Raw genomic sequence first — 57671 nt, forward strand, 5'->3', positions numbered from 1 at the left:
TGTTCATTCACGATTTTATGGGCAACTTGCGGTGAATTTTCTAAAAGGGTGCGCAATTCACGACCCGCTTGATGACTGGCATAGTCTTCTAAACTGTCTCCGCCTGTAAGCATTACCAATACTACTAAGCTTGCCCAATACTCACCAACCAACAAGGTGGCGACAATAGCCGTAATCGCTAAGATATCTACCCCGTATTTCCCAGATTTAAGGTCTGAATCATGCCAATAAACATAGAAATTGCCATGACGCTCCTGCAATAGCGATAATCCAAAAGGCAACTTGCGGTTTGATTAAACATAAATTCCATAATTAAAGCAATAATGCCAATAAAAATCGTTAGGACAAATTTTTTAAAATTACTCACTTCATCACCTCCAACTTTCCATCCCAGCTTAGCACTTATTTTTTCCAATTGATACTAGAAACCGTAATTGAGAACGATAATCATTGGCAATAGCTTATATGTTTTTTTCTATTAGAATAGTTCTAAAAAAATAATTAATAAAAATCCCCTTATCTAAAAAGTTATTTTCTTAGATAAGAGGATAAGAGAATCTATTTTTCATCCAAGTTATTTTTTATTAAAGCGGCAAATCTTTACGGGTAAAGATAAATCCGCTAACTGTATACAAGACAACAGGTATTACGGCAAGTACACCCATTTGAATTAAGAAATCACCATCAGCAATGATTTCGCTTGTATTGTATAAAGTAGTTATCGTAATATACTTCAAATCTTCTAGATTATCATTTTGTTCAATCACTATGCTGACAATGTAAAATGCCAGTGGCAAGCCACCACCTACGGCATTGCCGCATTGGTCCGATTGAATAACGTGCTTGCAAAAAAAGAAATACTTCCCATAGCTAATGTCAATAAGCATGAGCCTAAAATCAACCAGCCAAAGGTTTCAAGGTCAAATTCAGTGCCTTCATCAGAATCAATCGCAGAAGAGACCATGGATTCATCTATCATATCAGACAATTGATCTTCTGGAACATCGGTAGCTTCAGAAGTGGCTTCTAGCGCATTGTCATTTTTCATCAGATTCATATTGTCATCTACCGTAGCTGAACTTACGTCTAGCTCACTTTCAGTGACTTCTTTAGCTGTGGATAAAACAGCGGATGGGTTCATTTGACCGTTTGTATCTTCATCTTCTTCATTTTCATTTTCGTCCACTAAATCATTAACATAATTACGATATTCATTCACGTTCATACCTAGAGGTTTACTACCTTCTTGCAAGGCATCGCTATCGTTTAAAATCATGCCTGGATCATCAGCTAACTCGTCTGTGGTAATTTCGATGTCATCTTTATCCATATCGTCGTCATCATCGTATTCATCTTTACGACTGTCTGTAATCTCATCAGAAGCTTTATCCAAACTATCACGTTTCATCGCTTCATCTAGATATTTGCCATAGGCCGTTTCATCCATACCTCGCGCATCTGCTCCAGATTGTAGCGCATAATCGTCATCTTTAATCATATAAAGATTATCGCGCACATAAGAAGGATCGCGATCAAGAGCGGCCGCAGCTTCTTCCACATCTTCTGTAATGGCATTGCCCGAAAGGTTATTATGAACAATTTCTGTGACGCCCATACCAACGCCTGCTGTGACAGCAAACATCAAGATAATGGAACCAATCATATAAACCATTTTGGTAAAAATGACCGTGCCTCTTTTGATCGGTGTGGATAAGGTATAAGCCATCGAACCACTATCGATTTCACTTACCACTAAATTATTGGCGCAAAATACGCCATAGATTAAACCAAGTAAAATGGCGACCATCTTAAAAAACATTTCTAACGTTCCCATTAAGGTACCTAGATCAGAAACTTGATCACCAAAGGACGTATCTTCTGCTGCACTGACGATCTGACCGATATCATCCGCATCAAAACTCACAATAAAATAGTAATAAGTATACTTAAAACAGCAGTGATGACTAACCATAAGGGCCCATTACTGCGTACACTTTGTTTAAAAATTGGTTTACTAAACATTGGCGACTTCCTCCTTGAATACATTGGTAAAGTAATCTTCAAAATTCGTTTTGATTTCTTTAAAGAATAAAACATCGTAATATTGAAGGTCATTCATCAAGTCATTGATATCTTTATCATTGATGTTGACATTTAACTGCAGATCCTCTTCTTTGACATTTGACAACTCATAACCCAACGCTTGGAATTGTTGGAAGCTTTCCTTCGTTTTAAATTCTAATTTATAGGTTTTGTTTTTATTATGAAGGAGATCCTTCATGACGAGTTGATCAATAATACGACCATCTTTGATCATGGCCACGCGATCACAAGTTTGTTCGATTTCTTCAAAAATATGGCTCGACAAGAATATCGTATGCCCCATTTCTTTTTCTTCTTTGATCAAATCAATAAAGACATCACGCATTAAAGGGTCTAACCCTGTGGAAGGTTCATCTAAAATCAATACATCAGAGTCTAAAGAGAACGCCGCAGCCAAGGCTGTTTTTTGTTTCATACCTTTACTCATCGTTTTAAGTCCTGCGGTATAATCCAACTGCAGTCTTTCACAGATTTGTTTACAGCGTTGCCAACTACCGCGACCGGCTTTTTCCATCTGCCGTTTTAAGAAGGTTTCACCTGTTTTGTCTGCTGGAAAATTGATTTCTCCAGGAACATAGCTGACAAAACGTTTGATTTGAGCACTACTTTTTTGCGTATCCATACCATTAATAAAAGCTTGTCCACTATCAGGCTTGATAAAACCCATCAATTGGCGAATAGTAGTCGTCTTCCCGGCACCGTTAATACCTACCAGCCCAAAGGTTTCTCCTTGTTCAATTGAAAGAGAAATATCAAATACGCCGCTGTCTTGTCCATAATCCTTGGTTAAATTTTCTAAATCAATGTATCCCATGGCTCAACACCTCTTCTCCAGATGAAACACTTTTGTTGGTATCATAGAAGTTCATAAAGTAATCTTCTAATGAGAACTTCTCTTCGGTAATAAAATTCAATTGATATTGACTCAAATCGGTAAATAGTTCTTTGATATTTTCATCTTTGATTTCAACTTTCACCTGATTTTGTCTTGGTCGTTTGACTGTCGTATCTAAGGAGGTATTGTCAACAAAACGTTGATATTCATTTTCATCAGCAAATTCGATTTTGTAAGTCTTATTTTCATTTTTCCGAATATCATCTGCAACCACCGTCGAAACCACTTCGCCTTCTTTAATAATGGCAATCCGATCACAGGTTGCATCCACTTCGCTGAAAATATGACTCGATAAAAGAATCGATTTGCCAGCTCTTTTTTCTTCTAATAGAAATTCAATGAAGCGTTCTTGCATGACGGGATCCAAACCACTGGTGGGTTCATCCAACACCAAAATATCTGGATCATGCATAAAAGCTGTCACAATCGCCACTTTCCGGCGAGTTCCCAAACTCATCGTATCTAATTTAGGAGAAATATCTAATTCAAACATATCGATTAAATGATCCGTCTTGGTCATATCTGAAATTTGACGTTCTCTTGCCATAAAATCGATAAAGGCCTTTCCTGTCATATTTTTAGGAAAAGCTAACTCCCCGGGCAAATAACCGACTTCCCGTTTGATCGCCGCTGCGTCTTTCCATGAATCTTTATTCGATACTTTAATTGCTCCCGATTGTGGCTTCGAAAAGCCCATTAAATGACGAATCGTTGTGGTTTTTCCAGCGCCATTTGGACCTAAAAAGCCAAAAACTTCGCCTTCTCCAACCTCAAAAGATACATCAAATACACCACGATGAGAACCGTAATCTTTTGTTAGTTGTTCGACTTCAATCACTGACATATCTTTTCGCTCCTCATTTACAAAAGTATGTTAAATGACATATGACCGTTTATTTACATATGTTCATTTATTGATTATAATAGGCTTGGTAAAAATTACAACAAACAACTTGGCAGAATATGGAACTTAAATGACAGATTTACCAAAATTGTTTATTAAAATTTTAAGAAAGGAACATCTTTGCATGGAAAGCTCACTCGATCTACGTGTTCAAAAAACATATGATGCACTTATTACTGCCTTATTAGAATTAACAAAGGAAAAATCCCTCGATAAAATCACAGTCAATGAACTGTGCCAAAAAGCTAGAATCCGTCGTCCAACCTTTTATAAACACTTTAATGATAAGTACGACTTTTTTCATTTTACTGTCCAATCATTACAAGAACACTATCTAGCTAAAGTAGAAGAAAAAACAGATGATGCACATCCCGTCCGTTATTTCACAACCCTTTTTCAAACCATGATTGATGCCATCGACGAGTACCAAAAAGTACTTTTACCTTTAAAAATTGATGCCACAAGCTTTTTTATCTTTGAAACAGTAGATGACAAGCTACATCAGCAGTTAGAAAAACGGTTACGTCATTTCTATGATATGGGCTATCAACTACCAACCAATATCGACTTTAGTCTACAAGTTTTACTAGGTACCTTTAAACAAGCGGCTTTTTGGTGGTTAAAAAATCAAGAAAGGATTTCAAAAAAAGAGGTCATAGATGAAATGAATAACACTTTGCGTTGGTTTTTTGACATGCGACAATAAAACATAAAAAGACCCGCCAGCGGGTAACTGACGGGAAAGGAGTTAAAAAATGAAAAAGTGTTTCAGGGTGTTTCGTTGGTACACTTTTAATGTAACGATAAAAAGTGAATAAATTATGACATTTCTTTTTTTAAATTCTAAAAAAGAAATGAAAAAGAATTTTTGTCAAAGGATCAAAGTGAGCCTCTCCCTATTTCGAAACTAACCGTATTAATTACTAACACAAAGACGATTTTGTTATAGCGTTAAAGTTACCTCTTAGCTAAAAAGATCTGCGTGCGTGCCTGTATCAATAAATCGGACAAATGCTCCATCATACTTATAAATTAATCCCCAGTCCGGCTGACTAAAAAGTGATCATTATATTGAGATTCCAGAGGTTTATCACAAAAAAGTTTCCAATAAACTCTTTCAAAATCTTCTCTTTCATAACGATCACCTTTAAGCATTTTTATAATACTTTTTAAATTTTCATTCGAACGCAGACTTATATTTAGGCCTATTCTTCATTTAACCAATCCAAACCTTCCTTCCCGTTTTCAAATTCAATATAATCCTGGCTTTTCGTTACTTCTTCTAATTGAGAATTTGGGACAGAGACTTCAAAGGGAATTCCGCCTACTTCAATTGAACGTTTTACAAAGATACGATAAGCTTCATTAGGCTCTAAACCTATGCTTTGCATTACCTTTCTGAACTTTTCTTTATCCTCTTCGTTCATTCTAAAATGTACTTGGTTCGTCATAATAAGCGCCTCCTATATCTAGAATACCAATTGCTACCGCTTTAATCCAATAAGATAACATTTCAGCTTAAAATAAACATGAAATTAGTGAAAAATAACAAAATTTCAGGTAGGATAAGTACTTAGACACATGAGCATTCTATATTGTGTGAAATTTTTAAAGGAGGGATTTGTTTTGGAGTGGATAAAACTCATTGGAATCTTTATTATCTTACTAGGATTTTTATTTAAATTAGATACAATCGCGGTCGTTGTTTTCGCTGCTTTTGCGACAGCTCTAGTATCTGGCATACCTATAATGGACTTTTTAGAAGCTTTTGGACAAGCATTTGTGGAAAATCGACTCGTAACGATTTTTCTACTAACTTTACCGATGATTGGTCTTTCAGAACGTTTCGGTTTGCGTCAACAAGCGGTGATTTTGATCCGAAAAATTAAAGGAATGACGCCAGGGAAATTTTTAACGCTTTATATGGCAATCCGGGAAATCGCCGGTCTTTTAGGGATTCGTATTTCAGGACATCCACAATTTGTTCGTCCTATCGTTAATCCTATGACCCAAGCTGCGGCAACTAAATACGGTGATATTTCGGATAAAGATAAAGAAGAACTGAAGGCCCGTGCGGCAGCTAATGAAAATTACGCCAACTTTTATGGGCAAAATACTTTTGTCGCAGCTTCTGGTGTTTTGTTAATTGCTGGAACATTGCGAGATTTAAACTATGATGTATCAGAAGCTAGCATTGTACAATATTCCCTAATTGTGGCTGTAATTGCTCTTGTACTAGCTGCGATTTCAAATATGTTATATGATCGTAAATTAGCTAAAAGGTATGGCATTACAAAGGATGGTGACCTAAACAATGACACAGACAATTGATACAATTCTTGAGTTGTTTTATATTTTAATTGGTATTCTAGCTGCGATGACTTCTATTCGTTCTTTTAGAGATCGTACCAACTCAGCTCGAATCGGTACGGGGTTATTCTGGTTATTTCTAGGAATCATTTTTGCTTTCGGTAATTTCTTGCCTTATGCTGTATCTGGTATCATGTTAGTTATCATTGGCATCTTGACGTTATTTAAGCAAGTAAAAATTGGTAATATTGCCAAGTTAGATGATAAACAAGGAGAAAAAGCCGCCGAACGGATCGGCAGCTGGATTTTCTTTCCTGCCATCGTACTGGCATTAACAGCAGTGGGCGTTTCCTATACCGTATTAGGTGGACAAGTAGGCATCGGCGTGGCCTCTATCGTCGCTTTAGTTGTCGCAGTGATCATTACTTCTGCTAAACCTAAAACGATCATGGACGATACGGATCGTATGTTCCAATCTGTCGGAACCACTGGGATTTTGCCTCAATTATTGGCTGCTTTAGGTGTGATTTTTAATTTAGCTGGCGTTGGTGAAGTCATAGCTGATGCCATCGCCAACCTTATCCCAGTTGGAAACCAATTTTTCGGCGTTGTTGCTTATTGTCTAGGGATGGTGTTGTTTACCATGGCTATGGGCAACGCTTTTGCGGCGTTTACTGTCATCACAGCTGGCATTGGTGTTCCTTTTGTTATCGCCCAAGGTGGAGATCCGGTGATTGCTGGTAGTTTAGCCATGACCGCCGGCTTTTGTGGTACTTTGTTAACTCCGATGGGTGCCAATTTTAATGCCTTGCCGGTTGCTTTGTTGGAAATGAAAGATGCAAATGGCGTCATCAAAGCGCAAATCCCTATGGCCTTGGTTATGATTGTAGTTCATATCGTTTTAATGTATGTACTAGCTTTTTAACTAAAGCAAACTTGGAAATTGAATAAAGAAACGAAGAAACGTTATTCAAAATTGAAATATTGAATAATAAAATAAGAAAACATTATCCAATACTGAAATAATGGATAATGAAATGAGAAAACGTTATTCAAAAAAGATAAAAACGAACAAAAAAACAAAGAAATGTTACTTATTGTTGAAAAATTGAAGAGTGGAAACAAGAAGCATTATTCAATATTAAAATAATGAATAATGAAACAAGAAAGCGTTATTCAAAAATAAGATATTGAATAAGGAAATAAAAAAGTATTATTCATTATTAAAAAATTAAAGAAAGGAAGAGTAATATGAAAATTTTAATTACAGGATTCGACCCATTTGGCGGCGAAAAAATAAATCCTGCGTGGGAAGCAGTCAAAAAACTTCCTAACACCATTAAAGGTGCTGAAATTGTTAAAGAAGAAATTCCAACGGTTTATGGTAAATCAGCCGATGTTTGTAAAAAAGCGATTCAAAAACACCAACCAGATATCGTTTTAAATATTGGTCAAGCAGGCGGGCGTTTCACTATTACGCCAGAAAGAGTTGCTATTAACGTTGACGATGCGCGAATCCCTGATAATGAAGACAACCAACCGATTGACCAAACGATTCAAACAGACGGTCAAGCGGCTTATTTCACACAGCTACCTGTCAAAGCGATGGTAGAAAATGTGAAAAATAACGGTTTTCCAGCAGCAGTATCTAATTCAGCTGGTACCTTTGTTTGTAATCATATCATGTATCAAGTCCAATATATGATTGATAAAGAGTTCCCTAATATGAAAGGCGGCTTTATTCATGTTCCTTTCATCGCTGAACAGGTTGTAAACAAGCCTAACCAACCTTTTATGCAAATTTCTGATATTGCTTTTTGTATCGAAAAGACAATTGAAGCAATTGTTAATTTTGGAGATAAAGATGACTTAAAAGCTGTTGGCGGAGAAACACATTAATAGGTAATAAAACTACCGGAAACAAACACCATAAAAAATGTTTGTTTCCGGTATTTGTCTGTTATGCCAAAGATTATTAAAAAAAGACTTAATAATAAGGAATATATAGAACTTCAGTATTTTTTATGTTACTTTATTAAGTAACAGTAAAGTTTATGACGGTGGCTATCTTTTTCGAAAGTGAGGTGGTGCGTATGTGCGTACTAACTAAAACTAAAGAAAGGAGAAGCCTTTTGTCTGCATTTGAGACGATTCAGGTAATTTTAGGTTTTGGTACATTTACCATCGCCTTAATTGCTTTAGTCGTTGAATTGCTAAAAAATGACAGAAAAAAATAACCGTCAACTTTAGCAGGACGACGATTATTTTTTATTAATCAAACTCTGCCACCGTCTTAATCGGTGCTGTTATTGAAGAGTTGTTTACACAACTCTTCTTTACACAACAATTATAACAAATTTTCTTACTCTATTCAACTTTTATGTTACTTTAAAAAGCAACATAAAACCTGAATGATTTATAAAAATTTGTGGATAACGCATTCGACTGTTCAACGAGGTGACTTTTATGTTATTTTCCCTTTTTATCGCCGCTTTTGAATAAAGAATAGAAAGGGATGATCGAACGACGCTAAAAAAAGATAAAATTCTTCCTAGAGAATGAAAGCCAAGCCTTTTTTATCAAGAGGAAAAGGGGAAAAGTAAACTAGAGATTCAATCGCTGAATTCGTGTAAGGACTTCCCAAAAAAGCGTGTTGTAAACATTCGTACTTGATAAGTGAATTTGCACTTGACGCGCGTGTTCTGTGACTTTTCCAGCAATATGAAATAGTTGAAAACGGATCGTGTCAATCACCGTCGTCTTTTTCTCTTGCGGAAAAGTCAGCTGTTTCATCAAGTGGATGATATTATAGGCGATAAAACTTAGGGCTAAGCGAACCTTATTCGCTAAAAAGGAAGGACTGTCCGTTTTATCAGCGAAAAATCCGGTCTTCATTTCTTTAATGAAGTTTTCCATATTCCCTCGTTTTTGATAGAGCTGAAAAATGGTTTGGGGCGAAAGATGAGCGAAATCGGTCACCACAAATTGAAATTCGGAAAAAAGTAAAGTTTCGGCTTTTCGAGTAGCCTTGATGGCTACTGTTCGAGATCGGTCCCAAGAATCTGCTTGATAAGCCATCTTAAAATATTGATGTTCGGACTTTGTGTAGTCCGTACCGTTGGTATATTGGACAAGATGTTGCGCATAATGAATCAACCGTACGTTATTTTTCAATTTAATCACATAATGGGCGCCTCGACACTCACATTGTTTATAAATTTCCGGTTTGGCAAAGCCACTATCCCGCGTACAAGCATTGTGGGATCACTCGAACGTTGTTGGTAATGCGCCAACATTTCTACGAGATAATCTTCGGCGTGGGTGGAGGTATAAGATTTGCCATGACGATGGCGAACATCTAATGCCAATCCGGTTAAACCTTCAAATGCCACAAATGAATGATACCCATTGAGGCCATAGTGGTAAATATATTCCCCTGCTTCTTGCTTTCCGTAAGTGGGACAACAGGTGGAATCCAGATCAAGCACGAGTTGTTGGCTGTTTTGCTGGTCCATGCCTAAATCGCCAAGTTTTTTCGCCACTTGTAATAGTTGATTAACATTTTCTTCTGTCAAGGTATGAAGCAAAGTAGACATCATAAATTGCGAACTAAGGCGTTCTTGTTTCAATGCTTCCTTAAAAAGGCGATCATATTGTAAGGTGTTGGCGTCTCGGTCTCGAGAATAACCAGCGATCAATTGATATAGCCATTGTTTTACGACATCCAGCCATTCATGTTGGGCGAAGGCACGATACTCTGGAATATGAACGTATTGCGCTAACAGGGAATCAAAACGAATTTGATTTAGAAACTCCGAAAGTAAGACGAGCCCCGCGTCATTGGTTAAGGTGCCACCGTCATTGGCGATCAAGATGGCTTTTTGCTTATTGAATGTAAGAGAATTTTGTTGTAAAGTGAAAGACATAAGAACGCACTCCTTATTGTTATGTTTCGTTGACTTTACAATAACACGAAGTGCGTTCTTTTTGTACACCCAGAAGGTGAAGCAACTCAACCTTTAGAAAAAAGCACATGCCAAGGATTGAATGATCCTGGGAAAAATTTATAAATCATTCAGGTAAAAAGTTCTAGTAATAACTTTTTAAGATAATCTTATCTGTCCTTTTTCAATTATAAACATTTTTTTCATGACCAACTTGAACAGCTAGTACAACCAATTGGCTATCTTCTATTTCAACGATAACACGATATTTGCCAATTCTATAACGCCATTGACCAGACCGATTTGTAGTTAGTTCTTTGCCAAATTTGCGAGGGTCGTCAATTCCATCAATATGCTGATACAGCCAACGAGTAATTAAAGTCGCCTGATATTTATCCATTTTTCTAAATTGTTTTTGTATTTCAGAAGTGAAGACTAAGCGGTAGCTCATTCTAAACCTCCAAATTCAGAAAGAATTTCATCCATTGATACTGTTTGCTTACCATTTTCGAGCCAATGTTTATATGCAATCTCAGCTGTTTGGCGGTCATATTCATCTTCTAATTGTTCCATCGAATAGGTTTTTAAAAGGTCAGACAAAGAGATTCCGTAGAAATCAGCCATATAATTCAACCATTCTTTTTCCGCGTCACTTACACGTACTGTAATCATAGCCATAACAATGCACCTCCACTCGTATTACATTGTAATACAAACAAAGGCCTTCGTCAATTAAACTTCATAGTTGAGTTAAAGTAACCGTATAAGGACACATACTTGTTTGCGTAAATATTTGTCATTTTACTCAAGAGAATATATAAGATATATATTAGGAGTGATTATCATGTCCGTTAAACTTCGTAAAGTGGGTTCTTCTCATGTTCTAACTGTACCCAATAAATTTAAAGTACCAGAAAATACCGAATTCGATGTTTTTCATGGCCACGATGGAAGTATCATTTATACGCCTAAACGGAACAATCCATTCGAAGGAGATTGGTATAACCACGATCTCCAACAAGAAAGTGAATTTGAAAACGTAGATGATTTAAATATCGAAATGGTTAGAAAAAGTGGGTGATAACAAACTGCACTGTGTATAAACCGACGCTTAACGTAACTCTCTTAAGTATCGGTTTATTTTTTTGTTAAAAGAAACTTGGCAACCACTTCCCTGTCATTTGAGCCAACTTCCCCACTGTGCTAAACTATAGATAAATAAAGCAAGCGCTTACTTCTTTATTTTTGCTTTACTTACATAATTAAAAACTTAATTTAGGAGGAATTTTGCATGACAAGCTTCATAGAATGGGATTTTTTGACGGACTTTATCGAAAAGGCTTTCGCTGCTTATGGAGTACCTCAAGAAGATGCTAAGATTTGTACGGATATTTTGTTGCAGGCGGATAAAAAAGGAATTGAAAGTCATGGTGTGAACCGTTTTAAGCCTATTTATATCGATCGAATTAAAGCAGGTATTCAAAATCCAATTACAAAATTCGATATTGTACGTGAAACGCCTACCACTGCTGTTGTTGATGGTCATGACGGCATGGGACAAGTCATTGGTCATCAATCAATGCAGCTGGCAATTGATAAAGCCAAAGAATATGGCATGGGCATGGTCGCAGTGAGAAACTCCACGCATTATGGTATAGCTGGCTATTATACGGATATGGCAGCTGAGGCTGGCTGTATCGGAATGTCGGGTACAAACGCTCGTCCTTCTATCGCCCCTACTTTCAGTGTAGAAAATAAATTAGGAACCAATCCTTTAACGGTCAGCTTCCCAACTGATGAAGAATTTCCATTTTCATTAGATTGTGCGACTTCTATTATTCAAAGAGGAAAAATCGAACTATATGAAAGACAAGGTACAGATACGCCAGCAGGTGCAGTCATCGGACGTGATGGTTCAGCAATGACTGATTCTCCTGAAATTTTAAAAGCACTACAAACCGGAAATGCTGCCTTAGCGCCTCTAGGTGGGATTGGCGAAAAACTTTCCGGCTATAAAGGATACGGTTATGCCACAATTGTTGAAGTTCTCTCTGCTGCTTTACAACAAGGAAACTTCTTAAGTATGTTATCAGGAATCGGTGAAAATGGCGAAAAAGCAAAATATCATCTAGGTCATTTCTTCATTGCTATTGATACCGAAGCTTTTATGGGATTAGAAAGCTTTAAGAAAACTGCTGGTGATATTCTACGAGAACTACGTGCCGCAGAAAAAGCTCCTGATGCAGATCGAATCTACACACCTGGTGAAAAAGAATATCTTGTTTGGCAAGAACGGCAAAAAACTGGCTTACCTGTGAATGAATCTGTTCAAAAAGAATTAATTGAAATTCGCAATGAAGCAGGACTAACAGATTATTATTTCCCGTTTGAAGAATAAAATGACTTATAATTTATTTAGTTGTTATATTATATTTTTTCTAAACTAAAAGTTGAAAATTAGTAAGCAACTGAAAAATAAAGTTCATTATTAAACTACGGCTTTATTTTAAGCTTATTAAAAGCAAATATTTAACTATCAAAATTCCTTGAATTAGGTTAAAATATACTCACCCCAAAAAGGGGAAATGTATGGTAACTGTTATAGAAAACTAATTTTTTCAAAATGTTGAAAAGTAGGCAGACAAGTATATAACTTTTAGGGGTGGGTAAAAATGGGTCAAAAGAAAAAGCACAAGAAAAGTTTGGCAGAAAAGTTGAAAGGTATGGGACCAGCAGCCATAGTAACCAGCGCCTTTGTTGGCCCTGGTACTATTACAACAACAACACTGGCCGGTGTTAATTTTAAATATTCATTATTATGGGCAATCCTTTTTTCTGGCTTGTCTCTGGTAGTTTTAATGGAAATGGCTGGAAGAATTGGTATTATTTCAAATCATGATATAGCTGAAGCAGCAACTGCGAGTTTTTCAAATAAAAAGCTAGCAGGAATCATCATCAAAAGTGTCATTGTTGTTACCTTATTTGCTACAGCTTTTGGACTTGAAGCAGGAAATCTTATCGCGGATCATTAGGAATAGCTGATAGCGCGAATTTTCCACAATGGCTCTCAGCTCTTATTCTTGGAGTAGCTGCATTTTATGCCGTGGCTGTTGGAACTGCCAAAACGCTTGAAAAATTGATGTCTTTCTTCGTTAGTCTGATGGGCTTTATCTTTATACTTACTATGATACTGGTTGGCCCCAACTACATTGAAGTGTTCAATGGTTTTATTCCAACAAATATCCCAGAAGGTTCAGGCGTAAACATTATTGCACTGATTGGTACGACTTTGATTGGTATTAATATATTGATGCATGCCACAACCACTGCAGAAAAGTGGCAAGGCTCTGAGCATTTAGAAGATGCTAATTTCGATATTTATTTTAATGTTGGCATAGGTACAATTATTACATTTGCTATTGTTATTACAAGCGGAACGGTTTTATACGGGAGTGGAACCACTGTAGATACACCACTTGTATTTTCACAAATGTTGGAACCCGTATTAGGAAGTTATGCTAAAATCATTGGAAATGTAGGAATTGCAGCCGCTGGGTTATCATCGGCGATCGCTACACCGCTTATTTTAAAGACCGTTCTGGCTCGACTGTTTCGTTGGGAAGCTAATGGCACGAAAGCACGAATAACAGGAGGCTCAGCTGTTATTTTCGGCTCGATATTTGCGGCGATCGGCACAAATCCAACCCAAATGATTGTATTTGCTTCTGCAATTAGCGGTCTATTTTTACCTATCGTAGCTATTTTGATTATGATTGCCGCAAATAATAAGAAACTGTTACAAGAGTATAGAAATAACATATTTCAAAACATTCTTGGTGGAATCGCAACGCTGATTACACTTGCTCTTGGTATTAATAGCTTGCTTAATTTCTTTGAAAATTTAACTAGCTTATAGTGCTTAACAAGCGCATGTTTGCTGACATCTACCAATGAACTGTAAAATAAAGTAGAGCTTTTCTATTGTTTATAAATTGTTTAAAAGAAGGGCGTTTAAACAAAAGCACCCTTCTTTTTACATGCGCTAAACAAACAACTGTTAAAAGAATATTTAAAAATAAGTCCTACTTTTTTGTTAAAAATACAAAAAAGCATTACGATAATATTGTAGTAAGAAACTTTAAAAAAGGAGACAAATAATATGAACCAGGATCCAGAAAAATTACTAGAACAATTATCCTTGGAAGAAAAAGCTTCTCTTGTATCCGGGACTGATTTTTGGTATACCACAGCTATTGAATGCTTGGATATTCCATCTCTCAATTTAACTGATGGCCCTGCCGGGTTGAGAAAACAAGCAGGCGACAGCGACGCCCTTGGTTTAAATAAAAGTGTAGAAGCCATCAATTTTCCGGCAGCCAACTTAATCGCTTGCTCTTTTGACCGGAAGGCGTTACAAGAATTAGGGGAACGCTTAGGTAATGCAGCCCAATCAGAAGATGTATCCATCCTGCTAGGTCCAGGAATCAACATTAAGCGTAGCCCTCTGGCTGGACGCAATTTTGAGTTTTTTTCTGAAGACCCTTATTTAACAGGTGAATTAGGCGCAGCTTATGTCAAAGGGGTTCAAAATAAAGGGGTTGGCGTGAGTCTGAAACATTTTGTGGCAAATAACCGAGAAAATCAACGTTTTACCGTTTCATCAAATATCGAAGAACGACCTCTGCGTGAAATTTATCTACATGCTTTTGAAACAATCGTTAAAGATGCTCATCCTTATACCATTATGTGTTCTTATAATCCTTTAAATGGCGTTTTAAATGCCCAGAACCGTACGTTATTGACAGATATTTTGCGAAATGAATGGGGCTTTGATGGTATAGTTTTATCTGATTGGGGTGCAGTCGCAGATTCAGCCGCCTCCGTGCAAGCAGGTATGGATCTAGAAATGCCAGGAAAAGGAAAAGCATCACAACAAGCAGTAGTTGAAGCCGTTCAAAACAATCAACTTGCTGTTGAAGATCTAGATAACTCTGTCTTACGTATACTAAAGCTTATTCAACAGCTGACAGATAACGCGCAGACGGATCCCTCTTATGACAAAGAAAAACAACATGAGCTAGCACGTGTATTGGCATCTAACAGCATGGTTTTATTGAAAAATGACGAACAAGTATTGCCGATAAAAGAGGACGATTCACTATTAGTTGTCGGAGAACTAGCCGATAACCCTCGCTCACAAGGCGGTGGCAGTTCACATGTCAATGCTTATAAAGTTTCTTCTCCCTTAGAAAATATCCAAAGCGGTCATAGCAACGTTCATTTTGAACAGGGCTATCACTTAGACCAAACAGCGGATAAAAATTTATCAAGCAAAGCTTTGGAAGCTGCCAAAAAAGCAGACAAAGTAGTATTATTCGCAGGTTTTCCTGAATCCCTTGAATCTGAAGGCTTTGACAAAGATTCTCTCTTGTTGCCAGAAAACCAAAATCGCTTAATTCAAGAAATCAGCCAAGTCAATGACAATGTCGTTGTCGTTTTACAAAATGGCTCTGTAGTTGCAATGCCTTGGATTCATCAGGTAAAAGCCATTTTAGAAACTTATTTAGCAGGTGAAACAGTAGGCGAAGCCACTTGGGATGTGCTTAAAGGTACTGTTAATCCTTCAGGCAAATTGGCCGAAACTTTTCCACAACGCGTGGAAGATAATCCGACAGCCTTGACTTTCAATGCAAGCACGATTGATGAAAACTACCGTGAAGGACTTTTTGTAGGTTATCGTTATTATGACAAGAAAAAATTAGCACCATTATTCCCATTTGGTCACGGCTTAAGTTATACGACATTTGCTTACCAAGATTTAACTGTTGAAGAAAAAGAAAATAACTTTATCTTAACTGTAACATTATCTAACACCGGTAAAGTAGCCGGAAGCGAAGTTGTACAAGTGTATATTTCAAACCAAACAAGTAATATCGAAAAACCAGAAAAAGAATTGAAGCAATTTGAAAAAGTTTATCTAGAACCCAACGAAACAAAAAAAGTTAAGATAGTATTAGATGATAGTGCCTTTATGTGGTATAACGTCGACAAAAAAGACTGGCAAATCGATGATGGCTCTTATCTTGTCCAAGTGGGTTCCTCTTCTGCAGATATCCGGCTCACACAAGAAGTAACCATTCAAAAAGGAACAAAAACGCATCCTGAAGTAACCTCAGATACTTATATCGCTGATATTATGAAACGTGATGATTTAAAAGATTTGATCGCTACAACAGAGTTTGGAAAAACACTGAATAATTTAATTGGCGATGATTCCAATAGCAAAATGTTAGAAAACATACCGTTGCGCGCAGCCGAAATGATGGGCTTTTCGCCAGCACAAGTGAAAGCATTTATTGATAAAGCAAATGAGAAATAGAGTTTTGAGAATCATCTGTGTATAAATAACCCCGTCGATTGGCTAGTTTAGTCAATCGACGGGGTTTATTTGTAAACAAGTCTTTTTTGAACAAAATTACTCTTAATCGTCTAAAACGAATTTTTCCACTGATCCCGACCCGGCGATGAATACATCATAACCAGCGGCTACTGCTAAACGTGCCAATGTTGTACCCAATTTCCCTTCGCCTAAAATTTCTATTGAAAAATAAAAACAGATTCCTAGCACTAAAATTTGCTAGAAAACTGTTTTTATTCACACTACCATTATTTTATATACTATTTTCCCTTATTTCTTTCCACCATTTTCAACACTTCATCTACAATATAATCAACTGTAAAACCATAATCATTTAATAAATCATCTGCTGGTGCTGATTTTCCAAATTTATTTACGCCAAGTGAGATACCATCTGTACCAACGTATTGTGACCAGCCAATTGTAGAACCTAGTTCAATAGATGCTTTATTAACAATACTTGAAGGAACCACTGATTCTTTATACTCCTTCGTTTGTTTGTCAAACAGTTCCCAACTTGGTAAAGATACAACATTTACTTTAAAATCCGATAATTTTTCTTTAGCCTTAAGTGCCATTTCCACTTCAGAACCAGTAGCAATCAAAATAACGTCTGGTTTATCTGAAGCTTTTGATAAAACATATCCACCCTTTTCAGCACCTTTAAAATCAACATTATCTAAAACAGGTACATCATGTCTACCTAACGATAAAAGGTAAGGATTGTCTTTTGACTCTATTGCTAATTTCCAACCAACCAGGGTTTCGTTTGCATCTGCAGGTCGATAAACAACCAAATTAGGCATTGCCCTTAAAGAAATGAGGTGTTCAACTGGTTGGTGCGTTGGTCCGTCTTGTCCAACATGTAAGCTATCATGTGTCATCAAATACGTTGCCGGAATATTCATAACAGAGGATAAACGAATCGCTGGTCTCATATAATCAGAAAAAATTAAAAACGTACCACAATAACCCCTTACTCCACCGTGTAATGTAATTCCATTTGTTATTGCAGCCATAGAAAATTCTCGTATACCAAAATGAAGGTTAGGACCTATATGTTCTTTTTCATTCATAAATGGATAGTTATCAATAGTCGTTTTATTTGAAGAAGCCAGGTCAGCAGATCCCCCAATAAGTTTAGGAAATTCGTGATATAACCTATTTAATACTTTTCCTGAGGCAGCTCTTGTAGCCATCTTATCATCTTCAAAAGGCTTCCAAACTTCTTTACTGATAGAAATTTCATTAGAGATAAATCCTTCTAGCTCTTTTCCTAAATCTGGATATGCTTCTTTATATTCTTCAAAAAGTTTATGCCAGTTCTTTTCAGTTTCTTCTCCTTTTTCGATCACTTCATTAAAATCAGTTTTTATTTCTTTTGGAACAAAAAAGTCATCATAATCCCAAGTAAACGATTCTTTTATATGTTGAGCTTCTTTTGCACCCACTGGATTACTATGAATCTTTTCTGTCCCTTGTAAGGTCGAACCAAAACCAATAATCGTTTTTACTTCAATTAACGTTGGCTTATTTTCCTTTTCTTGCGCTTTTTTTATTGCTCGGGATATCTCTTCTAAATTATTTCCATCTTCTACCAAAATCGTTTGCCAATTCATAGCGCTAAATTTTTCTTGTTTATTTTCTCGTGATGATTCCTCTAACGGACCATCTGAAGTAATATCATTCGAATCATATAGTACAATTAGTTTTCCTAACCCCAGATTTCCAGCAATCGCTGCAGCTTCCATAGCAACGCCTTCTTCTAAGTCCCCATCTCCACAAATCGTATAAGTATAATGGTCAACAACATTAAAGCGATCTCGATTGAACCGTTCTCTCAAGTGTGTTTCAGCTATAGCGAAGCCAACCGTCATTGCGAAGCCTTGTCCTAAGGGTCCAGTGGTAGCTTCTACTCCTTCAGTTTGGAATACTTCTGGATGGCCTGGCGAAAAATTCATAAGATTTGTGCATTTTTACTCGGTACGTTATGATAAAAAGGTATAGTAATTTAATTATTTTGAAAGAGGAGTGAAGTTATGGATACTGGTATTACTGCTTTAGACAATTTACTAGCATCATTACCAGCAATCGTCGCTGGAATTGTATTACTGATAGTCGCATGGATTGTTGCTTCTATCTTAAAAAACATCCTAGCAAAAGGACTTAAAAAAGTTGGTTTTAGTCGTTTGCTTACAAAATGGGGAATGGCCAAATCAGAAGAAAATGCCAATTCTGCCATTGATAGCTTAGCCAAAGTGGTTTATTACATTGTTTGGCTAGTCTTCTTGCCGGGTATATTTGAAAGTTTTGGTGTCCCTGCAATTGGACGTCCAATTCAAACAATGTTAGACACAGCACTGGCTTACTTACCTAATATCTTTGGTGCTATTATTATCTTAGTTATTGGTACAATAGTTGCACGTTTTGTAAGAAGCGTAGTTTACAACTTATCTGTTGCTGCAAACATCGATTCTTATGTAGCTAAATTCTTAGGTACTAATGAAGAAGATCAAGAAGTTGAAGAAAAGAAAGATACATTAGCTTCTGCTTTAGGCGGAATTACTTATTTCTTGATTATTATTCCAATTGCGTTGATTGCACTAGAAACATTGAACATCAACACAATTGCTGAACCGATTAGTTCAGTTCTAAATACCATTTTAGCTGCTATTCCGCATATCGTGGTAGCTGCAGTATTACTTGGCGTTGGTTTAGTTCTTGCAAAATTCTCTGGTCAAGTTGTTGGAGACTTGCTTAAAGGTACTGGAATTAACAAATATTCTAAGACCATCGAAGACAACACAAATATGTCATTTGACTTAGCTAAATTATCTGGTCAAATCGTTTCATTTGTTGTTGGTTTACTATTCTTTGTTGAAGCGTTGAATGCACTACAATTGGATATCTTAAACATGGTAGGTTCAGCAATCATCGCTTATATTCCTAACCTAATCATTGCTGCAATTATCCTAGTTGCCGTATTTGTCGGTGGCGATTTTGTTGGCAATGCAATCAGCAAAGCAACAAAAAGTGGCTTAGCTGGTGCAATCTTTAAATTTGCCCTAATTATCTTTGGTATCTTTATGGCATTAGAACAATTAGACTTTGCAACTGCTATTGTACAACAAGCATTTGTATTGATCTTAGGTGCCGCAGCTGTCGCATTTGCCATTGCATTTGGTATCGGCGGACGTGATTTTGCGAAAAGACAATTAGACAAAGCAGACCAAAAAATTGATTCTGAAAAAGATAATTCAGACAACGAATAAAACTCGTCTTAAGAGTTTTAAATTGGTTGATTAAAAGTTAACCACAAATGTTAAGTAGTTATTTACTTAATGTTTGTGGTTTTTTATTGAGAAAAAGCTAGTCAACAATAACTCATTACATTATTGAGGAAGCTTCGTCTTCTTACTCAACATTACAGATAAAAATCTTTTATTATAAAAAGTTGTAGATACTCACAGTTTCAGAGAGCATCTACAACTTTTTTACCTATTCTGTACTAGATCTCCTACAACTTTCACCCGCAAGCGTGTCGCGTTATCTGGATGATAAGCAAGTGGAATTTCTTCGACTTCTACCAGTTCAATGGTACCTTCAATAGCTCCTGCTTTCATCGCTTGGTCATCTGCTTTTTCTCGAGCATCTTGCATGGCTTGTTCTCTTGCAATTTGCGAATAAATATAAATTTGTTCATATTGGCCCCCAATTTGCGAGATCGAAGCTCCGATCGCATTAGCAACCGCTCCTTTTTCATCACGAATGATCTCTTTTACGCCATTTAATTCTTGTGGGATAATTACACTTCCTCCACCTACAAGGATTAAGGTTACATCACCAGCGCTGGTTTTCATTCGATCAATAGCTTCTTCTGTTATCGCGCCGATTTTTGCGTAAGCTTTTTCAGCAAAAACAGTATCGATATGTGCAACATTTGCCGGTTCTCCAATTTCAATTTTTCCTAAGCGAACCGCAATATCGGTAGCAGTTAAAGTATCACCACCAAAAACCATCGCTTTATCTACTAATTGATAACCCACGCTATCTGGTCCCACAGTCACATCATCATCTGCTGTTTGACGTACAATAGAGCCTCCTCCCAAGCCAATCGATACGATATCAGGCATCCGAAAATTGGTACGTACACCTCCCACATCGACCGCAACAGAAGATTCGCGAGGAAATCCATCGGTAATTACACCAATATCAGAAGTTGTTCCGCCAACGTCTAATACAATAGCATTTTCTAAATCTGCTAAATAAGAGGCCCCACGAATACTGTTGGTCGGACCACAGGCAATAGTCAAAATGGGAAATTCCCGTGCATAATCAATGGACATTAATGTTCCATCATTTTGACAGAGGTAAACTTCGGCATCTGAAACGCCTTCTTGTAGCAAAGCTTTTTCAAAGCCATCACTTGTTGTACGCATCACTTTAAATAAAGCGGCGTTTAAAATAGTTGCATTCTCTCTTTCAATCAATCCCACAGAGCCAATCGTAGAAGATAGAGAAACTGGAATACTTTCTCCTAAAATCTCTTGGGCTAATTCTCTTACGTAGAATTCTTGCTCATTTTTTAAAGAAGAGAATACTCCTATAACAGCAATTGATTCAACTTTTCCTTTCCAACTTGTTAAAATATCACGTATTTCTTGTTCGTCAAAACTTGAAAGATTTCTTCCGTCAAATTCATAACCACCTTTAGCAAAAGCGTAAGTTTTAGATAGTTGCTGCACGATTGTATCAGGCCAAGCAGTAAAAGGAGCAACAGAAGCAGTTGCTGGATAACCTAAGCGGAGCACACCTACTTTAGCTAATTTTTTTCGTTCTACAATGGCATTTGTACACTGAGTTGTTCCTAACATCGCATGAGTTACCGCTGCTTTATTAATTTTTGATTCTTTAAGTACTAAATGTAATGCTTGAAAAATACCACTTTCGATGTCTTCGGTTGTAGGATATTTGACACTATGAATCAGCTTTAAGTTTTCATCTAAAATAACAGCGTCTGTATTTGTTCCACCAACATCAATACCGATTTTATATTCCATTATTGACCTCGCTCCTTTCTTACTAATTCTTCAACAGGGTCATAGTCATAATCATAACCAAAATAACGGGGCCCTACTGTTTCAATCCCTTTTGCACTACGCCACTGCTTGTTACATGGTAAAGCTAGTAGTCGCACACGTTTTCCGTATTTTAGACTTTCTGTAGTTACTGGAGTCAAAGTTTCCAAATCTACTAAACAAATAAGATCTGGCGTTAATACCAAAGGATGTCCATTTTTTAAGGCAATCAAATTTTCATTTTGGATATATACATTAACTTCTTCATCTGTATATTCAGCTAGACCTTCAATAATCACTTTTCCTCGGTTAAAGCCTCCTTCAGTTCCTCTTAATACATCGACTATTTTTCCAGTAAACAAATCATAGCCACCCGTAATGTCTAACACCTTTTGTAATTTAACTTGATTATCTTTTTCTTTAGAACGAATGATGCGACCTAGTTTCTCTGAAAGAGAAACAATATTAGCTATTCCAGAACGTTTGAGTTCAGTTCCTGAAGAAGGATAATTACTAATCAAGGTACTTGCACCCATTTCCACCGTAGCTGTTCGCGCTAGGCGTTCAGCCCAAACATTATCTACTGTTTCAATAATGCCAATATTTCCCTTCTCATCTGTTATTGCCATAGGTGTAGAAGAAACACCGTTTAAATGAAAAGTGACCATTTGTAGTTCTGGAAAAGCTCGTCCCATACCATCACAATCAATCAAAGGTAAACCTAATTGAGCGGCTACAATGATAGGAATCATGGAATTTACTCCACCAGCTTCCATTGGAAATACTCCTTTAATTTCACTTCCTAAGTACTTCTCCAATTTTTGAAATACACGGACAAATTCATCTCCTTTAGGAAATTTTTCCACTAAAACACTAGGCGCTCCCATCATAGCAGCTGGTGCGTACATTGCGTTTTCGTCAATTTCATCAGGAGAAACTAGATGAGCCGGACCGTATTCATTAATCGCTGAAAGAGCCATCATTTTACCAATATACGGATCGCCGCCACCACCAGTTCCTAACAAAGCTGCCCCCACCGCAATGTTTTCAATGGCTTCTTCATCAATTTTGTACATAATTTTTTCCTCCAATGTTTCTAAAATTCTATTGTTTAATCATCAAGATTTCTTTTCACAGCTTTTTTCTCTATAAATTGGTAACCCACATAATAAATAACAAATGAGATAACAACACCAATCAAAGGTTGATTAAGTAATTGCGGTGCATTAGGGAAAAATTCCAAAATAACCGGTAATGCCGCCACTGAAGCACCAATAAACCAAGAAATTACGCCTAACCAATGAATCTTAGAGATCTCATACCAACTTGCAGGATCTCCTTTTTGAATAATCCAATACGAAGCAATCATCACACCAGCAACAGGCGGAATCATCGCAGATAACACATTCATAATAGGAACAAAATAGTCCAGAATACCTATCGCAGCAAGGATAGTTCCCATACCCCCCCGCAGCTGCGACAGCAATCGTTTGTTTTTCTTTAGCTACGTTAAACACATTTACAATAGCAATTCCACCAGAAAATGCATTCACAGCATTCGTTGTCCAAGTAGCCAAAAGCATAGCGATCACTCCGATTACAGGCAACCCTAATTGAGTAAATACTGAGATAATATCTGCAGTCTCAGAAGTTACACCAAAAATCGCACCTGCCGCAATCATCAAAATTCCTGCGGGCAGAACACCGATAATTGAAGCTTTAGCTACACCTGAACGTTTACGAACATATTGCGAATAATCCCCTGCAATAATAGCTCCTAAAGCAAATGAACCAATTGTCACCGAGACGCCTGTTAGAAAAGGCATATGTGTTTCAGGTTGATAGTTTACAATCGCTGTCCAGCCACCGCCAGTCACCGAAATAACGATAGCATAAAGAATAACAACTAATAAAAAAGGTACTGCAATATAATTTAACCAACTAAGTAATTTAATACCAAAGATCGCAGATAATAACATTACGATCCCCCAAAATAAACTCGAAATCCACACAGGCAATCCAATATCATATAATGCCAAAAATTGTGAAAACGCCACACCTGCGACATTGGCTTGTAACCCGAACCAACCCAAACAAGAAATGGCTAAGATAATAGCAATAATTTTTTGAGCACCCTGTTCACCAAAAACTTGGGAAGCCACTTGAACAGTTGGCTTTCTTAAATCTGAACTTTGAATACCTTGGAAAATCATTCCAATAACAATAACACCGTAACCTACCAAAGCTGTTAAAATTGCTCTCCAAAAAGACATTCCAGCAATTAAAGTACCACCAAGTAATAACCCTGGCACACTAATCATAGAACCAATCCAAATAAAAGCTAAACTTTGCCAAGTCTGTTCTTCTTTGTTGTCTTGCATAAAAAGCCCCCCATTTCCCTCAATTTTTTTGAGAATACCTGCTATTATACGTAAAAAGGGGAGCTTTGTATTTATCTTAAACTAAAAATAAACAAGAGATGTTTTGTCAATATCGACAAAAATCATCTCTTGATCTATCTTTTTTCTGTATTTTTTAATAAACGCCAGATGGCAATAGCACGGTAATAAGTTAAACTCTCAGGTAATTTAGTTACGGAATAATGCACCAACTCGTTGATTCTTTTGATTCGATATTTGATTGTATTCATGTGTACATATAGTAATTTACCCGCTTTAGCATAGTGACTTTGTGCATCTAGTAAGAAAACAGCTAAGGTATCTAGCAATTCGGGCTGTTTTATTAATGGCTGCAACGGCCCTAGTGCTTGATGAATGGATTTTTCTCCTTCAGCGATCCTCTTTTCGCACTCTGCTACAAACTGAAAGTGTAGCTGCGTAAACATCCTTTGTTTAGGATACAAAAATTTCGCCTGCTCAAAGTATTCTTTCATTTTGCTATAAGCAGCCTGTACATCACTGGTTGTACCCATGCCTAAATATTGCACAATGGTATGACAAATCCCTTCTTGCTGTAGCTTTTTAGATACTTCAAAGGCAATCATATCAAAACCTTCATTGGTTTTTCCTTCATCCATAAATACCGCAATTATCTGTTCAAACAATTCTACGAGTAAAACGTTAAAGTGTGAAGTCATTTCTTCTTTTAATTGCCGCATTACTATTGCTTGTAAAGTAGGCTCTTCTACATGAACAAACCACACGTTGGAAATATTTCCCACGTCTATATGTAAAACAGCGCCTAATCGACGCATCTTGACACTTTCGTCATTCAAAATCGCTTTGACCAGTTCTTGTGTGTTGACTGCTTCATAATTTTGACCCCATAAGTTCATAAAGATTTGCACCACTTCCGCGGCTTGTTCCACCATATTTTCAGTTAATGGTTGATTTTCCTTAAACATATAAAACTGGATAGCTTCCATCCCACTATGAAAAATCGTTCGCTTCACAGCAGAAACAGTTTCTATCGATTGAATGTTAGTACCTGTTGTTTGTTTAACCATATAAGACAGATCCAAAGTACTAATACTTGGCCAAGTACCTGCATTAATAATTTGGCCTCGCATATCCGTTAATACAATAGAACTATGTGTTCGATCGGTTAACATTTTTAACATCGTATCTGCGTTACGCTGGTTGGCAGGAAGTTTAGAAATTTGTTCCACCATTTGATTAGAAAAACTTGTTTCGACCATTTCTTGTTTGACAATAGCTTCTACCACTTCATAAATAACTTCACTATAACGTAAAGAAGGCTCTCCTTCTGGCATCACAATCAGTGGAAAGTTTAATTTATTACACGTATCCAGTAAACGTTGGTCTATTTCTGGAATAAAAACACCTACATAATAAAGAATTAAGCCTATTTCTCCTTCACGTTGCAAATGTTGGATCATTTCTACTTGAGCATCAATGTCATGAGAAATTGTCATTAGCCCACTAATAACAATCTCACTTCCGTATTTATCTTCTTGATTAAATAATTCTTCCCTTAATTTGGCAACATTTGATTGCTCTAATACTGTAATAGAAGATACTTGCCTTTTTAGACCGTCTACACCTGCAACTACTTCTGCTTCTCTTAAAGAAGGTAAGTTTAAGAGACTTTTAAACTCCACACTCATCTATTTCCCCTCCCTTTTGCTTGCTTTGTCCGTTATTGTAGCATTAGCTTAAGATAAAGTCATGAATAAATTGTCTAACAATTCAAAATTTTTTCAATAGAACAGGGAGTAAAATACGAATTTGCTCCCTGTGATTGAAAAGACAGGGAGTGTTTTTTCATTTTTTTCCCTGAGATTGCAAAGATAGGGAGCGTTTCGTTTATACACTCCCTGTTATTAAGGATAAAATGGAAATAAGTAAAAAAATCAAACAAAAATCAGAAAAGATAGGGAATGAAATGCTAATTCACTCCCCATGATTGCAAAGATAGGGGGTACTTTTTCGTTTTGCTCCCTGAGATTGTAAAGATAGGGAGCGTTTTTCCATTTCTCTACCTGTCTTTTAGATAAAAAAAGACGCTCCTAAATAGAAGCGTCTCATTAACTTGCGATAGAAGTATTTTGAAAAAAGTTAGCCAAAGTTTCGCGTATTTCATCCGTTGTTTCTGTTTGCATCAATTCAGCTCGCAAATCGCTAGCGCCCGGAAAGCCTTTAATATAAATTTTAAAGAAACGACGTAAGCCAGCAACAGGGCGAGGAACAGTTTCACTATAATAGTCTTGTAAATCAAGTTGCAAGCGCAACAAATCAATATATTCTTGCACACTGTGTTCTTTAGGCTGTGTTTCGAAAGCAAAAGGATTGTTAAAAACGCCACGACCTATCATAACGCCGTCCACGCCATATTTTTCCACGAGTTCTAACCCTGTTTGGCGATCAGGGATATCTCCATTAATTGTAATCAAAGTTTGCGGCGCAATCCGATCACGAATCGCTACAATCTGTGGAATCATATCCCAATGAGCATCTGCCTTACTCATCTCTTTACGTGTTCGCAGATGAATCGATAAATTCACGATATCTTGTTCTAATAAATGGGTGATCCATTCTTCCATTTCATCCATTTGCTCATAGCCGATCCGTGTTTTCACACTAACCGGTAAGCCGCCAGCTTTGGCTGCATCAATCAACTCAGTAGCGACTTCTGGTCGTAAAATCAGACCACTACCTTTCCCGCGTCTTACCACATTACGAACCGGACACCCCATGTTAATATCAACACCACTAAAGCCCATTTCGGCTAAACCAAGACTCATCTCACGGAAATATTCAGGTTTATCTCCCCAAATATGTGCCACGATCGGTTTTTCATCTTCAGTAAAAGTCAGGCGACCTTGGACACTTTGCCTACCATCCGGGTGACAATAGCTATCCGAGTTGGTAAACTCAGTAAAATAAACATCCGGCGCACCAGCTTCTTTTATCACATGACGAAAAGCGACATCTGTCACATCTTCCATCGGCGCTAAAATAAAAAAGGGCTTCGGTAATTCTGCCCAAAAATTCTTAGTCATTTATAAACTCTCCTAATTTATGTATTCCATTTCTATTCAAAACAAAGTTATTATACTAGTAATGACAAAATGGTGCAAAAAGTAAGTTTGTTCTCTTTTAGAATTTTTAAATTGCCCAGAACTTGTATCCTTAGCAATAGAATGTGATAAAATGACTATATAATAATTAAAACAAAAAGAGGTATGAACTGTGGCACAAGCAATTTTTACAAAGACAGGTTTTTCTATTGAACAACCTACAACGCCATTTGAATATCGTTTAAAAAATGAACCCTTTCGCACACTTTACGAACAAGGCTTTGCAGAGAGAATAAGCAAAACCGATCCTTCCATCGACTACTTATTACAAGTGGCGCAAAGCTTTGTCCACCAATTAAAAAAAGACGGAGAAATCGAAATTACCCGTAAGTTCCGTTTCCCAGCGAAACATTTTTACCAAACCTTAGTAAATGAGGTCCCTTTTGTTATCGGTTATGAATTTGTCACCATTTCATGGCTTCAGGCCATTCACCAAGAATTGGCGAACATTTTTGCTGAGGAAATGAAAAATTTCCAAGGAAGTGTAGCAGATTATGTTCAGTCAAAAAATCAAAATTTAACAACCGCCGGAAGAGTCTATTTCCACTTGATTGAGCGTAAGCAAGGCCCCACTCCTTTCGCTTTTTTAGCTACTTATGCCACACTGCAAAATGGAAAAGTGAATCATAGACCGCTAAAAAACGCTCTTTCAGAATTTGAAAATTCAACTGAAATTTTCTCATTACTTTCTGCAGTGGGCCGAGTTGCTGATGAGTCCACTTTTATCTCCCAGTTAGTTGAATCCGGTGAGTTATTTTCTCCTTTAGGATTTAATGAACAAGAAGCATATCAATTTTTAAAAGAAACGCCTATTTATGAAGAAAGCGGAGTTATTTGTCGCATTCCTGACTTTTGGAAAAAAGAATATCAAGCTTCTGTCAAGGTAACTCTAGGAGATCAACAGCCAAGTTATCTCGGCATGGATTCTCTTCTCTCAAGTCAACCAGAACTGTATCTAGGCCAAGATCGCTATTCAAAAGCCGAGATCGAATCACTTTTACAACAAGACGAAGGACTCGCTTTTTTAAAAGGAAAATGGATTGAAATTAATCATGAAAAATTACAAGATTTGCTCGATACTTTTGAAGAACAAGAAAATACGCAATGGACGCTATTCGAAGCCTTACGAAACCAGCAAATAAATACAGATTCTGAAGAGAACCAACCTATCGAAATAAATAACGGACAATGGTTAAATCAGGTATTTACTCAAATGACAATGCCAAGGAAAATCGACCAGGCAGAACCCGCAACTACATTCCAAGCTGAACTACGACCTTATCAGCGTGTCGGCTATAATTGGTTGAAGTTTATGCAAAACCAATCTTTCGGAGCTTTGCTCGCTGATGATATGGGCTTAGGAAAAACTGTACAAATTTTAGCTTTATTAGATGCTTTAAAAAATCAAGGTACTCGTGCGCTTCTAATCATTCCAGCTTCTCTCATCGAAAATTGGAGAAAAGAAGCAGCTAGATTTGCGCCTAATTTAAACGTGCAAATCTTACACGGAAAACAAACTGATATGCAGGATGCCACAGCTGATCTGTTCATTACGACTTATGGCATGGTAAGTAAAATCGCGGCTCTTTATGAAAAGACTTTTGACTTACTCATTTTAGATGAAGCTCAAGCCATTAAAAACCCCGGAACAAAACAAACGAAAAACGTGAAAGCTTTGCACGCACGTGCTAAAATCGCCATGACAGGAACGCCTATTGAAAATCGATTATCGGACTTGTGGAGTGTCTTTGACTTTTTAAACCAGGGATTGTTAGGCACAAAAAAAGAATTTAGCTCTCAAATCAAAAAAGGCATGGATTACGGCGCTTTAAGAAAAATGATTTCACCATTTATTTTACGACGTTTGAAAACCGACCAACAGATCATTTCTGATTTACCAGCAAAAAATGAGCAAAAAGAATACATTGGACTTTCAAAAAAACAAGTAGCTCTATATAAAGGCGTACAGCGTGAGATTGAAAAATCCTTGGAAGACTCTGAAGGGATTCAACGAAAGGGAATGATTCTATCTGCTATTTCCAAGTTTAAACAAATTTGTAACCATCCTGACCAATATCTAGGCAACCAAGAGTTTCGACCGAACCTCAGTGGAAAATTTGAAAACTTACGTGCCCTATGCGAAACGATCCGGGATAAACATGAACAGGTACTAATTTTTACGCAGTTTAAAGAAATGTGTGAACCTTTAAATGAATTTCTAGCGGAAGTTTTTGGCAAATCAGGCCTTGTCTTACACGGAAGCGTGCCAGCAAAAAAAAGAGCGCAATATGTCCAAGAGTTTAACTCATCAGAATCCTACACCCCTTATATGGTATTATCAATCAAAGCAGGCGGTGTAGGTGTTAACTTAACCGCCGCCAACCATGTGATTCACTTTGATCGTTGGTGGAACCCGGCAGTTGAAAATCAAGCAACAGACCGAGCTTTTCGAATTGGCCAGGAAAAAAATGTTTTTGTTTATAAATTTGTCACAACAGGAACCATCGAAGAAAAGATTGATGAAATGTTATCCGAAAAAACACAACTCTCTAATGATCTTATTTCTGAAACAAGCGGTGAAAATTGGCTAACGGAAATGAGTAACCAAGAATTGAAACAATTATTCACTTTGGAGGCGAACTGATCATGTCTAGCTACGACTTTTATGAATATGAAAGTATCGCAGAAAAAAGGGACAGAGCAACAACAAAAAGAAGAAGCTATCAAAAAAAGCATCCAAATGCCGTTCCTATTACTATAAATGGTAATAAAATCGCTAAGTCCTTTTGGGGAAAAGCGTGGTGTAATCATTTAAAATATTATGCAGACCATGATAACCGCGTTTCTCGAGGTCGTTCTTATATCAAAAATGGCTTTGTTTTTGATTTAGCTATTAAGGAAGGACTGATCACTGGAACCGTGAGTGGTAGCGGCAATAATCTTTATCAAGTTATCATTACCATAGACCCTATTGCCGATCAACGCTTGGAAGAACAAATCAACGGCCATGTTGAAAGCTTAGAAGATTTAGCCTATGGAAAATTCCCTAAAGCATTAGAGAAAGTGTTTCTAACAAGTGAGAATGGCCTCTTTCCAAAGATGAATGAAATTCAATTTAGTTGTAGTTGCCCCGACAGTGCTTATATGTGCAAACACGTCTCGGCCATACTGTATGCGGTAGGCGCTAAATTAGACTCAGAGCCCTTGCTCTTATTTGAATTACGGGGGGTGGATACCTCTGCTTTAGTGAAAAGATCAGTAGAAGAAAAGATGTCCTCCCTCTTGGAAAACGCTTCTTCTGTAAAGTCTGATCGTATCATTGAGGATGATTCGATTATCGATCTTTTTGATTTAGAATAGAACAGATTACTTTAGGTTAATTTTATAACTTATCTCAAAAAATATGTAATAAAAAGGCGCTTGATTCTCTCACTGTGATAAAAGTCATAAACGAAACTATACTATCACAAATGAGCGGTTCAAGCGTCTTAAATATATTGCTCCTATTTGCTTGCTTTTTTATTTAATGGCATCAACCAAAGCATCAAAAAATAATGCACTAGACGCGGCCCCCGGATCAATGTGTCCTTTCGAACGTCCTGCTAGGTAGGAAGCTCTACCCTTTTTAGCCACCAATGTTTGAGTATATTCCTCAGCCCTTTCGACTTGTTCTTTTGCAAGGCTTCCTTCTTTTAAGGCTTGGACCACTGGTTCCCAAACATCAACCATGGTTTTATCCTCAAATTCGGTTTTCCCTCGTTTTTTGATGCCAGCTAATCCTTGTTCAATGATGTTTCCTAATTGTTCATAAGAATCAATCGTTTCGGTCCCTTTGGTTTCTTTGACCATATTCATAAGGGCTGAGCCATACAATGGTCCTGAGGCACCGCCAACCTTAGAAATCATCGCCATGGAAAAGACTTGTAAAATATCACTAATAGATTCTGGTTGTTTTTGCTCAAAAGATGCTTCATAAGCGTTCACTCCACGGGCCATATTGTTCCCATGGTCGCCATCGCCAATAGGGGTATCTAAATCACTCAAATACTGCTTATTTTCTTTGATTTTATCGGTAAATTCTGCCAACCAAGCTTGTACATCTTGCGCCGTTAATTGCATTAAACCTTCCTCCTTACCAAGAAATCGTCGTAACATCACTTTCTAAAGCTTCTTTGATCGTTTCATCTTCTAGATCAATCAAAGTCAAAGAAACACCTTCCATATCAAGCGAAGTCATGTAGTTGCCCACTTTATGGAAAGTGACTTCAACATTTTGTTCTTTTAACAAATTCAACACATCATTCATGAAAATAAACTGTTCCATTAAAGGTGTGCCGCCCATACCGTTCACTAAAACGCCCACTTTTTGGGGTTGCTTGTCATAATCCGACAAAATTTTAGTCACTAGCTCTTGGGCTAAGTCTTTTGACGGCTGTAATTTTTCGCGACGGTAACCTGCTTCTCCGTGAATCCCCACGCCGTATTCCAGTTCATCTTCGGCTAGTTCGAAACCGGGTTTGCCCACTTCGGGAACGGTAGCTGCGTGTAAAGCCAAGCCAATCGTCTTGATTTTTTTCACCACTTCGTCCCCTAGTTGTTTCAATTCATCCAAAGAAGCACCTCTTCGAGCTGCGTTGCCCAGAATTTTATGCACCAGAACGGTTCCTGCGACCCCGCGTTTGCCGGCGGTAAATTCACTGTCTTCCACGGCGATGTCGTCATCCACTACTACGATTTCAGATTGAATATCGTCCATTTCTGCCATTTCTTGGGCCATTTCAAAGTTTAAATTATCACCTGTATAATTTTTAACGATTAACAACACTCCTTGACCTTGGTCGGCGTCTTGCATAGCGATTTGAATTTGATCGGGGGTAGGTGAAGTAAAGACATCCCCCGCCACAGCAGCGCTCAACATGCCATCGCCTACAAAGCCCGCGTGTGAAGGTTCATGACCACTGCCCCCACCAGAAACCAAGGCTACTTGTGGTTTCGTATCATTTTTTACAATAACACGAGAATCTTCGATGCGATGAATAAGGCCAGGATAACTAGCCGATAATCCTCGTAACATTTCTTCAATAACATCTTCTGTTTGATTGATAATTTTTTTCATCTTATACCCTCCGTTTATTTTTTATGACCACTCTTTTTTCCCAGCGTTTTGTGCTTCAGATAGTACTTGTTGCACATCACTTGTCGTACTAGCTGTGATTGCCGCAGCAAAGGCGCCTTCCACTAAAGGAGCTTCTACCAGATAGTAACGTTCTTGTTGGTCTTCTTCTAACATGTCTTGAGCCATTTCTGCATTGAGGATCGCACTGCCAATATCAGCAAAAACCAAGAACCAATCTTCTTGTCCCGCCTCATTGACGGCATCCACAACTTTGGTCGGGTCCGAACCGATTTCATTATCTACCGTGCCTCCTAAAGAATAAATAGATACGTCATTTGATGTTTGCATTTGTTCAATCATCTTCTTAAGGCCATCGGTAATTTCTTTACTATGAGAAAGTAACAAAAGGCTAGTTTTCATCTAATCATTCTCCTAACAGTATAAGATTAACAGTAATAAGCTGCAATCTAACAAACTATGATTGCAGCTTAACTGTTCAAGGATGATATTATAACGGACCGTTTTGCTTGTATTCTTCTCCTACTTGATTTGCGACGATAAGCGCGTTAGCTACTTGTTCTTCGTCAATTGGAAATGGCATAGAATGAATCGATTCTTCTGGAATACAAGCTTTTTTAGCTACCTCTAGTGCTTGTTCATAAGTAACTTCATTTGCTCCGATATCTGCCAAAGTCATCGGCAATCCAACAGAGTGATAAAAGCCAAGTACAGTATTGATTTCTTTTTTTTCTGCGTCTTCTAAAACTAGTTGAATTAACGTAGTAAAGGCTACTTGTTCACCGTGAAGATAGTCATGTGTCCCTGGTAACACAGTCAAGCCATTATAAATCGCATGAGCAGCTGCTAAACCACCACTTTCAAAACCTAAACCAGAAAGCAAAATATTGGTTTCTACAATTTTACTCAACGATTCGGTCACTCGGTTATTGTCAGCCGATAATTTTGCTTTCAACCCGTCTTCTTGTAGATTGTCAAAACATAATTTAGCAAGTTGTAATGCTGCATAAGTACCTACTGCTGAAGGTGTGTAACCTTCTCTGGTTCCCATTGGCAAGCTTGCGTTGACTCTTGAATAAGAGTTGTGCGTTGCACGTGCTTCAAAATACGTTGACATTGCATCACCCATGCCCGCTAGTAAGAAACGAGTTGGTGCTTGCGCAATGACTGTTGTATCTGCCAACACAACGCCAGGACTTTTCTTGCAATAATAATAATCATCAAAATTATGTTCTTCTGTATATAAAACAGCAGAATGAGAAGTTGGTGCATCTTGCGCTGCAATCGTTGGAGCAATAATGACTTCTAAGCCTTCACTGTCTGCAACAACTTTTGCCGTATCTAAAGCTTTTCCTCCGCCTAAACCAACAACACAGTCAGCTGGTTGTTCGTTTAACATGTTTTGCAACCGCTGTACCTCATTTCGCGTAGCTTCTCCATTAAAGCCTGCTTCAAAAAATTCAACACCATATTTATCAGCCGTTTGGTTCAATTTTGTTCGTACCCGTTCAATGTCTTCATTTTTTCCGATTAATAAAGCACTTTTTCCAAACGTCGAAACAAAATAACCTAAGTTTAGTAATTCATCTTCGCCTTGAACGTATTTGGTTGGCAAAATCAATGCTTTCCTCATGTTGATTCCTCCTTAATTTTTGTTACAATGTTATTGTAAAGCGTTATCATAAAAAAATCATTGAAATTTCATGCTTAATTTTTGTTTATTTTTATTGAACAAACCAACAAAATAGAACTTTTTTATTATTAATTGACGACATAGATTGAAGAGGTAAGGGATCGGGGGGATACAGATATGCAACAAATGGATTTAGAAGGTATCTTGGATTTAAGTGAGTGGGAAAAATTACAAGACGCTATCGCTATAGAAACTCAATTAGCAATTATTTTAGTTGACTATCGTGGCAAACCTGTTAGTACACATAACCAGATTCAACCATTTTGTCAACTTGTTCGGCAACACCCTAAATTGAGCAAATACTGCGAAAAGTGTGACGCAAGAGGCGCATTAGAAGCTGTTCGTAAAGGGACTCCTTTCATTTACCGTTGCCATTTTGATATTGTTGATATTGCAATTCCAATTATGGTTGAGGGCCATTACATGGGAGCGATCATGGCCGGAGAAGTTCAAATGGAAGAAAACCAAGATCAGTTAGAGCAAGTCTTAAACGCAGACGACCAAGAACTCATCCAATGGTTCAAAAAAGAACACCAAAAAGCTTATGAACAATTGCCCAAATTATCTTTCCAAGACATGGATAAAGCAGCATACATGATTGGTCAGCTGAGTAAATATATTTTGACAGAAATCGTAAAAAAGGGATACTCTGTTCAAAAACATGAAGGTAACAGTATACAGATTTCTTCTAAAGAATTTCAACCAACAAATTCCGCCACATTAGAACTTGTTTCGGAAGAACAAGAAAAAATTAATCTCTCTTATCAAGCAAAAAATTCACAATTGCAACCCGCTATCGATGCGATGTATGATTCTAATAGAACAGTTGATCTACAATACCTAGCTGAACTAACCAACCTAAGTCCCAATTATCTCAGTCGTTTAATAAAAGAAGAATTTGGCGAGCCATTTACGCAAGTATACAATAAACTAAAAGTTCGTAGAGCTAAACAACAATTGCGTGATACTAACAAAACGATTAATGAAATTTCAGATGATTTGGGTTATGTAGATGCAAGTTATTTTGTCCGTACCTTTAAAAAATATGTAGGCACCACCCCACTAAACTTTCGAAAAAGTGCTTAATGAAAGCTTTAAGTCGAACCATTTTATTTTATATTGGAAGTTACTTCCAATATAAAAAACCGAAGAAAGAAATTGTTTCCCTCTTCGATTTCTGCATATGTTAATTACTAATTCAAGCTTTCTGCAACGCAATCACCACACAGCAATATACCCATCGGTACGTCCTTCAGTGGCGGCAACATAGACACCGTCGTCTTGTTGTAAGATGATTTGCCCTCGTCCAATCATAATTGTTTCATTGAGTAATTGAATATTATGTCCTCGTCGTTTTAACGCTTCGGCAATATGGAAAGGAAAAGAAGGTTCGAGCTGAACAGATTTTCCACTTGTCCATTGCCAACGCGGCGCATCTATGGCTTCTTGTGGATTGAGATGAAAATCAACCATACTACTTACCACTTGCATATGAGCTTGCGGCTGCAGTGGTCCACCCATCACACCAAAGGGTCCGACGGCTTTGCCATCTTGTGATAAGAAACCTGGAATAATCGTATGATAAGGACGTTTTCCTGGTTTGATTTCATTCGGATGATCTTTCTTTAAAGAAAACTGATTGCCACGATTGTGCAAGCTGATGCCGTAATCGGGAACAACAGCACCAGAGCCAAAACCTGTATAACAACTTTGGATGAAAGAAACCATATTGCCATCTTTGTCAGCAACATTAAAATAAACCGTACCACTTGAAGGTATCTTTCCAGGTTTTGGATCCATAGCTTCTTCTGTAATTTGAGACGTACGTTCTTTCGCCCATTTTTTTGAAAGCAACTGCTCTAAATCAACATTGAGCCCTTCAACTAATGGATCGCCGATAAATTCTAATCCATCCTCAAAAGCTAATTTTAAAGCTTCAATTTGTGCATGATAGGTTTCCACATCATCTTTTCCTTGCAACTCCATTTGTTCAAGGTTATTTAGTGCCATCAAAACAATCACACCGATACCATTAGGCGGCAATTGCCATACATCATAACCTTTATAATTTGTCGACAGAGGTTTCACCCACTCGGGTTGGTATTTCGCTAGGTCTTCTTTGCGTAAATAGCCTCCATTTTCTCTGGAAAAAGCATCGATAGCCTCCGCAATTTCTCCTTTATAAAAACTTTCGGCGTTTGTTCTGCCAATCTCACGAAGGGTTTTGGCGTGATTGGGGGCTTTAAACAGCTCTCCTGCTTTTAACGGACGTCCATCAGGACAATAAGTATCAAACCAAGTTTTTAAAACAGGATATTTTTCTAATTGAGCCGAATAAATGCCATAATATCTTTTCCATAAAGCAGCGACATTCGCCGCTACAGGAAATCCTTCTTCTGCTATCGTCGCAGCAGGTTCAACCGTTTCACTTAAAGATAAATTTCCAAAACGCTCTGATAAAGCAGCCCAACCACCGGGCGCTCCTGGAACGGTGACAGAGTCTAAGCCGTATAAAGAGATTTCTTCTCCTTTTTCTAATAATTCTTCGCGAGAAATATTTTCTGGAGCAAAACCGCTGGCGTTTATTCCATAAATCTTCCCCTCATACCAAATGATAGCAAAACAATCGCCGCCAATACCATTTCCTGAAGGTTCGACAACCGTTAACGCGGTCGCTGTTGCCACGGCTGCATCAATGGCATTGCCTCCTTTTTTCAGAATATCTAAACCTGCTTGTGAGGCTAAAGGACTTGCACTTGCGACAACGCCATTTTTTCCAAACACTAAGTTACGTCGTGACGGATAACGATACATATATGGATCAAATTTCATAAAGTTAAATTCCTTTCTACAGTTATATTAAATAAAGTTGACCATGATTCCCGCAATTACAATCGAAAATACGGTCACAGTGGTCATACTACCCACCACATAACTAGGCATAATGCGATTTAAGACAATTTCTTGTTCGTCAGGATCTTCTGTTACGGCTTTAGCTACTTCTTTTGAAATAAGATAAGTGGCTGGAAAGCCGAGATATTGTGCCAAACTAACCCCTGTAGCTAGAGGTTTTGAACCAATAATTTTGTATCCCGGTAGAATGTAGAAACAAATGATTAAAGCGATAATAGTAACTGCTAAGATGACAATAATTTGGAAAGCTAAAGATGACAACTGTGCAAAATCAATGTTCGCTAAGGAAGGAATAATCACGGCATAGGTTAACATGGAAATAATTCCTGAAGCTCTCCCTTTATCTAAAATTCGAGCGGGAACAAGATTATAATAGCCCATAATCGCACCTAAAATAAGGGCCCAAATAGACATATTTACTTGTGGGATCAAGGTTTCCAATGTTACTGCTACCCAGGAAAAAAAGGTTGCGACCATAATACATACGAAATCGGTAAAATATTTTTGCTTTTGAATCGCAAATCCTTTATTATCTTTTTCTGTTTCGTTACTTATCATTGAAAACATTGGATCTTCAGGATTCGAGCGGTATTTTTCTAAAATGTTGTTCGCTTCTTTTACACCAAACATCGAAGCAGGATAAGAGCCAGCAAATTTTTTCACCGCATAAAGAATTGCTGCTAACGCGGCTGGAACAGCTAAGTTAGCATTACTTGCTGCTTCGCTCATAATTTGTGTGGAAATAATTCCTCCGTTTAACACAGGGATCGTAACAATGGCATTTTCATATCCAATGAATGGGATCAGTACAAATACTGCCAGAGCAACAACCACCATGGATATTAACGCGGTTACTACGGTGCGCCATTCGCTGATCAATTGTTTTAAATTAATTGTCGTCCCCATATGAAAAATCAACATACCCACAGCCATATCTGCCATAGATGATAAACCTGCTTGATCAATAATATCGGCCGGAAAAACGTCTGTCATAAACAGAATCAAAAAAGTAAGCATCACAACAAAAACTGAAGACACTTTCGCTTTTGTTAAAACACCGAGAACGTCGCCAATCCCGTAAACCAACATAACAAGAAAAAAGTAAAAATAACTGTTTTGGAAAATCTCTTCCATAAAGCCCCCTCCTAGGATGTAACTTATTATTTGTCATTTTTTAATTGCTATCATAGCTTAAATTAAAAAATGAGTTATAACGATGAGTATAACTGCTTTTTAATTTTCTGACAATAGTCAATTTGCTGAAAATTAACAAAAATATGAAAAAGCATTAACAACAGCATCATTTGCGCAACAACAGGATGTACAATTACCTCTTAAAACAAAAAATAAGTCTATTTTTGACGACTTAATCACAAATAGACTCTTACTTAATTTTAATATTTCTATCTAGCTAATTTTCACTTTCTTCTAATAAAAAATTTTGCGCGTTATACTCAATTCGCAATTATTGGAGGTAACTTCTCTGATGTCCCTCCAATCTGCGAATTATTGGTGGTATCTTTTTCGAGATGCCTCCAATTTAAAAACTATTGGAGGTATCTCCTTTGAGGTGCCTCCAATTCATAAACTATCAGTGGCATCTCGAAAATAAAACAAACCACTTCTAAGGAAATTTGAAGTAAACTTCAAATTTTTAGCCATTTTTCTTTTTTTTAAGTTAGTTTCAAAAAAATTCAATTAACTCAAAACTCCGTATTGCTTGCCCCTTGTATGAAAAACTGCGCTTCTTCATAGTGATAAAGGATTTTCGAATAATCAAAAGGTCGCCCATTTTCCAAATAATAGATAGACTCTAAAAAGGCAGCAGGGTCGCCTATTTTCAAGTTTAATAATGCTGCGTTTTCTTTGTTTAATTTCCCTACGCGAAAGAAATGATCCGTAAAACCTGGCTTAAGTTTTAAATCCTCTATAAGGTAACGAAAGATAGAATCTTCTACGATTTCTTGATTTAAATAAGGGACAATATCTTTTACATAAAAAGATTTCTCAATAGCGAACTTCCTTCCTTCGATTGAACGTAATCGCTTCACATAATAGACATCTTCATCTTCTGAGATATCCAAATTAGCCATCACTTCTGTTGTGGGCTTGATCACTTTTAAATCTAGCATTTCGGAACCTAAACGAAAGCCTTGCAACGTACTTTTAAAACCATTGGCTTCTAAAAGATTGATATAACCGTGTCGGCGGTGTTTTCTTACAAAGTTGCCACTACCTCTTACCTGATAAATATACCCTTGTCTTTCCAATAGCGTTAACACTTGAATGATAGTATTTTTTCCTACATCAAAATATTTCATTAATTCTTCAATACTTGCTAATTTGTCTCCTTGCTTCATATCATCGGAGTCAATTTTTCGAATCAACTTTCGAGCAATGTCTTTATACTTTGGCATCTCAGGGTCCCTTTCCCGTATTTTTTTATATTGTATCATAATTTTCAAAGGCTTTCTATACTATATGGGCATTGACAAATTATACCCATACGGTTAAACTCGATTATGTTAAAAAATTAAAGGAGTGCAAAACATGGCAAATAATAAAGAAACCGCTACATTTATTGTAGAGCACATCGGTGGACAAGAAAATGTTGATTCCCTCGTCCATTGTGCGACACGTTTACGATTTAAATTAAGAGATACAAGTAAAGTGGATGAAAAAGCACTAAAAGATCATCCTGGCGTTTTAACCGCAGTTGAAAGCGGTGGCCAATATCAAGTTGTTATTGGTAACCACGTGGCTAAAGTCTACCAAGAAATTATGGATCAATATAATATCCAAGCTGGTGAATCAAGTGATGCTGATGAGGAAAAAAGTGCAGAGGAAATCAAACAATCGGTCCGATCCAAAAACCCAATCGCTATTGTTTTTGAATATATTTCAGGGACATTTTCTCCACTAATTCCAGCCTTAGCAGGTTCAGGGATGATAAAAGCGCTTTTGGCTGTCCTTACAATGGCAGGCTGGTTAAGTGAAGAAAGTTCTACCTATGCTGTATTAGATGCAGCCTCTAATGGATTATTTTATTTCTTCCCCGTCTTTATCGGAATATCGGCTGCAAAGTTCTTAAAAGTTAATCCCTATGTTGGTGGCGTTATCGGTGCAGGCTTATTAGAACCAACCTTTGCTTCATTAATGGATGCAAGTCAAAGTTTAGATTTTATGGGCATTCCCTTAATTATTTCAGACTATACACAAACAGTTTTTCCCATGTTAGTTGCAATGGCTTTTTATGCGCCTATCGAACGATTCTTTAAGAAATATTCTCCAGATACTATTCAGTTATTCTTTGTACCTATGATGGGAATTTTAATTATGGTACCCTTAACCGCTTTAATTTTTGGACCATTCTCACAATATCTAAGTCAAGCAATTGCCAACGGATTAGTTGCTTTACTTGATTTATCCTCTATATTGACTGGTATTGTTTTTGCTTCAGTTTGGCCATTTCTTGTCGTGTTGGGCGTACACTGGGGAATTACACCTATCCAGCTTGACAACTTAGCTCGCGGTGGAGACCCATTAAACGCTATGGCAGCAGGTGCGACTTTTGCACAGATGGGCATTGCCTTTGGTATTTTCTTGCGTTACCGCAAAAATAAAGATTTAAGTTCCTTATCTCTTGCTGGAACGGTTTCAGGAATTGTTGCTGGCGTTACTGAACCTATTTTATATGGTTTCATTTTACGTTATCGTCGTTTAATTCCTATTTTAATTGTTTCCGGAGCTGCTGGTGGTGGCCTTGTAGGATTCTTTGGCGCTGAAATGTATAGCTATGCATTTAACAGTGTACTAACGATTCCAGCTTATGGACCTATTCCACAATACGTATTTAGTATCGCTGTTTCCTTTGTTGTTGGAACTATTTTGACCTTTATTTTCGGTTTAGGAAAAGAGGCCGATGCTTCTACCACGACAGAATCAACAAACGCTACAACATCAGAAACTACAGAAGAAATTGAAGCAGAACAAGAAGCTAGTGATAAAGAAGAACTTGTTGAAGGTACGCAAATTCAAATTCAGTCGCCTCTTAGCGGGGAATTAGTTCCATTGACTGAAGTAGAAGATGAAGTATTTTCTTCCGGCGCTATGGGTAAAGGTGCGGCGATTTTACCTACAGACGGCACATTAGTCGCGCCATTTGATAGTAAAATTTCGTCCTTTTTCCCTACAAAACATGCCATTGGTTTAACAGATGAAAATGGCATTGAGCTATTAATTCATATTGGAATGGACACAGTACAATTAAACGGAGAACATTTTTCAAGCTCTGTAGCAGAAGGCCAAGAAGTCAAACAAGGCGAGACGCTAGTTAACTTCGATGTTGAAGCTATCCAACAAGCGGGCTATTCTGTAGTATCACCGGTCATTGTGACAAATACTGATAGTTTCAAACAAGTGGCTAGTGAAAAATCACGTCACGTCGAACCAAATGACACGATTATCACTGTAGTAAAATAAAAATTTTTCAGGAGGAATTTCATTATGAGTAAATTACCAAAAGACTTTCTATGGGGCGGCGCAGTTGCCGCCCACCAAATCGAAGGTGGCTGGGATCAAGATGGCAAAGGCCCTAGCGTTGCGGATGTCATGACTGTCGGCGGTCCAAACAAACGCAGAGAAATTACAGATACGATTGAAGAAGACAAATTTTATCCTAACCATGAAGCCATTGATTTTTATCATCACTATAAAGAAGATGTCCAACTTTTTGCTGAAATGGGGCTAAAAGCATTCCGAACTTCGATTAACTGGACGCGCATTTTCCCCAATGGAGATGACGCTGAACCTAACGAAGCTGGCTTGCAATTTTATGATGATCTGTTTGATGAATGTTTAAAATATGGCATTGAACCAGTCGTTACACTCACTCATTTCGAAATGCCACTAAAGCTTGCAAAAAATTATGGTGGTTTTCGCAATCGTAAAGTGGTAGACCTATTTGTTCGCTTTGCTGAAGTTGTCTTTAAACGCTACAAAGATAAAGTGAAATATTGGATGACTTTTAACGAAATCAATAACATGATGGATTACACCAACCCGATATTCTTGTGGACCAATGTAGGCGTACAAGTGAAAGAAGGCGAAAATCCAAAAGAAGTCATGTATACAGCAGCACATCACACATTAATCGCAAGTGCTCTAGCGGTAGCTAAAGGAAAAGAAATTAATCCGAACTTCCAAATTGGAGCCATGGTCTCCCATGTGCCGATTTATCCTTTAAATGCTGATCCTAATAATGTCATGTTAGCAGAAGAATCCATGCATTTACGTTATTTCTTCCCAGACGTACAAGTACGAGGCAAATATCCAAATTATGCCCTAAAAGAATTTCAACGCGATGGATTAAATATTCCTATTTTAGCTGGCGATGACGAAATTTTAGCCAATGGGAAAGTTGATTACTTAGGTTTTAGTTATTATATGTCAAATGTCGTTGATATCAATACCGGGGAAAATGAGGACGAAAATATTCATGGAAAAATCCCTTATCAAGTAGACAATCCTTATCTTTCTGTCAGTGATTGGGGCTGGGCGATTGATCCTGTCGGTTTACGTTACACGCTCAATCGTTTCTGGGATAGATATCAAGTACCGCTATTCATTGTAGAAAATGGCTTCGGCGCTGTTGATACTGTAGAAGAAGACGGCAGTATTCACGACCCTGAACGCATCGATTACCTTCGCCAACACATACAAGAAATGACCAAAGCTGTTGATTATGATGGTGTAGAACTCATGGGGTATACACCTTGGGGGATTATCGATATTGTTTCTTTTACAACGGGCGAAATGAAAAAACGTTATGGGATGATTTATGTCGATCGTGACAACGAAGGTAACGGCACCATGGAACGGTCTAAAAAAGATTCGTTTGATTGGTATAAACAAGTCATTGAAACAAATGGAGAAAATTTAGATTAGTATTCAAAAAAACTTCGATAAAATCTAATTGATTTTATCGAAGTTTTTTTCTTTAATCCAATCGAACTTGCAAAATGTGCAAAATTATAAGTAACTTTTGAAAAGACAGTTATGATGATCAATTAGAAAAGTTTCTTAAACAATAACAGTCATCTGCTCTTCTAATTGATCATCACCCTTATCAGAAATTAGCGTAACAGCATCCAGGTCAAAAGATTTCACATTAGCTACTTGATGAAACTTCGAACTATCACATAGTAAAAAGCTCTGTTTAGCATGTTTAATAATCGTACTTTTCTTTACTGCTTCTTTTAGGTCAGGCGTTGTCACACCATACGCCACATCTATACCATTTCCTCCTAAAAAAGCTTTATCAAAGATAAAATGGCCTATATTCATTTCCGTTAAGTTCCCACTTAAAGAAGAAATGGCTGGATTATATTCTCCTCCTAGGACCGTAACCCTAGCGGTTGCTTGACTGAAGACATTAAAAATACTCGTATTTGAAGTAACGATATGCACATTTTTATGAATCATTTTTTCTAATAAAATCGTACAAGTTGAGCCGGAATCAATATATATCATATCCTCGTCATTGACCTGTGCTACAGCTAAATCAGCGATATGATTTTTTTCTTCTACATAAAAAGTAGACTTCATTTGTATAGGCAACTCGCTAATGCTTGAATTTAATTTAACGGCGCCTCCGGTAAGTAACTGTACTTTATTTTCTTTTTCTAATTCCTTTAAGTCTCTTCTTAAAGTGGAAATAGAAACACCCGTTAGTTTTTCTTTCAAGTCTTCGATTTTAAGCAGTGTGTTGGTCTCTAATAGTTTCATTATTTTGGCTTGTCTTTCATAAGGAATCATCTTATTACCCCCGTAACTATCTGCTTATAGTATACCGAATTGCTCAATAAATTCAAAATAAAGCAAGTAACTTTCTTATTGAACAATAAAAAACAATGAACAGATTTATAAAGCTTCCCCCAAAATATTAGAACCAATATCTAACTTCCAGGGGTTAGCTCACTGTTCATTGCTTTTTCCTTTCTAAAAAGGTTATTATGAGTTGTTTCCATATAATTGTGTAAAAAGAAAAGAGATCATATCCATCTCTGTTACAATGTTATTTAGCCGAAAACATTAGAAAGGAAGATGGATATGACCCAACTTAATATTAATATAAATTTCGAAGAATTAACAGAGGCAATCATGCAAAGTGACATGAATATGATGATGAAATCTTTAGCTGTCACTGTTCTTAATGCTTATATGGAAGTAGAAAGAGACGAATTTATTCAAGCGCAAAATTACGAACGTAATGACCAGCGTTTGGATTATCGTAACGGCTACTATGAACGTAACTTTACCTTAGCTGTAGGAAAGCTTCGTTTGAAAATTCCGCGTACACGATCAGGAGAGTTTTCCACGCAAGTTTTTGAACAATATCAACGTAAAGATCAAGCCTTCGTCTTAAGTTTAATGGAAGCTGTCATCAATGGTGTGTCCACAAAAAAAGTCACGCGTATTGTCGAAGAGTTATGTGGCGAATCGGTTTCCAAATCGTTTGTTTCCAATACAATGAAACGACTAGATCCGGAAATTGAAGCTTTTAAATCACGTTCTTTAACCTATAGTTCCTTTCGCTATGTCTATGTCGATGCGATGTATATCAAAGTTCGAGAAAATCATCACGTGGTCAGTAAGGGCGTGTATATTGCCCAAGGAGTGAACCAGAAAAATCGACGAGAAATTCTAGGGTTTAAAGTAAGTGAGGAAGAATCCTACGCGAGCTGGAAACAATTTTTTCAAGAATTGCGGGAACGTGGTTTAACGCAACCTCGTTTGATCATCTCTGACGCCCACGCTGGTCTAAAAAAGGCGGTTCAAGAAATTTTTACAGGAACTGCTTGGCAACGCTGTACGGTCCATTTCTTACGAAATATGATCGACCAAATGCCCAAGAAAAACAGTGCTGGTACGCGACAATATTTGAAGAAAATCTTTCGATCCAGTACGTTACAAGAAGCTAAGGAAGCTCGCCAGAAGTTTGAGGAATACGTTCAAGAAGATACTCGTTATGAAGCGGTATTGGCTCAATTAGACCAAGGCTTTTGGGATGGCCTCCAATATTTAAGTGAACCCGAAGATTATCACATCTCTTTACGGACAACCAATTCTCTGGAACGCTTAAATCGTGAAATTCGACGTCGAGAAAAGGTCGTTTCTATTTTCCCTAATAGCGTTTCTGCGGAACGTTTGATTGGCGCCGTTTTAATGGACATTCAAGAAGAATGGCAAAAAGGGCCCAAGCCCTTTTTGAAAGGACCTATTGTAGATGAAGAAGAAACATCTTTCACTGACTGATCCTGGAAAGAAACGAGAAACGATTTGACAATGAATGAAGGCATGGTATTCGCGATAAGCGAAATGGGCGCCTGTTCTTAGGTTGAAGAACCGGAGAAGCCGCCCAAGATCACCATGCCTGAATAGATTCGTTGTCAAATCTGCTTCACTGCCTGATCTTTCAAATAGTCTCGTGAAGGATTTAAACCATAAATCAAAAGAGCTTTTTCCATCGATTCAGCTCTCTACAATCAAGGTATAAATGACATTGATATTTTACACAAGATTTTGGACTTGACCTTGTTATGCTAATTTTTCTTCTCTACTAGTAAAAATAAAGCCTAATATAGCTGAAACAACAAGAGAAATTGCCAGACCAATCATCGCATGGACAAAATTTGAGGTTTGGTCACTGACAAAAGCTGGAAAAGTTGTAACACTACCAAAAACAAATGCAGTAGTAACGACATTCATAAGGCCTAAGTAAGCACCACCTACAGCCCCTCCAATAATTTGTGCTAAAAATAGCTTTTTATTTTTAACTAGCATACCAAAAAGGGTAGGTTCGATAATTGCAGATAATGCAATCGTTACTACGCCGGTAAGAGAAAAGCCTCTAATTTTTTTATCTTTAGCTTTGAAATAAACACCAAAAGCTGTTCCTATCACTGCAAAGTTACAAGCAAAAGTAAAAGGCACAATATAGTCAAAACCATAGGTTGAAATATTATTAATCATAATCGGATTGACTGCCCAGTGAATTCCCAGACTCACTAGAACACTCCAACCGCCTCCTACAAGTACGCCTGTTAAAATACTACTTCTTTCAATCAACCAGTTAACAACGTTGGCGATAAATTCACCGCTATACACACCGATGGGACCAATAACAATGACTGTCAAGGGCACCATAATCGCAATAGAAACCAAAGGAATAACAACTAACTTTAAGTTTTCTGTCACATGATTATCCAAGAATTTGTACAGATAAGAAAACGCCCAGATAGATAAAATGATCGGAACTACGGTTGAATTATAGTTCATCAATACTACAGGAATGTTAAAAAACTCTGTGGTAGCGCCATTTCCGATATCTCCCATCAAGTCAATAAATTCAGGGTGAATTAATGAAGCCCCGATAATTGCTGAAATATATGGACTTGCACCAAATCTTCTAGCAGAGGTAAACGCTAACAAAACAGGCAAGAAATAAAATACCGTCATCGAAGCGACATTCAAGATCGCATAGGTCCCACTTTCTTCACTTAAAAGACCTAACTGTACACATAAAATAACTAAGCCACGTAAAACCCCAGATCCTGCTAATGCTGGTAGCAAAGGTGCAAATATCGCTGAAATAGCTGAAAAAATACTATTTATAATACCATTGGATTGCTCGCTAGAGTCATTTTCTACTTTAGCGCCAGGATCCCCTTTGACAAGGTCCTCGAATTCATCATATAACTTTGGTACTTCAGTACCAATTAACAGCTGGTATTGCCCTGCCTTATTGACAACATTGACGACCCCTTCAATATTTTTTACCTTTTCGTCATCTACTATCGTTTGATCTTTTAACTTTAAGCGCAAACGAGTTGCACAATAAGTCATATTTGAAATATTTTCCGCTCCTCCCACCTCTTGAAGTATTTCTTTGGCCATTATTTTGTAATCCATGTTTTCCACTCCTTTATTTTCGTGTATATTTTTACGCAATAAATTTCATAATCAACTCACTTACAGCAATTGCATCATTTTGTTCAATTACTTTTCGAATTTCGTCCATTCCTATTTTTTCTATAACAGCGTCTAATTTTTTGATCATATCCATATTTTTCTGACATTCTTTATCGGGATCTTCGATCACCGGGAAAGTGTCAAAATAAATGGCATGTTGGTAATGATGAAGCTTAGCATAATATAAAAATTCAACCGTTTTTACCAGACTATTCGACCCAATCATCAGTCCATCGTCATTTAAACCATAGCCATCATTTAAGTGGATCCCGAAAAGTTTTCCTCTACTACCTAAAATACTAGCACCATAAGCTGGATTTTCATGTTTCATCAACATATGACAATAATCTAAAGTAATACCTAGATTGGCTTTATTGATATCATTAACCATTGTCAAGGCTAACCCTAAACTATCGATAAATGCATAAGCACGAGGTTGGAAGGGTTTATATTCAACGCTCACTTGGATATCTACAGCGTATTCCGCAATAATACTTAAATAATGCTGTATTTGTTGCCAAACTTGCTCATAATTAATCTGAAAAGAATAATCAAAACCGTCAAATCCTAACCAGATTGTAACGACTTCTCCTCCGATTTCTCGACAGTAATCCACTGCTTCTTTGCACAAGATTAACGCTTGTTCGGAAATCTCTTGATTGTGATTTCCTAATTCTCCACTAATGAACTCTTCTCTAAATCTTAAGGCAACACCATTAGCACATAAATCATTTTCTTCTAATAACGCCTTCATTTCTTTTGCAGTATAGCCTTTCGTGTGTTCTGGAAAATTTAGATCGACGTGTGTTAATCCTAATTTATGGAATTGCTTGAAAACACGACTGAGATCATGATCGTATTTGGGTAAAAATGAATTGATTCGTGTCGCTAGTTTCATAATAATTTCACCTCTGTTAATTGTTGAGCTAAGCATACCATCAAACCAAATCATTTACAACCATTAAATTTCATTTTATTTCAAATAAAATCATAAAAAAATCAAATCCTTATCTTCCGGCACTTGAGTAATCGTTTACTCGAATGACACAAAAATAAATGAAACATTCCTTCCAATTATTCTTTGCTTGCTATTTCGTCAATCATATCTACACGTTTTGCATGTCGCCCGCCTTCATAACTTGCTTCCAGCCATTCTTTGACAATCATTTTAGCCAAATCAACACCTACTACACGTGAGCCAAAAGCAACAATATTTGTATTATTATGTTGCTTTGAAAGTTTAGCGGTGTAAGGTTCACTACAAACGACAGCACGAATACCTTTGACTTTATTTGCAGAAATAGAAATTCCTACGCCAGTACCACAAATTAATACACCCCCGTCAAACTGACCCGAAGCAACTTCTTCAGCAACTTTTTTCCCATATTTCGGATAGTCTGTTCTTTCTGAAGAATAAGCACCAAAATCGACCGTTTCATGTCCTAATGATTGAATATAATCGCTGATTTCTTGTTTTAGTTCCCAACCTACATGATCGCTACCTATTGCTAACTTCATAAAAAAATTTCTCCTAATTATTTCTTAGATTTTCAATGATTGTGGCATATGTTTCATCTTTTCCAAAAATAGCTGAAGTCCCTAAGATAAAACCTGATACACCTTTTTTACTTAAAGTTTGCACTTTGGATGGAGAGATTGCACCATCTACCATGACTTGAAAATGAAGTGATTGACCCAAATTTACTAATTTTTCAATCTTAGAATTCACATGATCAAGGTAACTCTGTCCGGAAAATCCTGGATTAACGGTCATCACCATGACATAATCAACAAGTGGTAAAAGTTCTTCTATGGCAGCTATTGAAGTCCCCGGGTTTATTGCTAAGCCGACTTTTTTTCCATATTTTTTGATTGTATCTAAAGTACGGGCAATCTGTTGATCTGCTTCCGGATGTACATAAATAATATCTGCACCCATGTTAGCGAATAATTCTATATATTTGCTTGGTTCTTGTATCATCAAATGAACATCTACAAGCTTGTTTGTAGACTTACGTATCACTTCAAAATCTTGCAGTCCCATCGCAAAACTTGGAACAAAACGTCCATCCATAAAATCCATATGAAAAATATCAATACCTGCTGTATCAAGCGCTTTTGTCTCTTTTTCCAGATGGCCAAAATTAGCACACATCATCGAGGGACAAAGTAGTTTTTCCAAAACGATTCCTCCTTTGCGTTATCGATTACCCAATCAACATACTGATGAGTAATCGATTACTTCTTTTATAAGAATCAATTTAGCATGCTTCTTTCCCTTTGTCAACGTTTTCTTTTAACTATTGCTATCTATTTCATTCTGTGGGAAAATTAAAATATTATTATATGAATGTAAAGGAAAGAATTTGATGAAAAAAGTTTCGGTCAAAGATATTGCAGAGCTAAGTGGTGTTTCGGTAGCCACAGTTTCTCGAGTGATTAACAACAACGGACGATTTTCTGAAGAGACCAGAAAAAAAGTCTTAAAAGTCATTGAAGAAACAGGTTACGAAATGAATTATAGTGCTAAAACATTACGAACAAATAAATCTTATACAATAGGTATCTTAGTGCCTGATATAAGCAATTACTTTTTCGCCGATGTTGTGCAAAAAATTGAATTTATTCTGTTTGAAAAGGGATATTCTACGATTATTTGCAATACAGGACGTGATGAAAAAAAAGAAATGGACTATCTGAAAGTCTTACAAGGCAAGGGCGTGGATGGCTTAATTGTCATATCCGGCGCGGAAGAATTTTCATTTGATTACACAGAGGCAAAAAAAGAAATACCTTATATATGTATTGATCGAGAACCCAAAGACAAAAGTCAAACGACTTTTATTTCTTCCAACCACTATCAAGGGGCTTTTGAGGCAACGGAACAATTAATCAAGCTTGGCTGTACTCAACCTATCTTTGCTGTTTTAAATCGCAAATCTACTTCTGCAAAAACACGCTTAGCAGGATTTAAAGATGCATTGAATAAACATAGCTTTACTTTCAATGAGGCCAATGTACTCTACTTGGATAATCCACCCGCTAAAATGAAAGAACAAACGCAAACATTCTTTACAACTTATCCTGAAACAAATGGAATACTTGCTACAAATGATACTATCGCATTAGAACTGCTAAATATCCTTCATGCTATGAATTATAAAGTACCTGAACAAATAAAAGTGATCGGTTTTGACGATAGCCCTATAACAAACTATTCATCACCTCCGCTATCTTCTGTACAACAAGACACAAGCAAAATTGCAGATACAGCAGCCAACCACTTATTACATTTGATACAGTATCCCAATGAAACCGGCCAAACACTGATGATACCTGTTCATTTGATATTACGGCAATCTAGCGCTGTATAAAAAGGTGCGATCTTTATTGCGATCGCACCTTTTTCATCATTCATCTAAGATCGTAAATCCTAATGCTTTTGTATCATTATGGAACCCTTGTACTGTTTCTAGTGATAGTTCATCTAAATCCTTTTTATACATCGCAAGTTTTCCTAAAAGCGCTGGCGTCACGGTAATAATATCTACACCTAACTCTTGTGCTTGTATAATATTATAAACTTCTCTTGAACTAGCCCATAGTAACTTAGTCCCTTGTTTTTCTCGGCAAATCTCTAATGCTTGTTTCATTAAAGGGACTGGATTAACACCCGTATCCGCTACTCTTCCAGCAAAAACAGAAACAATATTTTCAGTTCCTTCAGACAATACATCCACTGTTTGTCGTACTTGTTCAATCGTCATAATCGCTGTAATATTTAATTTTAATTTTTTCTCTGATAGCTTTTTAATTAAGGAAATAGAAGACTCACCTAATGAATTTGTAATTGGTATTTTTACATACACATTTTCAGCTAAGCTAGCCAATTTTTCCGCTTCTTTTTCCATAGTCTCAAAATCGTCTGCAAAAACTTCAAAGCTAATAGGTAAATTTTCTACCTCTTGTAAAGCTTGTTTAGCAAAAGAAAGATAATTGGTAATTCCAGCTAATTTCATTAAACTAGGATTTGTAGTAAAACCTGTGACAATTCCTTTTTCTTTCATACTCACCATATCTTCAACGACAGCGCCATCAGAGTAAATATCAATTGCAAACGTCATTTTTCTTCCTCCAATTCAATATTGTTTAATGCAGTTTTAGAAGGCTTGATTATACTAGGTAAGAATAAAACGACTAAAACAATAATCATAATCGCATAGATGCCAAAAGTCCCAAATTGTCCGCCGACTTTTCCTAGTAAAATACCAATCCAACCAAAATCTAGATCGCCAAATGTTGCATTAGAAAAACCTAAGTCGCCTAACACCGGTAACAATAACGCTGGAAGAAATGCTAGTAGCAATCCATTTACAAATGATCCTACAATAGCACCTCTCCTGCCTCCCGTAGAATTGCCGTAGACACCAGAAGTTGCACCACAGAAGAAATGAGGAACTAGGCCAGGAATAATTAGCACACCACCCACAGCACCTAGAATTAACATCCCAATAATCCCGCCTACAAAACTTGAGATGAAGCCGATAATAACAGCAGTTTGTGCATATGGGAAAAATACTGCACAGTCAACGGCTGGTACTGCGTTAGGGATAATTTTGTCAGCAATTCCCTGAAAGGCCGGTAACAAGTCGGCTAAAATCATTCGTACGCCAGCATAGACAATATTTACACCAACCGCAAATTTTAGTCCACTAAGAATAGCAAACAGATAAGGAGACTGGCCATCTGCTAGGGTAGAAACAAAATCAGGACCAGCAGCAATCGCAGAACCAAGATAAAAGACAATCATAGTTAATGCTGTAGAAATTGTCGTATTTCTTAAAAAACCAAATTTCTCAGGTACTTCAATATCTTCAGTTGATGGCGAGCCTTTGCCCACCCATTTACCGACTAAAGCAGAAAGATAATAACCAACAGAGCCAAAATGTCCCATGGCTACTTCATCTCCATCTGTGACTTGTAAAGTAAATTTCTGCCCAATTGCTGGTGAAATTGCACTCCAAGCACCCAGAAAGAAGCCACCTACAAGAATTAGTAGAATCCCATCAAATCCCATTACGCCTAATACCGCTGATAATAAACAAGCCATAAAAAATGAATGATGCCCTGTTAAAAATACATATTTATAGCGAGTAAGACGAGCAATAAGCAGATTAACAACTAAACCGACTATTAAAATTGTCATGGTTTCTACACCTAAAACTTCTTGTGCAACTGAAGTTACTGCCTCGTTATTCGGAACAACACCGGTAATATTAAACCCTTCTTCAATCATTAAAGAAAGAGGATCTAAGTTGCCACTGATCACATCAGCACCAGCAGATAACATCAAATAACCTAAGATAGGTCCCAGTGTACCTGTTAATACTTTATGACCTGGGGCGCGCATTGCAACTAAACCAACAAACGAAACAAGACCCATTAATATAGCAGGCTCGCTAAACATATCTTTTATAAATTCTAAAAAACCCATTTCTTCAACCCCTTACCTTTCTAAATTTTTTTATTTAAAACAAATAAACGATTATTCCTCATTTAACTCTTGTAACACCGGCAAAATATCTTCAGTAATTTTCTTTTTATCTGCATAACTACGTACAGTCGTAATTCTTTTATCTTGCGGTAATTGTTTTGCAAATTCAGCTACTGTAACAAAAAGATCCGGATTTTCTCCTGAAGCAGCGTTAAGATCACATGATTTTGCATCTACCTCAATGCCATTTTTCTTTGCCACTTGATTAATTTTCATCGCCAATAAATTACTACTACCAATACCATTTCCACATACAGTTAATATACGTATCATTCTTCTTCCTCCTCTTGTATGTATTGATTTGCCAAAGTAAGAAACGCCGTTTTATCTCGTAAATGAAGTAATTTTTCCACTTTTTCTTCTTCGTCAATAATTGCTGAAACTTTTTGTAAAAGTCGTAAATGATGGGAATTATCTTTTGTTGCTAAACACAAAATAAGAAAAACTTCTTCTCCATGCTTAAATTGAACAGGTTTTTCTAACTTTAAAATGCTCACCCCATTATCCAAAGTTCCTGCTTCAGGACGCGCATGTGGCATAGCCACCTTAGGAACTAAAATAATATAATCTCCCATATCCAAAACGTTTTGAATCATAGCATCAATATAAGAATTTTCTATAATTTTTTCTTCAAGCAGTGGTTGTGCCGCTAATCTGATGGCCTCTTGCCAATCATCTACTTCAGAAACAAATTGAAGAAATCGTTCTGAAAAATAGGCTTCGCCAGTTTCTCCCATTTACACACCTCCTTATCTGCCTTTACTATATACAAAAGCGATTTCAATTTATACTGTTACAATTGCCAATAAAAAATGGCAAGTAATGAACTATTTAGTTCACCTGTTGCCATTTCGAATTTGCAAATAATTATTTAATTTTGTAAAAATTATTCTCTTTGTTTGAAAACGTTATCAAATCAAGTGAGAACAAATTAACTCTCTTTTTAAAATAACATTTTTATAAAAAATAAAAATTATTTACTTGGTTTAATTTCTTAGTTCCTCTATACTTAGTGCTAAGAAAATACAATAAGGAGGAAAAAATGTTTGCTTATAAACGATTAGAACAGCTTTTTCTTCGTTTTAATACAGAAAGCATCTGTACTATGAATGAATTAACCAAATACTTCGCTGTTTCAGAACGTACCATAAGAAGTGATATTAAAGAATTAAATAACGAGTTAGTTGATTATAATGCAGAAATCGTTACGTTACGAGGCCTAGGTTATCAATTACAAAATAAAGAAAATGTTCGAATATTATTCAAACAGATGACCAACATAGCATCATCAACTGCTATTTTTTCTTTAGAAAATACAGAGGATCGAATAAAACAACTTTTATATTTGTTACTTACTGCAGAGAAGTTTCTGTCAATAGATGAGCTCTGTGACATTATTTTTGTAGGAAGAACCACCTTATTAGGCTATCTTAAAGAGCTAAAAGTACTACTTGCATCCTACGAACTTGTGATCACTTCTAAGACAAATATCGGATATAAACTAACAGGACAAGAAATAAATGTACGACAATGTTTCGCTGAACAAATGATTGAACGAAACCTCAATAGTTATATTTCACAATTTTCTATAATAGAGCAGCGAATTTTTGCAGGCATTGATCTAAAAGAAATTTTTCAAAAGACCATTGAACTCTTCCCACCGTACGAGTATAAAATTACAGATTATAATCGAAAGAATTTTGTTGTGCATATTGCCATCGCTATTTTGCGAATTAAAAAGCACCATGAAGTGGAAGAATTAACGCAAGTAACTTTATTTGACCCAAAAATTCAGCAAGCGATGGATCAACTGATCACATGGGTAGAAAGCAAGCATCAACTTACATTTTCTCAAAACGATAAAAATTGGATTTACGCACATTTTTTTACTGAGTTACAGCAACAGTCATCTTCAAAGCAATATAAAAAAGAAATTGAAAAATTAGTTCAGGAATTACTAAAAGAAATTAGACAAACATTTGGTGAAAACTTACAAGAAGATGAGATATTAAGAAAAGACTTGATCGTCCACTTTTCCAACTACTTACCTTTAAAAAATATTTTAACAATTAAAAGTAATCCATTATTACCGGCAATCAAAAGAAATTACTCCTATGCTTTTGAGTTAACCGTTATGGCAATCTCAAAAAATGAATTTTTACATTATTATCAGTTTACAGAAGATGATATTGGATATATTGCTTTGCATATAGCAGCGGCTATTGAACGTAGTAATAAAAAAGAATTGAAAACAAAAAAAGTGTTAATTGTTTGTGGTCAAGGAATTTCGAGCAGTCGTCTGTTAGAAGCTATCGTGCATAAAAACTTTCCCGAGCAGATCGAAATTATTGATACTGTTTCTTTTGCAACATTTCAATTACAGGAACGTACGACAGTAGATTTTATCATTTCCACAATTCCTCTTGCTAAAACTGAAGTACCTATTGTTCAAGTTGATTTTATGGAAATAAAAAAAGGGCTACAAGAAATCCAACAACTTTTAGATCAGGATAAAAAACGTTCAGAACTATATACATTATTTGACCCGTCACTCTTTTTTATTAACACAGAGATAGACAAAAGAGAGCAATTAATCCATGCACTGGGAAATATCTTAGAAAAAAAACATGTCATTACAAAGAATTTTATTGAAAAAGTCATTACAAGAGAACGGGTCGTTCCAACAAGCATAACACCCTTTATCGCGATACCTCACGCTATTGATAGTCAGGTAAAAGAAACGAAAATTGTAGTTTGCATCTCTAAAGTAGCTATCAAATGGGATAAAGAAAACAGAGTAAAGATTATTTTTTTAATCATAGGAAAAGATAGTGACAAAGAAGGCTTACAAACATTTTTTGATTATTTATCGGATTTAGTAGAAAATGAAAAGTTACAAAAGAAAATGACTCAAGTTAACCAATTTTCAGAACCCATTGATTGCCTTTCAAATATAAGTAAATAAAAGTTTAAATTCATAAAAAATGCCATAGACATCTTTTTTAGGATGTTTATGGCATTTTTTTCATCACTGCTATTTAAAGGCAGGTTTTGTTAAAAATTTTCTTATTAGCAAACAACTACTATAACCCACTAGGCAACCTAAAAAGTTCAATAAAATATCACTAACTGAAAAAGTCCCGATATAAAAGACATACTGGATTGTTTCAATACCGGTAATTGTTAGTAATGAAATTAAAATAAACTCAAGCCAATTGGCTCTTAAACCATAAAGTCCTCCCAATGGAATAAAGTAGGCTAAATTTAAGAATGCTTCAATCAGAGTCCCTCTATCCCAGACCAAAAAATCAAATAAATCGCCATTAAAGGTATGATACTCCGGTGCCTTGGTAAATAGCACAACAAAAAGTAAAAAGAGATAGACACTATAAAACAAATAAAGATAGAGCATAGAAAAATGGCGAAATTCAATTTGTAAGTACAAGAACCAACAACTTAACACCACAAACACAATGAGCGTTTCTTTCGTATAGCCAAAACGGTTCATAACATTTTCAAAGCGTTCATATTGTAATAAGGTTGGATAAACAAGATAGTGTACGACTCCTACACCTAGAATTGTAGAAATAATAAATGCAATAACACAGCGGATGCTACGCGCCATAAAGCACCTCCTTTTAGTGATTCAAGAAGTATTGTAGCAGAATATTGAAAAATTACGTCATTTGTAGATGAAATTTAAAATTTTTTGATCATTTTATTTAAAAGAAAACCTTATCTAAAATAAAAAAAGCAGCTGACCGTCTAGATCAACTGCTAAAAACTTTGCTTTTAAGTAGATGACTTCATAGAAGTATATCTTCTTTTTAAACGTTGGCTGATAAATACTGTCAATAAGCCAATACCCGCTAAAATGACCAAAAGTACGAAATCAATTTGACTACCTTGTGCTGTTAATAAACCAGAAGCAGCATCTTGCCGTAACTGAACGGAAGAAATGATCGCAGACAAGACACTAGTACCAATTGAACCTGCATATTGTTGAAAAGTATTAAACAAAGAGTTAATATCTGCCTTTTCTTCTATAGTTACTTGTCTACTAGCATCAGATAATGTATTGCCAAAACCAAAATTAAATCCAACACGCAAAAAGACGTAAATTAAGACCATAGAACTTATACTTAAAATTGGGGTACCAAAATAAAAAAGCCAGCAACCTAAAAACATAGATACATTTGCTATCGTTAAAGGTAAAAATATGCCGCGCCGATCATACAAACGCCCTGCTAAAGGAGCAATTGCAGCGCCTAACAACGAACCTGGTAGTAAAATTAAACCAGCGATAAATGGTTCAGTATTTAAATAATCTTGTGCAAGAATCGGTAAGACAAAAGAAATACCTATATTAATAAACTGCAAAATAAAAAAGTTCAACCAACGTAAACCAATAATTGGTCGTAATAGCAGGGAAAAATTTAGTATCTTTTTTTCAGAAAAATGATAATGAACAAACAAAGCAATAATTCCTACAATAAAAATAGCTAAAAGACTAAAAAAAGATAAACTATAAAATCCATTATTACCAGCATTTGCAAATGCCACACTAAGGCTTACAAATACCCAGGATAAAAGAACAAGCCCTATCCAATCAAAGCGCTGTTTGGTCCCAACAGCTTCTAATTGAATGTTTCTTCCACCGAGCCATATACTCACTAAAATAATAGGGATTGCTATAAAAAAAATAGCACGCCATGATAAAAAGGAGGTAAAAAGACCACCATAGGTTGGACCTAGTGCAGGTGCAAAGGAGTTTACCATACTACCAATTCCCATATAAACACCCATCTTACTTTGAGGAACTAAGGATAAAATGATCTGAAACATCAAGGGCGTTGACAATCCTGTCGAAACTGCTTGAAGTAAGCGCCCGGTCATCAACATCGGAAATGAAACAGCGCTTGCGCATAATATTGTCCCTGTAATGAAAAATAATACGGCTATACGAAATAAGTGCTGTGCTTTAAACTTTTTAATCAGGTGACCCGATGCGCTCATAACGACCGTTACCATCAATAAGTAACCAGAAGTCGCCCATTGCATAGTTCCTAGTGACACATTAAATTCTTCCGTTAATGTTGGAAATGTTACATTTAATGAAGTCTCTACTAAAAT

49 protein-coding genes and 3 pseudogenes (1 of these 52 running past the window's edge) are annotated in these 57671 nt (G+C 36.7%); 19 read left to right on the forward strand and 33 right to left on the reverse strand.

Going from position 1 to position 57671, the window contains the following annotated elements:
• From C7K42_RS05630 to C7K42_RS05650, 5 genes and pseudogenes are all read right to left on the reverse strand, one after another.
• Nucleotides 1-367, reverse strand: a pseudogene (locus C7K42_RS05630) (heavy metal translocating P-type ATPase); the annotation flags it as partial.
• Between the two features lie 217 nt (nt 368-584).
• On the reverse strand, nt 585-797 hold the full coding sequence (locus C7K42_RS05635) for a hypothetical protein (protein ID WP_124175404.1): 213 nt from the start codon (nt 795-797) through the stop codon (nt 585-587).
• Between the two features lie 8 nt (nt 798-805).
• On the reverse strand, nt 806-1924 hold the full coding sequence (locus tag C7K42_RS05640; protein WP_170157601.1) for an ABC transporter permease: 1119 nt from the start codon (nt 1922-1924) through the stop codon (nt 806-808).
• Between the two features lie 90 nt (nt 1925-2014).
• Nucleotides 2015-2917 (reverse strand): ABC transporter ATP-binding protein, encoded by a 903-nt coding sequence (locus C7K42_RS05645; RefSeq protein ID WP_014123914.1) that lies wholly within the window; start codon nt 2915-2917, stop codon nt 2015-2017.
• The gene (locus C7K42_RS05650; protein WP_014123913.1) at nt 2904-3842 is read right to left on the reverse strand and encodes an ABC transporter ATP-binding protein; all 939 of its coding nucleotides are present in this window, start codon (nt 3840-3842) and stop codon (nt 2904-2906) included. Before C7K42_RS05650 ends, C7K42_RS05645 begins: the two co-directional genes overlap by 14 nt.
• Nucleotides 3843-4026: 184 nt before the next feature.
• Between C7K42_RS05650 and C7K42_RS05655 the strand changes: the two genes are divergently transcribed.
• On the forward strand, nt 4027-4608 hold the full coding sequence (locus C7K42_RS05655) for a TetR/AcrR family transcriptional regulator (RefSeq protein WP_014123912.1): 582 nt from the start codon (nt 4027-4029) through the stop codon (nt 4606-4608).
• Nucleotides 4609-5107: 499 nt separating this feature from the next.
• On the opposite strand, the gene C7K42_RS05665 is transcribed toward C7K42_RS05655, so the two are convergent.
• Nucleotides 5108-5353, reverse strand: a complete 246-nt coding sequence (locus C7K42_RS05665; RefSeq protein WP_061840030.1) for a type II toxin-antitoxin system RelB/DinJ family antitoxin — start codon at nt 5351-5353, stop codon at nt 5108-5110.
• Nucleotides 5354-5528: 175 nt separating this feature from the next.
• Here C7K42_RS05665 and C7K42_RS05670 point away from each other — a divergent pair, with 175 nt between their 5' ends.
• The 4 genes from C7K42_RS05670 to pepG1 all read left to right on the forward strand — a co-directional run bounded on the left by C7K42_RS05670 (nt 5529) and on the right by pepG1 (nt 8449).
• Entirely contained in the window at nt 5529-6233 is a 705-nt protein-coding gene (locus tag C7K42_RS05670) for a DUF969 domain-containing protein (RefSeq protein ID WP_061840031.1), read from the forward strand.
• Nucleotides 6217-7137, forward strand: coding sequence for a DUF979 domain-containing protein (locus C7K42_RS05675; protein ID WP_103091776.1), 921 nt, complete (start codon nt 6217-6219; stop codon nt 7135-7137). The genes C7K42_RS05670 and C7K42_RS05675 overlap by 17 nt, the downstream gene beginning before the upstream one ends.
• Nucleotides 7138-7463: 326 nt before the next feature.
• Nucleotides 7464-8111, forward strand: coding sequence for a pyroglutamyl-peptidase I (pcp, locus tag C7K42_RS05680; protein WP_014123904.1), 648 nt, complete (start codon nt 7464-7466; stop codon nt 8109-8111).
• Nucleotides 8112-8305: 194 nt separating this feature from the next.
• Nucleotides 8306-8449: a type I toxin-antitoxin system toxin PepG1 gene (gene pepG1 / locus C7K42_RS05685; RefSeq protein ID WP_069028715.1), complete on the forward strand. Its 144-nt coding sequence runs from the start codon at nt 8306-8308 to the stop codon at nt 8447-8449.
• A gap of 367 nt (nt 8450-8816) precedes the next feature.
• Here pepG1 and C7K42_RS05690 read toward each other — a convergent pair.
• The 3 genes and pseudogenes from C7K42_RS05690 to relB form a co-directional block, all read right to left on the reverse strand.
• A pseudogene (locus C7K42_RS05690) lies at nt 8817-10138 on the reverse strand (IS1380 family transposase).
• A 202-nt stretch (nt 10139-10340) separates the two neighbouring features.
• Nucleotides 10341-10607: a type II toxin-antitoxin system RelE family toxin gene (locus tag C7K42_RS05695; RefSeq protein ID WP_014123900.1), complete on the reverse strand. Its 267-nt coding sequence runs from the start codon at nt 10605-10607 to the stop codon at nt 10341-10343.
• Nucleotides 10604-10834: a type II toxin-antitoxin system RelB family antitoxin gene (gene relB, locus C7K42_RS05700; protein ID WP_014123899.1), complete on the reverse strand. Its 231-nt coding sequence runs from the start codon at nt 10832-10834 to the stop codon at nt 10604-10606. Before relB ends, C7K42_RS05695 begins: the two co-directional genes overlap by 4 nt.
• Before the next feature lie 166 nt (nt 10835-11000).
• On the opposite strand from relB, the gene mazE reads away from it, so the two are divergent.
• The 5 genes from mazE (at nt 11001) to C7K42_RS05725 (ending at nt 16535) form a co-directional block, all read left to right on the forward strand.
• Nucleotides 11001-11237 (forward strand): type II toxin-antitoxin system PemI/MazE family antitoxin, encoded by a 237-nt coding sequence (mazE, locus tag C7K42_RS05705; protein WP_014123898.1) that lies wholly within the window; start codon nt 11001-11003, stop codon nt 11235-11237.
• Nucleotides 11238-11447: 210 nt separating this feature from the next.
• Nucleotides 11448-12554 (forward strand): Ldh family oxidoreductase, encoded by a 1107-nt coding sequence (locus C7K42_RS05710; protein ID WP_014123897.1) that lies wholly within the window; start codon nt 11448-11450, stop codon nt 12552-12554.
• Nucleotides 12555-12828: 274 nt separating this feature from the next.
• A complete protein-coding gene (locus tag C7K42_RS13290) occupies nt 12829-13188 on the forward strand; it encodes a divalent metal cation transporter (protein WP_014123896.1) in 360 nt (119 codons plus the stop codon).
• Between the two features lie 2 nt (nt 13189-13190).
• Entirely contained in the window at nt 13191-14072 is an 882-nt protein-coding gene (locus C7K42_RS05720) for an NRAMP family divalent metal transporter (protein WP_081497481.1), read from the forward strand.
• A 243-nt stretch (nt 14073-14315) separates the two neighbouring features.
• Nucleotides 14316-16535, forward strand: coding sequence for a glycoside hydrolase family 3 C-terminal domain-containing protein (locus C7K42_RS05725; RefSeq protein ID WP_014123894.1), 2220 nt, complete (start codon nt 14316-14318; stop codon nt 16533-16535).
• Nucleotides 16536-16834: 299 nt separating this feature from the next.
• Here C7K42_RS05725 and tkt read toward each other — a convergent pair whose 3' ends face one another.
• Nucleotides 16835-18535 carry a transketolase gene (tkt, locus tag C7K42_RS05730; RefSeq protein WP_014123892.1) on the reverse strand — a complete coding sequence of 567 codons (1701 nt, stop codon included), beginning with the start codon at nt 18533-18535 and terminating at the stop codon, nt 16835-16837.
• Between the two features lie 78 nt (nt 18536-18613).
• Between tkt and C7K42_RS05735 the strand changes: the two genes are divergently transcribed.
• Nucleotides 18614-19846 (forward strand): mechanosensitive ion channel, encoded by a 1233-nt coding sequence (locus C7K42_RS05735; RefSeq protein ID WP_061840037.1) that lies wholly within the window; start codon nt 18614-18616, stop codon nt 19844-19846.
• A gap of 222 nt (nt 19847-20068) precedes the next feature.
• Here the strand turns inward: C7K42_RS05735 and C7K42_RS05740 are convergent, their stop codons facing one another.
• From C7K42_RS05740 to C7K42_RS05760, 5 genes and pseudogenes are all read right to left on the reverse strand, one after another.
• Complete coding sequence (locus tag C7K42_RS05740) at nt 20069-21634, reverse strand: hydantoinase/oxoprolinase N-terminal domain-containing protein (RefSeq protein WP_103091773.1); 1566 nt, start codon at nt 21632-21634, stop codon at nt 20069-20071.
• Nucleotides 21634-22728: an S-methyl thiohydantoin desulfurase family protein gene (locus tag C7K42_RS05745; RefSeq protein WP_014123889.1), complete on the reverse strand. Its 1095-nt coding sequence runs from the start codon at nt 22726-22728 to the stop codon at nt 21634-21636. Before C7K42_RS05745 ends, C7K42_RS05740 begins: the two co-directional genes overlap by 1 nt.
• A gap of 35 nt (nt 22729-22763) precedes the next feature.
• Nucleotides 22764-24033: pseudogene (locus C7K42_RS05750) on the reverse strand (cytosine permease).
• A gap of 134 nt (nt 24034-24167) precedes the next feature.
• Complete coding sequence (locus C7K42_RS05755) at nt 24168-25739, reverse strand: PucR family transcriptional regulator (protein ID WP_069028708.1); 1572 nt, start codon at nt 25737-25739, stop codon at nt 24168-24170.
• A gap of 420 nt (nt 25740-26159) precedes the next feature.
• Nucleotides 26160-27134, reverse strand: coding sequence for a tRNA dihydrouridine synthase (locus tag C7K42_RS05760; protein WP_014123886.1), 975 nt, complete (start codon nt 27132-27134; stop codon nt 26160-26162).
• Between the two features lie 190 nt (nt 27135-27324).
• Between C7K42_RS05760 and C7K42_RS05765 the strand changes: the two genes are divergently transcribed.
• Complete coding sequence (locus tag C7K42_RS05765; protein WP_014123885.1) at nt 27325-29856, forward strand: DEAD/DEAH box helicase; 2532 nt, start codon at nt 27325-27327, stop codon at nt 29854-29856.
• 2 nt (nt 29857-29858) lie between these two features.
• On the forward strand, nt 29859-30572 hold the full coding sequence (locus C7K42_RS05770) for an SWIM zinc finger family protein (RefSeq protein ID WP_061840043.1): 714 nt from the start codon (nt 29859-29861) through the stop codon (nt 30570-30572).
• Nucleotides 30573-30731: 159 nt separating this feature from the next.
• Here the strand turns inward: C7K42_RS05770 and dhaL are convergent, their stop codons facing one another.
• The 4 genes from dhaL to C7K42_RS05790 form a co-directional block, all read right to left on the reverse strand.
• Nucleotides 30732-31331 carry a dihydroxyacetone kinase subunit DhaL gene (gene dhaL / locus C7K42_RS05775; RefSeq protein WP_038025595.1) on the reverse strand — a complete coding sequence of 200 codons (600 nt, stop codon included), beginning with the start codon at nt 31329-31331 and terminating at the stop codon, nt 30732-30734.
• A gap of 13 nt (nt 31332-31344) precedes the next feature.
• Entirely contained in the window at nt 31345-32328 is a 984-nt protein-coding gene (gene dhaK / locus C7K42_RS05780) for a dihydroxyacetone kinase subunit DhaK (RefSeq protein ID WP_014123882.1), read from the reverse strand.
• 21 nt (nt 32329-32349) lie between these two features.
• Nucleotides 32350-32748: a dihydroxyacetone kinase phosphoryl donor subunit DhaM gene (gene dhaM / locus C7K42_RS05785; RefSeq protein ID WP_014123881.1), complete on the reverse strand. Its 399-nt coding sequence runs from the start codon at nt 32746-32748 to the stop codon at nt 32350-32352.
• 88 nt (nt 32749-32836) lie between these two features.
• Complete coding sequence (locus tag C7K42_RS05790) at nt 32837-33979, reverse strand: glycerol dehydrogenase (protein ID WP_014123880.1); 1143 nt, start codon at nt 33977-33979, stop codon at nt 32837-32839.
• A 177-nt stretch (nt 33980-34156) separates the two neighbouring features.
• On the opposite strand from C7K42_RS05790, the gene C7K42_RS05795 reads away from it, so the two are divergent.
• Nucleotides 34157-35125, forward strand: coding sequence for a PocR ligand-binding domain-containing protein (locus C7K42_RS05795; protein ID WP_014123879.1), 969 nt, complete (start codon nt 34157-34159; stop codon nt 35123-35125).
• A gap of 132 nt (nt 35126-35257) precedes the next feature.
• Here the strand turns inward: C7K42_RS05795 and ggt are convergent, their stop codons facing one another.
• The 3 genes from ggt to C7K42_RS05810 all read right to left on the reverse strand — a co-directional run bounded on the left by ggt (nt 35258) and on the right by C7K42_RS05810 (nt 39369).
• Entirely contained in the window at nt 35258-36871 is a 1614-nt protein-coding gene (ggt, locus tag C7K42_RS05800) for a gamma-glutamyltransferase (RefSeq protein ID WP_103099823.1), read from the reverse strand.
• 27 nt (nt 36872-36898) lie between these two features.
• Complete coding sequence (locus tag C7K42_RS05805) at nt 36899-38086, reverse strand: hypothetical protein (protein WP_103099824.1); 1188 nt, start codon at nt 38084-38086, stop codon at nt 36899-36901.
• A gap of 569 nt (nt 38087-38655) precedes the next feature.
• Nucleotides 38656-39369, reverse strand: coding sequence for a GntR family transcriptional regulator (locus C7K42_RS05810; protein ID WP_103099825.1), 714 nt, complete (start codon nt 39367-39369; stop codon nt 38656-38658).
• 133 nt (nt 39370-39502) lie between these two features.
• On the opposite strand from C7K42_RS05810, the gene C7K42_RS05815 reads away from it, so the two are divergent.
• Entirely contained in the window at nt 39503-41434 is a 1932-nt protein-coding gene (locus tag C7K42_RS05815; protein ID WP_103099826.1) for a beta-glucoside-specific PTS transporter subunit IIABC, read from the forward strand.
• A 24-nt stretch (nt 41435-41458) separates the two neighbouring features.
• Nucleotides 41459-42898 (forward strand): 6-phospho-beta-glucosidase, encoded by a 1440-nt coding sequence (locus C7K42_RS05820; protein ID WP_103099827.1) that lies wholly within the window; start codon nt 41459-41461, stop codon nt 42896-42898.
• 135 nt (nt 42899-43033) lie between these two features.
• Here C7K42_RS05820 and C7K42_RS05825 read toward each other — a convergent pair whose 3' ends face one another.
• Nucleotides 43034-43768, reverse strand: a complete 735-nt coding sequence (locus C7K42_RS05825; RefSeq protein WP_103099828.1) for a DeoR/GlpR family DNA-binding transcription regulator — start codon at nt 43766-43768, stop codon at nt 43034-43036.
• A 294-nt stretch (nt 43769-44062) separates the two neighbouring features.
• On the opposite strand from C7K42_RS05825, the gene C7K42_RS05830 reads away from it, so the two are divergent.
• Nucleotides 44063-45268: an IS256 family transposase gene (locus C7K42_RS05830; protein WP_103099829.1), complete on the forward strand. Its 1206-nt coding sequence runs from the start codon at nt 44063-44065 to the stop codon at nt 45266-45268.
• Nucleotides 45269-45550: 282 nt separating this feature from the next.
• Here C7K42_RS05830 and C7K42_RS05835 read toward each other — a convergent pair whose 3' ends face one another.
• The 4 genes from C7K42_RS05835 to rpe all read right to left on the reverse strand — a co-directional run bounded on the left by C7K42_RS05835 (nt 45551) and on the right by rpe (nt 49166).
• Entirely contained in the window at nt 45551-46924 is a 1374-nt protein-coding gene (locus C7K42_RS05835; protein WP_103099830.1) for a PTS transporter subunit EIIC, read from the reverse strand.
• Nucleotides 46925-46955: 31 nt separating this feature from the next.
• Complete coding sequence (locus C7K42_RS05840; protein ID WP_103099831.1) at nt 46956-47882, reverse strand: sugar phosphate isomerase/epimerase family protein; 927 nt, start codon at nt 47880-47882, stop codon at nt 46956-46958.
• Between the two features lie 176 nt (nt 47883-48058).
• Nucleotides 48059-48502: a ribose 5-phosphate isomerase B gene (gene rpiB / locus C7K42_RS05845; protein ID WP_103099832.1), complete on the reverse strand. Its 444-nt coding sequence runs from the start codon at nt 48500-48502 to the stop codon at nt 48059-48061.
• A 13-nt stretch (nt 48503-48515) separates the two neighbouring features.
• Complete coding sequence (gene rpe, locus C7K42_RS05850) at nt 48516-49166, reverse strand: ribulose-phosphate 3-epimerase (protein WP_170157602.1); 651 nt, start codon at nt 49164-49166, stop codon at nt 48516-48518.
• Nucleotides 49167-49353: 187 nt separating this feature from the next.
• On the opposite strand from rpe, the gene C7K42_RS05855 reads away from it, so the two are divergent.
• Complete coding sequence (locus tag C7K42_RS05855; RefSeq protein ID WP_103099833.1) at nt 49354-50358, forward strand: LacI family DNA-binding transcriptional regulator; 1005 nt, start codon at nt 49354-49356, stop codon at nt 50356-50358.
• Between the two features lie 36 nt (nt 50359-50394).
• Here the strand turns inward: C7K42_RS05855 and C7K42_RS05860 are convergent, their stop codons facing one another.
• Genes C7K42_RS05860 through C7K42_RS05875 form a run of 4 tightly spaced genes read right to left on the reverse strand, consistent with a single transcriptional unit; the run spans nt 50395 to nt 53275 of the window.
• Nucleotides 50395-51108 carry a transaldolase gene (locus C7K42_RS05860; protein WP_103099834.1) on the reverse strand — a complete coding sequence of 238 codons (714 nt, stop codon included), beginning with the start codon at nt 51106-51108 and terminating at the stop codon, nt 50395-50397.
• Nucleotides 51105-52478, reverse strand: a complete 1374-nt coding sequence (gene ulaA, locus C7K42_RS05865; RefSeq protein WP_103099835.1) for a PTS ascorbate transporter subunit IIC — start codon at nt 52476-52478, stop codon at nt 51105-51107. The genes C7K42_RS05860 and ulaA overlap by 4 nt, the downstream gene beginning before the upstream one ends.
• A 51-nt stretch (nt 52479-52529) precedes the next feature.
• A complete protein-coding gene (locus C7K42_RS05870; protein WP_103099836.1) occupies nt 52530-52811 on the reverse strand; it encodes a PTS sugar transporter subunit IIB in 282 nt (93 codons plus the stop codon).
• Nucleotides 52808-53275 carry a PTS sugar transporter subunit IIA gene (locus C7K42_RS05875; protein WP_103099837.1) on the reverse strand — a complete coding sequence of 156 codons (468 nt, stop codon included), beginning with the start codon at nt 53273-53275 and terminating at the stop codon, nt 52808-52810. Before C7K42_RS05875 ends, C7K42_RS05870 begins: the two co-directional genes overlap by 4 nt.
• A 305-nt stretch (nt 53276-53580) precedes the next feature.
• Between C7K42_RS05875 and C7K42_RS05880 the strand changes: the two genes are divergently transcribed.
• Nucleotides 53581-55503: a BglG family transcription antiterminator gene (locus C7K42_RS05880; protein WP_103099838.1), complete on the forward strand. Its 1923-nt coding sequence runs from the start codon at nt 53581-53583 to the stop codon at nt 55501-55503.
• Nucleotides 55504-55572: 69 nt separating this feature from the next.
• On the opposite strand, the gene C7K42_RS05885 is transcribed toward C7K42_RS05880, so the two are convergent.
• Together C7K42_RS05885 and C7K42_RS05890 are read right to left on the reverse strand one after the other, a co-directional pair.
• A complete protein-coding gene (locus tag C7K42_RS05885; RefSeq protein WP_103099839.1) occupies nt 55573-56163 on the reverse strand; it encodes a VanZ family protein in 591 nt (196 codons plus the stop codon).
• Nucleotides 56164-56330: 167 nt separating this feature from the next.
• A protein-coding gene (locus tag C7K42_RS05890) for an MFS transporter (protein WP_103099840.1) crosses the window boundary here: on the reverse strand, nt 56331-57671 show its 3' portion. It continues 72 nt past the right edge of the window; 1341 of the gene's 1413 nt are visible here — the last part of the coding sequence; the start codon falls outside the window, past its right edge; it ends in the stop codon at nt 56331-56333.

It is taken from the genome of Tetragenococcus halophilus subsp. halophilus DSM 20339 (assembly GCF_003841405.1).
Lineage (GTDB): Bacteria > Bacillota > Bacilli > Lactobacillales > Enterococcaceae > Tetragenococcus > Tetragenococcus halophilus.

Bases quoted from the DNA above. Each gene is read 5' to 3' on its own strand.
- C7K42_RS05645 (WP_014123914.1), bottom strand. From the start codon at position 2,917: ATGGGATACATTGATTTAGAAAATTTAACCAAGGATTATGGACAAGAC.
- C7K42_RS05650 (WP_014123913.1), bottom strand. From the start codon at position 3,842: ATGTCAGTGATTGAAGTCGAACAACTAACAAAAGATTACGGTTCTCAT.
- C7K42_RS05655 (WP_014123912.1), top strand. From the start codon at position 4,027: ATGGAAAGCTCACTCGATCTACGTGTTCAAAAAACATATGATGCACTT.
- C7K42_RS05665 (WP_061840030.1), bottom strand. From the start codon at position 5,353: ATGACGAACCAAGTACATTTTAGAATGAACGAAGAGGATAAAGAAAAG.
- C7K42_RS05675 (WP_103091776.1), top strand. From the start codon at position 6,217: ATGACACAGACAATTGATACAATTCTTGAGTTGTTTTATATTTTAATT.
- pcp (WP_014123904.1), top strand. From the start codon at position 7,464: ATGAAAATTTTAATTACAGGATTCGACCCATTTGGCGGCGAAAAAATA.
- pepG1 (WP_069028715.1), top strand. From the start codon at position 8,306: ATGTGCGTACTAACTAAAACTAAAGAAAGGAGAAGCCTTTTGTCTGCA.
- C7K42_RS05695 (WP_014123900.1), bottom strand. From the start codon at position 10,607: ATGAGCTACCGCTTAGTCTTCACTTCTGAAATACAAAAACAATTTAGA.
- relB (WP_014123899.1), bottom strand. From the start codon at position 10,834: ATGGCTATGATTACAGTACGTGTAAGTGACGCGGAAAAAGAATGGTTG.
- mazE (WP_014123898.1), top strand. From the start codon at position 11,001: ATGTCCGTTAAACTTCGTAAAGTGGGTTCTTCTCATGTTCTAACTGTA.
- C7K42_RS05710 (WP_014123897.1), top strand. From the start codon at position 11,448: ATGACAAGCTTCATAGAATGGGATTTTTTGACGGACTTTATCGAAAAG.
- C7K42_RS13290 (WP_014123896.1), top strand. From the start codon at position 12,829: ATGGGTCAAAAGAAAAAGCACAAGAAAAGTTTGGCAGAAAAGTTGAAA.
- C7K42_RS05725 (WP_014123894.1), top strand. From the start codon at position 14,316: ATGAACCAGGATCCAGAAAAATTACTAGAACAATTATCCTTGGAAGAA.
- tkt (WP_014123892.1), bottom strand. From the start codon at position 18,535: ATGAATTTTTCGCCAGGCCATCCAGAAGTATTCCAAACTGAAGGAGTA.
- C7K42_RS05735 (WP_061840037.1), top strand. From the start codon at position 18,614: ATGGATACTGGTATTACTGCTTTAGACAATTTACTAGCATCATTACCA.
- C7K42_RS05740 (WP_103091773.1), bottom strand. From the start codon at position 21,634: ATGGAATATAAAATCGGTATTGATGTTGGTGGAACAAATACAGACGCT.
- C7K42_RS05745 (WP_014123889.1), bottom strand. From the start codon at position 22,728: ATGTACAAAATTGATGAAGAAGCCATTGAAAACATTGCGGTGGGGGCA.
- C7K42_RS05755 (WP_069028708.1), bottom strand. From the start codon at position 25,739: ATGAGTGTGGAGTTTAAAAGTCTCTTAAACTTACCTTCTTTAAGAGAA.
- C7K42_RS05760 (WP_014123886.1), bottom strand. From the start codon at position 27,134: ATGACTAAGAATTTTTGGGCAGAATTACCGAAGCCCTTTTTTATTTTA.
- C7K42_RS05770 (WP_061840043.1), top strand. From the start codon at position 29,859: ATGTCTAGCTACGACTTTTATGAATATGAAAGTATCGCAGAAAAAAGG.
- dhaL (WP_038025595.1), bottom strand. From the start codon at position 31,331: ATGCAATTAACGGCGCAAGATGTACAAGCTTGGTTGGCAGAATTTACC.
- dhaK (WP_014123882.1), bottom strand. From the start codon at position 32,328: ATGAAAAAAATTATCAATCAAACAGAAGATGTTATTGAAGAAATGTTA.
- dhaM (WP_014123881.1), bottom strand. From the start codon at position 32,748: ATGAAAACTAGCCTTTTGTTACTTTCTCATAGTAAAGAAATTACCGAT.
- C7K42_RS05790 (WP_014123880.1), bottom strand. From the start codon at position 33,979: ATGAGGAAAGCATTGATTTTGCCAACCAAATACGTTCAAGGCGAAGAT.
- C7K42_RS05795 (WP_014123879.1), top strand. From the start codon at position 34,157: ATGCAACAAATGGATTTAGAAGGTATCTTGGATTTAAGTGAGTGGGAA.
- ggt (WP_103099823.1), bottom strand. From the start codon at position 36,871: ATGAAATTTGATCCATATATGTATCGTTATCCGTCACGACGTAACTTA.
- C7K42_RS05805 (WP_103099824.1), bottom strand. From the start codon at position 38,086: ATGGAAGAGATTTTCCAAAACAGTTATTTTTACTTTTTTCTTGTTATG.
- C7K42_RS05810 (WP_103099825.1), bottom strand. From the start codon at position 39,369: ATGCCAAAGTATAAAGACATTGCTCGAAAGTTGATTCGAAAAATTGAC.
- C7K42_RS05815 (WP_103099826.1), top strand. From the start codon at position 39,503: ATGGCAAATAATAAAGAAACCGCTACATTTATTGTAGAGCACATCGGT.
- C7K42_RS05820 (WP_103099827.1), top strand. From the start codon at position 41,459: ATGAGTAAATTACCAAAAGACTTTCTATGGGGCGGCGCAGTTGCCGCC.
- C7K42_RS05825 (WP_103099828.1), bottom strand. From the start codon at position 43,768: ATGATTCCTTATGAAAGACAAGCCAAAATAATGAAACTATTAGAGACC.
- C7K42_RS05830 (WP_103099829.1), top strand. From the start codon at position 44,063: ATGACCCAACTTAATATTAATATAAATTTCGAAGAATTAACAGAGGCA.
- C7K42_RS05835 (WP_103099830.1), bottom strand. From the start codon at position 46,924: ATGGATTACAAAATAATGGCCAAAGAAATACTTCAAGAGGTGGGAGGA.
- C7K42_RS05840 (WP_103099831.1), bottom strand. From the start codon at position 47,882: ATGAAACTAGCGACACGAATCAATTCATTTTTACCCAAATACGATCAT.
- rpiB (WP_103099832.1), bottom strand. From the start codon at position 48,502: ATGAAGTTAGCAATAGGTAGCGATCATGTAGGTTGGGAACTAAAACAA.
- C7K42_RS05855 (WP_103099833.1), top strand. From the start codon at position 49,354: ATGAAAAAAGTTTCGGTCAAAGATATTGCAGAGCTAAGTGGTGTTTCG.
- C7K42_RS05860 (WP_103099834.1), bottom strand. From the start codon at position 51,108: ATGACGTTTGCAATTGATATTTACTCTGATGGCGCTGTCGTTGAAGAT.
- ulaA (WP_103099835.1), bottom strand. From the start codon at position 52,478: ATGGGTTTTTTAGAATTTATAAAAGATATGTTTAGCGAGCCTGCTATA.
- C7K42_RS05870 (WP_103099836.1), bottom strand. From the start codon at position 52,811: ATGATACGTATATTAACTGTATGTGGAAATGGTATTGGTAGTAGTAAT.
- C7K42_RS05875 (WP_103099837.1), bottom strand. From the start codon at position 53,275: ATGGGAGAAACTGGCGAAGCCTATTTTTCAGAACGATTTCTTCAATTT.
- C7K42_RS05880 (WP_103099838.1), top strand. From the start codon at position 53,581: ATGTTTGCTTATAAACGATTAGAACAGCTTTTTCTTCGTTTTAATACA.
- C7K42_RS05885 (WP_103099839.1), bottom strand. From the start codon at position 56,163: ATGGCGCGTAGCATCCGCTGTGTTATTGCATTTATTATTTCTACAATT.